This is a genomic window from Rathayibacter sp. AY1A3 (assembly GCF_002930975.1).
Taxonomy (GTDB): Bacteria; Actinomycetota; Actinomycetes; order Actinomycetales; family Microbacteriaceae; genus Rathayibacter.
The window spans coordinates 1-55,350 of sequence record NZ_PSTO01000021.1; the positions used below are offsets into that span (position 1 = coordinate 1).

Here is a 55,350-nt window from a genome sequence, read left to right on the forward strand (position 1 = left end):
GCCCCTGCATCGACCCCCGGCGAATCGACTCCACCCCTCTCCCGTCGCGAGCTCCGCGAGCGCGAGCGCGCTCTGGCCCTCGCCTCCGACGTCTCGCTCGCGAGCGGCTCCGACGACCTCCTCGCGGCTCCCACGGCGGAGCAGTTGCGCGAGGCGGAGCGCCGCGTCGCCTCGGTCCGCAGCGCTCCGGCCCCCGTCCCCGCACCGCGCGCGACGCCGCTCCGGCCCGTGCGCCGGGCCCGGGTCGGCGGACTCGTCGCCCTCTCCTTCGTCGCGGCCATCGTGGCGGCGACCTCTCTGCCGGCCACATCGCTCCTGACCGCGGAGGACGTGCAGGCGCAGAGCCTCTCGACCCCCTTCGGCGCCGACGCCCGCCGCGGCGCGCAGTCGTTCGTCGCCGGCGAGGTCAGCGCCGAGACGGTCGCCCGCGACGGCTTCGGCGTGCAGGAGCGCAAGACGCAGACCAACGTCGCCGACATCGTCCGCACCTCCGACACAGGCTTCACGAACGACCCGAACGCGTCGATCCAGTGGCCCTTCGCCGTCGGCGTGCCGGTGGGCGATCGCTTCGGCTACCGCAACTGCGCGGGCTGCTCGGTGAACCACGGCGGCACCGACTTCAACCCGGGCGACGGCTCGCCCATCCAGGCGATCGCCGACGGCGTCGTGCGCACGGTCATCGACGGCGAGGGCTCGCTCGGCGTGCACGTGATCGTCGACCACGAGATCGACGGGCAGCTCGTCTCGAGCGTGTACGCGCACATGCAGCACGGCTCGGCGGCCGTGAACGAGGGCGACCCGGTGAAGGTCGGCCAGCTGCTCGGCCTGGTGGGCACGACCGGCATGTCGACGGGCCCGCACCTGCACTTCGAGATCCGCCTCGACGGCGTGACGAAGGTCGACTCCTACCTCTGGCTCAAGGCCAACGCCGGGCGCTGACCCGGCGGCGGGACGCGGGAGTCGCCGGGCGGACCCCGCGGCCCGCTACTCCGCGCGCAGCCAGACCGTGGTGTCGGCGGGCAGCGCCGGCTCGTGCAGCTCCTCCGAGGACAGCACCACGGAGCCGACGGGCAGCTCGACCGGAGCCTCGCCGAGGTTCGCGATCACCGTGACGGCTCCGTTGCGGAACGCCACGACGTCCTCCGGGTAGCCCTCGAGCCATTCGACGGCGCCGGAGCCCAGGTCCTCGGCGCGGCGCACCGCGAGCAGGGACCGGTACAGCTCGAGCGTCGAGCCCGCGACACCGCGCTGGCGGTCGCGCGCGAGCGGCGCCCAGTCGCCGGGCTGCGGCAGCCAGGAGTCGCCGGAGCCGCTGAAGCCGTACGCGGGCGCGTCCGCCTCCCACGGGATCGGCACCCGGCAGCCGTCGCGGCCGTAGCGCTCGCCGCCGGTGCGGAACCAGGTCGGGTCCTGACGCGCCGAGTCCGGCAGGTCGATCGCCTCGGGGAGCCCGAGCTCCTCGCCCTGGTAGACGTAGGCGGAGCCGGGGAGCGCGAGCATGAGGGCGGTCGCGGCACGAGCGCGGCGCAGCCCCAGGACGGGGTCGGGGAGTCCGGGCGTGCGCGGGCCGATGCCGTAGCCCTGCGGGTTGTCGGACGTCAGGGCCAGGCGGCTCGCGTGGCGCACGACGTCGTGGTTCGACAGCACCCACGTCGACGGGGCGCCGACGGCGGCGAAGGCCTCGACGGAGGAGTCGATGATGTCGCGGAGGGCGGGTGCGCTCCACGGGGTCTCGAGGTAGGCGAAGTTGAAGGCCTGGTGCATCTCGTCGGGGCGGACCCAGCGGGCGAGCTTGGAGAGGGGCTGCACCCACGCCTCGGCGCAGAGCACGCGGTCGTCCGGGTACTCGGCGAGCAGGGAGTGCCAGTCGCGGTAGATCTCGTGGACGCCGTCCTGCGCCCAGTAGGGGGCGGTGGCGGGCTCCTCGCCGTCGGCGGGAGCGACTCCGCCCATCGACCCGCTGTCGGCGGGCGGCGTGTAGTCGGGCAGCCCCTCGGCCTTGATCATCCCGTGCGCGACGTCGACGCGGAAGCCGTCGACGCCGCGGTCGAGCCAGAAGCGGAGGACCTCCCGGAAGCGCTCGCGCACCCACTCGTTCGTCCAGTCGAAGTCGGGCTGCGAGGTGTCGAAGAGGTGCAGGTACCACTGGCCGGCCGAGCCGTCGGGCTCCATGACGCGGGTCCACGCGGGGCCGCCGAAGACAGACTCCCAGTTGTTCGGGGGCAGCTCGCCCGACTCGCCCCGGCCGTCACGGAACAGGTAGCGCGCCCGCTCGGCGCTGCCCGCGGGAGCGGCGAGCGCCTCCTGGAACCAGCGGTGGGCGCTGGAGGAGTGGTTGGGGACGAGGTCGACGATGATCCGGATGCCCAGGGCGTGAGCGCGGGCGAGCATCGCGTCGAAGTCGGCGAGGGTGCCGAAGAGCGGATCGACGTCGCAGTAGTCGGCGACGTCGTAGCCCGCGTCCTTCTGCGGCGAGGTCATGAAGGGCGAGAGCCAGATCGCGTCGACGCCGAGCTCGGCGAGGCTCTCGAGGCGCGAGGCGATGCCGGGCAGGTCGCCGATGCCGTCGCCGTCCGCGTCCGCGAAGGAGCGCGGGTAGATCTGGTAGATGACGGCGGTGCGCCACCACTCGGCTCCCCGGCGGTGCTCGGCCTCGGAGTCGGGGCCGGGGGAGTTCTCGGGCGCGCCGGAGGTAGCGGAGTCCAGGGTCATGGGGTCGAGTTTATCGGGCGGCTCAGGGGCGCCGGGGGCACGCCCCCCGCCGTCCCGTACAGTCGACGGGTGATCGAAGAGACGCCGGACGAGGCCCGAGCCCGACGCCGACGGGCGCTGCTGTGGGTGGTGCCGCTGCTGGTGCTGCTGGTCGGCGGCCTGGTCGCCGTCACCCTCGCGATCGGCGGATTCGCGCTGCGCAGCATGACCGGCGCCTCCGCCGTGCAGCTCGTCCTGGTCGCCTAGGCGGTCGCGGCCGGGCCGTCCTCGTCCTCGGGCGGGGGCGCGGAGGAGGTGCGCGCCCGCTCCTCGGACGCGTGCGCGGTCTCGGGCCCGGTCGCGCGGGCCTGCTCGTCGGCGCGGGTGACCGCCTCCGCGAGCTCGTCGGCGACGAGGTACCCGGGAGAGACGGCCTCGGCCCGGTAGGCCGCCCGGCCGACCATGTGCGCCGAGACGGGCACGGTCAGCAGCTGGAAGCCGATCACCAGCACGATGGTCCCCGCGGCGGCGAAGCCGGGGTTCCGGATGGCGACCGCGAGCATCACGCAGATCAGTCCGAGCACCTGCGGCTTCGTGCCCGCGTGCATCCGGGAGAGCAGGTCGTCGAACCGCATCAAGCCGATCGCGGCCAGCAGCGAGAGCAGGGCGCCGACCAGCAGCAGCACAGCGGTGAGCACGTCGAAGAACAGGTCCATGTCAGTCCTCCTCGCGGTTGGCCATGAACTTGGCGACGCTGATCGATCCGAAGACGGCGAACAGCGCGAGCCCGAGCGCGACGGGCAGGGTCCGCGCGTGGTGGTTGACCGCCATCTCGGCGCCGATCCCGCAGATGATCGTCGCGACGAGCACGTCGGCCGCGACGACCCGGTCGAGCACGGACGGACCGCGGAGGATCCGCACGAGCGCGAGCAGGCAGGCGGCGCCGAAGACCGGCACCAGGATCCAGATCAGCCAGTCGATCACCGGACCACCCCCGATCCGGCCTCGATCGGCCGGTTCACGCGCTGCACGTCCTCGCGGGAGCCGATGGCCCGGACGATGCGCGCTTCCGTCCGGAGGACCGTCCGGCGCACCTCGTCGATCCGCTCGCCCTCGTCGTGGGTCACGCCGAGCACGTGCAGGTAGAGGACGTTCAGCTGCGGGTCCACGTCGATCACCAGGGAGCCGGGGACGAGCGAGACGGCCTCCGTCGTCCAGACGAGCATCCCCTCGGAGCGGCTGCGCAGGTGCACGGCGACGATGGCGTTGTGCACCGGAACCGGCAGGGTCAGGATCTGCCAGGACACCCGCACCGAGGCCACCGCGATGTCGGCCAGCAGGCGCAGGAGGAAGAGGAGCACGAACCACGGGTTGATGCGGTTCGAGAACTCGACCGGCGGCAGGTAGAACACCCGGGTGATCAGCAGGGCGACCAGGAAGCCGGTGACGATCGACAGCACCGAGACGTCGTCCCAGAGCAGCACCCAGATCCCGACGAGGGTCACGAACATCGCGACGCGGTTCCAGATGTCGACGCGGCGGCGGGGGCTCATCGCGGCCCCTCCTCTCCGAAGGACGAGTCGCGGTAGACGGTCGCGATGTAGGTCGCGGGGTCGGCGACCGCGCTCGCCGCTCGCTCGCTCGCGTCGTAGAGGGGACCGGCGCCGACGGTCAGCACGACGCCGACGACGACCATCCCCGCGGTGGCGAGCACCATCATCGGCGGCGAGTGGCGGGTGCGGATGCTGCCCGTGTCGTGGGGGTCCTCCTGCAGCTGGTCGATCAGGGGCGACTCGTAGCCGGGCACCTCCTCCTGCCGGCGCCAGAAGACCATGTTCCAGACGCGCGCGACGGCGTAGAGGGTCAGGAGCGAGGTGACGGCCCCGGCGGCGATGACGGCCCAGATCAGCCACGACGGCTGGTCGACGGCCGACTCCGTGCCGGCGACGAAGAGCCCCACCTTGCCGAGGAAGCCGGTGAACGGCGGGATCCCGCCGAGGTTCATCGCGGGGATGAAGTAGAGCAGCGCCAGCAGCGGCGAGGCCTTGAGCAGCCCGCCGAGGCGCAGGATCGAGGTGGTGCCGCCGACGCGCTCGATCAGGCCGGTCGCGAGGAAGAGCGTCGTCTGCACCGTGATGTGGTGGATGACGTAGAAGATCGTCGCCGCGTAGCCGGCCGGGGTGCCCACGGCGATCCCGAAGACCATGTAGCCGATGTGCGAGACCAGCGTGAAGGACAGCATCCGCTTGATGTCGGCCTGCGCGACGGCGCCGAGGATGCCGACGATCAGCGTCAGCAGCGCCACCACCAGCAGCACCTCGCTCAGCCTCCCGCCGGGGAAGAGCAGGGTCTCGGTGCGGATCAGCGCGTACACGCCGACCTTGGTGAGGAGTCCGGCGAAGACGGCGGTGACCGGCGCCGGAGCCGTGGGGTACGAGTCCGGGAGCCAGAACGACAGGGGGAAGACGGCCGCCTTGATCCCGAAGCCGAGCAGCAGCACCACGTGGAGCACCAGCTGCACGTCGGCGGGGAGCTCGGCGATGCGGATCGAGAGCTGCGCCATGTTGACCGTGCCGGTGGCGCCGTAGAGCAGGCCGATGGCCGAGAGGAAGAACACGCTCGAGACCAGGCTGACGACCACGTAGGTCGTGCCGGCGCGGATCCGCGGCGCGGTGCCGCCCAGGGTGATCAGCACGTAGCTCGCGGCCAGCAGGATCTCGAAGCCGACGTAGAGGTTGAAGAGGTCGCCCGCGACGAAGGCGTTGAGGATGCCCGCCGAGAGGATCAGGTAGGTCGGGTGGAAGATCGTGACCGGCGTCTCGCGGTTGCCGTCGACGAGGCCCTGGCCGACCGAGAACAGCAGGACGCCCAGCAGGGTGATCGAGGTGATCACGAGCATCAGCGCGGCGAGCGGATCGACGACCAGCACGATGCCCCACGGCGGCTCCCAGCCGCCCACGTAGACGGCGCTGCCGCCTCCGTCGCCGGTGAGGACCAGCACGAGCATCACCGAGGAGATCACCAGAACGCTCGAGAGCGTCACGATGTTCACGGTGATCTGCGCGCGCCGGTGGCGTCCGAGGATCAGCGCGACGGCCGCTCCCAGGAGGGGGAGGGTGACGACGAGCGGGATCAGGGCGTTCATCGGTCCTCCTTCCTGTCGTCGGTCATGGCGCTCTCCCCGTGCTTGGCGGCGGTGCCCTCGTCGCTGGACTCGAGCAGGACGTCGAGCGCCCGGTCGTCGGCGGTGGTCTGGGCCGAGATGCCCGCCGCGTCCTCGCGGACGGAGGCGTCGGTCTCGTCGTCCTCCACCTGGTCGGCGTTGGCGAGGCGCCAGCGCCGGTAGATCATCGCGAGGAGGAAGGCGGACACCCCGAAGGTGATCACGATCGCGGTGAGGATCAGCGCCTGCGGCAGCGGGTCGGCCATTTCGGCGGCGATCTGCTCGTAGGAGCGCCCGTCGTCGGTGACGAACGGCGCGATGCCCGAGCGGCCGGCCATCAGCAGGATGAGGATGTTGGTCGCGTTCCCGACGAGCAGGAACCCGATCAGGATGCGGGTGAGGCTGCGCTCGAGCATCTGGTAGACGCCCGCCGCGTACATCACCGCCATCACGACGACGAGGACGAGGGTGATGCTCATGCGCCGTCCCCCCTGCCCGGTCCGCCGACGACCGTGGAGCCGGTGGGGAGCGAGGTCTCGAGCCCGTCGACCGTGCCCTGGCCGGGGCCGGGGGTGCTGTCCGTCGAGTGCGTGACGCCGTCGCCCGAGGGGGAGCCCTGCTCGGCCTCCTCGCCGTGGCGGTCGACCTCGCCGCCGAGGCTGCGGAGGATGTCGAGGGCGAGGCCGATCACGATCAGGTACACCCCGATGTCGAAGAGGGTGGACGTGCCCAGGTGGAGCTCGCCCAGCACCGGCACCTCGAGGTCGAGCCAGCTCGACTCGAGGACCTCGAGGCCGAAGGCGAGGGAGGAGACGGCGGTGCCGACGGCGAAGAAGAGGCCGAGTCCGAGGACCTTGCCCGCGTCGATCGGCGCGGCCTCGCCGAGCTCGAAGCGGCCGCCGGCGAGGTAGCGCGCGACGAGGGCGAGACCGGCGAGCAGGCCGCCCGCGAAGCCTCCGCCCGGGGTGTTGTGACCGGTGAAGAGCAGGTAGACCGACACGATCATCGCGGGGTGGAAGAGCAGGCGCACCAGCACCTCGAGCACGATCGAGCGGTTCTCCGGCCGGAGCGTGCGCCCGGCGACGAGCCAGGAGCCGCGGTCGCCGTCGCGCTCGGCGTCGGCGGAGGAGGCGGTCAGGTCCATCGCGCGCTCGCGGCGGTCGTCGGCGCTCTGCGACTCGAGGCGGGGCGCGCCTCCGGCCCGGCTGGAGAGGAAGATCAGGCTCGCGACGCCGGTGGCGACCACGACGAGGACCGAGATCTCGCCCATCGTGTCCCAGGCGCGGATGTCGACGAGCAGGACGTTGACGATGTTGCGGCCCTTGCCCTCCTCGTAGGCGAGGCGGGGCAGCTCGGCCGAGATCGGCGTCGCGGTCCGGGCGCCGAGGGCGATGGTGGCGGCGAGGGCCATGACCGCTCCGACCGCGATGCCGATGACGGCGCGCAGGCGCTTGCGCATCGGCTGGTGCTTCGCGGCGATGCGGGTCGGGAGGCGGCGCAGCACCAGGACGAAGACCACGAGGGTCACCGTCTCGATCAGCGCCTGGGTGAGGGCGAGGTCCGGTGCACCCTGCAGGGCGAAGAGGGCCACCATCCCGTAGCCGGTGGCGCCGGCCAGCAGCACGGCGGCGACGCGGTTGCGGGCGATCGCGCACAGCACCGCCGCGAGGATCATCACGGCCGCGACCGCGAGCTGGCCCGGGCTGTCCCAGAAGACGAGATCGCCCGGCCAGGTGCGGTTGAGAGCGGCCGCACCGCCGACGCCGAGGACGAAGACCGCGAAGATCACCGTCAGGTAGCGGGGGAGCGAGCCGCGCTGGACGGACTCGGTGACCGTGCTGGCGACACGGTCGAGCCAGCGGACGGTGGCCCAGTAGCCCTCGGCGGAGTCGATCCGGTTGGGCAGCATCGACTGGGCGCGCGCGACGGCGACGCGCTTGGCGAAGAGGAGGAGTCCGACGGCGATCACGAGGGCGCTGAGTGCCAGCGCGGGCTCGAAGCCGTGCCAGAGCGCGAGGTGGTAGCCGCCGTGGTCGGAGGCCTCCGCGGCGGCGGCGAGCTCCGGGTCGGCGTCCGGAGCGGCGTAGGGGAGGGTGTCCGCGTAGACGGCGACGAGCGGGTCGAGCACGGAGGCGGCGATCCCGCCGATCACGCTGGCGGCGGCCAGCAGCACCGGGGCGGCGGTGAAGGTCCACGGCTCGGCGTGCAGGTGCGTGTCCTCGAGCCCCTTCTTGCGGGCGAAGGCGCCCCAGAAGAAGCGCGCGGAGTAGGCCACGGTGAGGATCGAGCCGAGGACGAGGCCGACCAGCGCGACCCAGGCCCAGAACGAGCCCTGCTCGATCGCCGAGATCAGGCTCGTGAACACGGCCTCCTTGGCGACGAAGCCCAGCAGCGGCGGGATGCCCGCCATCGACAGCACGCCGACGAGGGCGGCGCCCGCGAGCACCGGCGCCTGCCGTCCCAGGCCGCTGAGCTTGCGGAGGTCGCGCGTGCCGGCGCGGTGGTCGACGATGCCGACGGTGAGGAAGAGCAGCGCCTTGAAGAGAGCGTGGGCGACGAGCAGGGTCAGTCCGGCCAGCGCGGCGTCGCGCGAGCCGAAGCCGACGGCGACGGTCAGGAAGCCGAGCTGGCTGACGGTGCCGTAGGCCAGCACGAGCTTGAGGTCGTACTGCCGGAGCGAGCGCCAGCCGCCGACGAGCATGGTCCAGACTCCGACGCTCACCACCACGGGCAGCCAGACGGAGTCGTCGGCGAAGCCCGGCGCGAGGCGCGCGACGAGGTAGATGCCGGCCTTCACCATCGCGGCGGCGTGCAGGTAGGCGCTGACCGGCGTGGGAGCGGCCATCGCGGCCGGCAGCCAGAAGTGGAACGGCACCAGGGCCGACTTCGAGAACGCGCCGAGCAGCACGAGCACCAGGGCCGTCGACACGATCGGGCCGGAGGGGGCGGCGGCGACGATCCCGGAGAGGCTGGTGGTACCGGCCTGCACGATCAGGACGATGATCCCGACCAGCATCGCCAGCCCGCCGAGAGTCGTGACCAGGAGCGCCTGGAGCCCGGCACCCCGGCTCTCCTTGCGCCCGCTGTAGTGGCCGATGAGGAGGTAGGAGAGGACGCTCGTCGCCTCCCAGAAGACGAAGAGGATGATCACGTCGTCGGCCGTGACCAGCCCGTACATCACTCCGGCGAACGCGGACAGGAGCGCTGCGAACCGGCCCAGCGAGGGCTCGTCGCGGCTGAAGTACGTCGCGCAGTAGGCGAGGACCAGGGCGCCGACTCCGCTGACCACGAGGGCGAGGACGATCGAGAGCGCGTCCAGGCGGAAGGAGAGGGCGATGTCGAGCGCGGGGATCCACGGCACGGACTCGCGGATCTCGCCGCCGTCGAGGATCGTCGGCAGGGCGGTCGCGGTGGCGACGAAGCTCGCGGCCGGGATCAGCGCCAGCGCGTAGAACGTCTTCGGCCCGAATCGGTCCACCAGCCAGGGGGTCGCCACGGCGATCGCGAACGAGATCACGAGGATGAGGAGCATCACATGTTCCTCCCAAGGTGTACCCAGCGCATACGTCGGTCAAGAATAACGGAGGGCCCTCCCTCGGAACCTGAGTGCGCGGAGGCTTGACGGCCCAGTCGCGATCCGCCAGGGCTCTACCGTGGGGAGCATGGCCCGCTCGCTCCTGCCCGACCAGCTCTGCCGACTCCGCGTCCACGACCTCGCGACGGGGGAGTCGACGACCGTCTTCGAGTCCGACTCCGTCCTCGTGGAGGCGCCGAACTGGACTCCGGACGGCTCCGCCCTGATCGTGAACGGCGACGGCGGCCTCTTCCGGCTGCCGCTCGAGGGGGCGCCCGTGCTCGAGCCGATCCCGCTCGACGGGGTGCCGGCCGAGCTCAACAACGACCACGTGCTCGCCCCGTCCGGCGGGCTCGCCTACGTCTCGGCGCGCGACGGGCACCTCTACGCGGTCGAGCTCGACGGCTCCGCCCCCGCCCGCCGCCTGACCGCCGAGCGCGAGGGCGCGCGCTTCAAGCACTACCTGCACGGCGTCTCGCCCGACGGCGCGACCCTCGCGCTGATCGGCGGCGGCGACGCCTCCGGGCGGTGGCGGACCGACGTGTACACGATGCCGGCCGGGGGAGGCGCGCTCACCGCCCTGACCGACGACGAGCCGGCGGACGACGGCGTCGACGTCTCGGCCGACGGCCGCACCCTCGTCTTCAACTCCGAGCGGGCCGGGGGCGGGGCGCAGCTGTTCCGCATCGGCCTCGACGGCTCCGCGCTCTCCCGCCTGGTCGAGTCGGGCACGGTCGACTGGTTCCCGCACGAGTCGCCCGACGGCGCGCACCTGCTCTACCTCGCCTATCCGGAGGGGACGGCCGGCCACCCCGAGAACGTCGACGTCGAGCTGCGGCTGCTCGACCTCCCCGGGCGCTCGACGCTCGAGCCCGGCCGCGTGCTGGAGCGCCTCCACGGCGGGCAGGGGACGATCAACGTCTCCGGCTGGGCGCCGGACTCGACGCGCTTCGCCTACGCCGACTACCCGCGGCGCTGAGAGCCTGAGTCCTTGCCGCGCATGCGCGGGAGGGGGATCGATCGGGGCGGGGTGCGGGTCTTGAATCGGGGGATGAGCATCGACAGCGCAGCATCCTCCTCCGTCACCCGCTCGCCGCTCGGCGACTCCGGCATCGACGTCTTCCCGCTCTCGCTCGGCGGCAACGTCTTCGGCTGGACCGCGGGCCGGCAGACCTCCTTCGACGTCCTCGACGGCTACACGGCCGCGGGCGGCGACTTCATCGACACCGCCGACGCCTACTCCGCCTGGGTCCCGGGCAACACGGGCGGCGAGTCCGAGACGATCATCGGCGAGTGGCTCGCGCAGCGCTCGGGGGACCGGGACGACGTGGTGATCGCGACGAAGGCGGGCCGCCACCCGCAGTTCACCGGCCTCGCGCCCGACACCGTGCGCGCGGCCGCCCGCGCCTCCCTCGAGCGCCTCGCGACCGACCGGATCGACCTCTACTACGCCCACTTCGACGACGAGGCCGTGCCGATGGCCGACATCGCCGCCGTGTTCTCCGAGCTCGTGGACCAGGGCCTCGTCCGCGCGATCGGAGTGTCGAACTTCAGCGCCGAGCGCGTCGCGGAGTGGCTGCGCATCGCGGGCGAGGAGGGCCTGCACTCGCCCGTCGCGCTGCAGCCGCACTACAACCTCGTGGAGCGCGGGATCGAGGCCGACCTGCTGCCCCTCGCCCGCGAGGCGGGGCTGGCCGTCGTCCCCTACTCCGCCCTGGCGTCAGGATTCCTGACCGGCAAGTACCGCGACGGATCGACGCCCGAGGGCCCGCGCGCCGACGGCGCCTCCCGCTACCTCGACGGCCGCGGCCGCCGGGTGCTGGCGGCGCTCGATGCGGCGGCGGAGGCGCACGGCGCCGAAGTGGCGACGGTGGCGCTCGCGTGGCTCCGCTCGCAGCCCGGAGTGGTCGCGCCGATCGCCAGCGCCCGCGTGATGGAGCAGCTGCCGGCGCTGATCGCCTCGGCCTCCCTCGAGCTGAGCGCCGAGGAGCTCGCCGCGCTCGACGAGGCGAGCCGGGCGTAGCCGCAGACGGGCGGCCGCGGGGGCGCGTCCCCCGCGGTCATCGACGCTCCGCGGAGGTGCTATCGTCTAACGGTGCCAAATCGCGGGCACGCCCCGAGAGGGGCTGTCAGACCCGCAGGTGCGCCCCCTTAGCTCATTGGTAGAGCACTTCCTTGGTAAGGAAGAGGTAGTGGGTCCGATTCCCACAGGGGGCTCCGTTCCCCGCAGGCCAGACCTGCGAAGAACGCGCGGCGGGGTAGCTCAGGTGGTTAGAGCACACGGCTCATAATCGTGGTGTCGCGGGTTCAAGTCCCGCTCCCGCTACAGCGAGAAGGCCCCGGTTCGCGCGTCGAGCCGGGGCCTTCGGCGTTCCCGGACGAGGTCCTGCCCGCGGGCGAGGTCTCAGACCGCGCAGCCCGCGAAGAGCACGTCGTCCGAGGAGACCAGGTCCTCCAGGGTCAGCAGACGGTCGAGGTCGTGGCCGGCGGCCAGGGCGTTCGCGCGCTCCGGTGCGGTCTGGGGGGCGAGGCGCCCCTCCATGACCCCGCCGAGGGCGCGGACGGCGCACGCGGCGACCACTCCCTCCGGGGTGCCGCCGATGCCGAGGACGAGGTCGACGCGGCCCGCGGGATCGGCCGCCTCGATCGCGACCGACACGTCGCCCTCGCCGCGCAGCTCGAGCGCGACCCCGGCCGCGCGCAGAGCCTTGATGAGCCCGGAGTGACGCGGCTTGTCGAGCACGACGACGACCAGCTCCGCGACGGGCTTCCCGAGCGCCGCCGCCAGCCGTGCGGCGTTCTCGGCGGGAGGGAGGTCGAGCGAGACGGCGCCCCGGCCCGCTCCGGAGCAGACCAGCTTGTCCATGTAGAACACGTCGCGCGGGTCGAACAGCGTGCCTCGCGGGGCCAGCGCGATCACGCTCACCGAGCCGGGGAGCCCCTCCGCCGTCAGCCGGGTGCCGTCGAGCGGATCGACCGCCACGTCGCAGGAGGGAGCGGAGGCGCGGCCGAGGCGCTCGCCGTTCGCGAGCATCGGGGCCTCGTCCTTCTCGCCCTCGCCGATCACGACGACGCCGTCGAACGGAGCGTCGGCCAGCACGGCGCGCATCGCCGCGACCGACGCCTCGTCCGCCGCGATCTTGTCGCCGCGCCCGTACCAGCCGCGCGCCGCCTCGGCCGCCGCGCGCACGGCGGCGGCCACCGCCTCCTGCAGCTCGGCCGGGTAGGCGGGCGACGCGATCAGCCGCAGGCCGCTCATGCGCGCGCGGGCTGAGCGGTCGCGGTGCGGACCAGCCGCTCCAGGGTGCGCAGGCCGTCGGAGGAGAGCACCGACTCCAGGTGCCCCTGCACCGACGCGACGTGCTCGCCGCGCAGGGCGTTGACCACTCCCGTCTCCGGATCGACCGACACCTCGAGCCCCAGCCGGGGCGTGCGCGCGACGCCGGGTGCGACGGAGGAGAAGGTGTTGTAGAAGCCGATCGCGGCGTCCTCGCCGAACACGTCCACCGCCAGGCGCACGCCCTGGCGGGGCGCGGGCAGCGGCTCGACCGGGAGGCCCGCCAGCAGCGACAGCATCTGGTGGCTGAGGCAGACGGCGAGCATCGGCCGCTCCGCCTCGAGGCGCGTGGTCATCAGCGAGCGCAGGTGCGCGATCCGCGGCTCGGACTCGTCGCGGGGGTCGCCCGGGCCGGGGCCGAAGACGACGAGGTCGTCGCTCAGCACGTCGGCGACCTCCGACCAGCGCTCGACCCGGGCGTCCATCCCGAGGTGGCGCAGCTGGTGGGCGAGCATCGTCGTGAACTGGTCCTCGTTGTCGACGATCAGCGCGGTGTGCCCGGCGAGGCCGGCGATGTGCTCGGGCGCCTGGGGTCGGAGCCAGAACGAGGCGAGCCGCTCGTTGCGCGCCTCGAGCGCCTCCTGCACGCCCGGCTGCGCGTTCAGGTCGATGGCCGGCGGCACCTCGCGGTGCGGCAGCAGGCCGAGGGCGGAGAGGACGCCCGACGCCTTCGCGCGCGTCTCGGCGACCTCGCCCTCGGGGGTGGAGTGGCGCACGAGCGTCGCGCCGGCCGGCACGGTGAGGCGGCCGTCCGCGCGGAGGTAGGCGGTGCGGATGAGGATGGGGGCGTCGACCGTGTAGCCGTGCTCCTCCGGCTCGAAGAGGGCGAGCACGCCGGAGTAGTAGCCGCGCGGCTCCTTCTCGTACTCGGCGATCACGGCGCACGCGTTCTCCATCGGCGAGCCGGTGACCGTGGGCGCGAACATCGTCAGCCGCAGGACCTCGCGCACGTCGAGTCCGGTGCGGCCCTCGAGCAGGTACTCGGTGTGGCTGAGTCGCGACATCTGCTTGAGGAACGGCCCGAGGATGCGGCCGCCGTCCGGGCAGACCGCGCTCATCATCTTCATCTCCTCGTCCACGACCATGAAGAGCTCCTCGCTCTCCTTGACGTCGGCGAGGAACGCGAGCACCTCCTCCCCGGTGGGTCCGGCCGCGGGGTGGCGGAAGGTGCCGCTGATCGGGTTCATCATGGCGACGCCGTCGCGCACCGAGACGTGGCGCTCGGGGGTCGCGCCGACGGCGGTGACCGTCTGCGCGCCGTCGACGCCGGGGGTGTGGATCGCGAAGGTCCAGTACGCGCCGGACTCGTCGGTGAGCAGGCGGCGGAACCAGGCCAGGACCGCCTCGACGGGCGGCGCGTCGGTCTGCGCGACGAAGGCGCGGTTGATGACGAAGTTGGCGCCCTCGCCGCGGCCGATCTCGTCCTCGATCACCCGGCGGACGATGTCGGCGTACTCGTCGTCCGGCACGTCGAAGCCGCGCTCCTCGACCGGGATCTCCCGCTCGGGCAGGAGCCGCAGCACCTCGGCCAGGGGGACGCTCTCGCGCTCGCGCACCACGAGGTTGCGCAGCGGGGCTCCGTCGTCCTTCGCCGCGAAGCCGCGCTCGCGCACCTGCCGGTAGGGCACGAGGGTCAGCACGTCGTCGCCGTCGAGCGGGATGTCGGCCAGGCCCTCGACGTCGAGCACGTCGCCCGTGAACACGTCGACGGCGTCGCGGCCCTGGCGGAGGACCACCGCGAACGGCAGCGTCCCGTCGGAGGCGAGGATGCGGGAGAGGAGCGAGGTCATCGTGGTCCTTGTATCGGGTCGTGCCCCACCCGGGCCCTGACATGCAGAACGACCGCCCGGAGGAGGCGGTCGCGTGCGAGGGGTCTGCGCGTCGGTCCGCCTAGGAGGCGGGCCACCAGGGGCTTCGGATCGACGTGCGCACGCCGCGAGTCTAGGGGAGAGCCGGGCAGCGGCCAAGCGGTGTCAGGCGGCCGGCCGCTCGGTCGGCTCGCCCCGCAGGGTCCGGAGCAGGAGGGTCGCGCCGGCCGTCGCGGCGGGGGTGGCGACGACCGCGCCCCCGGGGACGAGGAACGCCAGGTAGACGGCGATGCCGAAGCCGAGCGAGACCGCGCGGTGCTCGCCGAGGAGGCGGCGGCGGTCGCGGAGGGAGAGCCCCCGGGCGTCGCCCGCGAACCCGGTCAGCTCGAGCGCGAGGGCCCTCCCGCCGACCAGGGCGCCCGCGCCGAGGCCGACGATCGAGCCGACCACCGGCACCAGGCCCAGCAGCACCAGGACCACGCCGATCCCGAGGGAGGTGGCGACCAGCACGGCGGAGTCGCGGAGGCCGCGGCCGACCCCCTGCCAGAAGGTGCTCTCGCGCTCGTCGGGCACGCCGCCGAGGTCGTCCTCGACCCGCCGCCAGATCCGCTCGTAGAAGGGGTCGCCGACCAGCAGGGTCACCGCGGCGAAGAGGACCACGCCGAGGGCGAGCACGGCGCCGACCACCGCGATCGAGAGCACCAGGCGGACGGTGGCGGCCGTGCCCTCGTCCCAGCCGCCGGCGAACGGGGTGAGCGCGGTCACCGCGTCCTGCACCCGCGTGAGCACCAGGACCAGTACGCCGACGAAGACCAGGCCGACGATCAGGGGCGGGATCGCGCCGAGGAGCATCGCCCGCGGCGAGCGGACCCAGGTGCGGAAGCCGCGGAGGAAGAGCCGGGCACCGAGGCCGAGATCGCGGAGGACGCTCATCCCCCGATCCTCGCAGGTGGGTCCGGGTCGGGGGTCCGGCAGAACGCCCGACCGCACGGGGCGCGGAGCCTCAGACCCGCTCGAACGGAGCGAGCAGCCCCGCCATCGCCTTCGTCCGCGGCGCGGCGTACTCGTCGCGCCGCGAGGTGCTGACGCCCATCGCGACGAGCCCCTCCACCAGGCGCACCGCCGAGGCGACGCCGTCGATCACGGGTACGCCCAGCTCCCGTGAGAGGTCGCGGCACAGGTCGGCCATGCCCGCGCAGCCCAGCACGATCGAGTCGGACCCGTCGACGGCCAGCGCTGCGGTGCACTCCGCCAGGATCGCGCGGCGGGCGTCGGAGCGGGGGTCGTCGAGCTCGAGCACCGGGATGTCGCAGGCGCGCACCTGGCGGCAGGCGTCGCCGAACCCGGCGCGGCGGGCGATGTCCCAGGCGCGGCCGCTGGTGCGCGAGAGCGTGGTGACCACGCTGAAGCCCCGGCCGACGAGCGCGGCCATGTGCATGGCGGCCTCGGCGATCCCCACGACCGGGCCGCTCGCGATCTCGCGCGCGGCGTCGACGCCCGGGTCGCCGAAGCACGCGATGACCGCGCCGTCGCTGCCGGCCGCCTCCGCCCGGGCGATCTCGTGCAGGACGCCGGGCACGGCGAGCGCCTCGTCGTAGTGGCTCTCGATCGACGCCGGACCCATCGGCGGGGTGACGGCCGTGATCTCGGTGCCGAGCGAGGCGGCGGAGCGGGCGGCCCGGCCGATCGCCGCGGTCATCGCAGTGCTGGTGTTCGGGTTGACGACGGTGATGCGCATGGTGGTTCCTCGCTTCGGGTGCCGGGAGGGGGAGGGGCCCGCCCGGCCGCCGGTCCGCGGGATGCGGAGCGGCCGGAGCGGGTCCCTCCTCCGTGCCGGCCGGATCAGACGGTCGAGCCGTCGCTGACGTTCTCGAGGTCCTCGTCGAGGCGCCCGATCCGCGGCGCGCGCCGCTCGAGCACGGCCATCGCGACGAATCCGAGCCCGCAGCCGAGGAACCAGCTGTAGTCGCCGAGCCAGGTGAACTCCGCGCCTCCCGCCTCCGCGATCCAGCGCGGCACGAGCACCGAGGCGACGGAGGGGACTCCGCCGATCACGGTCGCCCAGACGGCGTTGGGGTTGAAGCCGCGCGAGAACCAGTAGCGGCCCTTCTCGCTCATCGTGTAGAGGTCGTCCACCCAGACGCGCTGGCGGCTGATCAGGTAGTAGCCCGCGATGAGGACGCCGAACAGCGGTCCGATCAGCGCGCCGAGGATGCCGAGCGTGTAGTGGATGGCGGTGTCGTTCGAGTACCAGTTCCACGGGGTGAGCAGCACCGAGCCGACGGCGGCGATCATGCCGCCCATCCGCCAGCTGATCTTCTTCGGGTTGACGTTGGAGAAGTCGAACGCGGGGGAGATGAAGTTGGCGACGATGTTGATGCCGATCGTCGCGATGACGAAGGTGAGCCCGCCGAGGAGCACGGCGAACCAGGTGTCGATCCGCTCGACGGTCTCGATCGGGTCGGTGATCAGCTCGCCGAAGACCGGCACGGTCGCCGACGCGGTGATCACGGTGAGGAGGGAGAAGAAGAGGAAGTTGATCGGGAGGCCGAGCAGGTTGCCGCGCTTCACGGCGCCGTAGCTGCGGGCGTACCGGGAGAAGTCGCCGAAGTTGAGCATCGGGCCCGAGAAGTAGGAGACGACCAGGGCGACGGCCGAGATCATCACCGGCACCGCGGCGGCGAGGTCGAGCGGCTCGCCGGAGCCGAGGGTGAGCGAGATGTTCTCCCAGCCCGCCTGCGACACCAGGTAGACGGCCAGCACGAGCATCACCACGTAGACCGCCGGTCCCGCCCAGTCGATGAAGCGGCGGATCGACTCCATGCCCCGCCAGAACAGCGCGGCCTGCGCGACCCAGAGGATCGCGTAGGAGAGGTAGCCCAGGGCCGAGAGGCCGAGGAACGACGCCTCGGGCGTGTTCAGGGCGGCCATGCCCGGGAAGAACTTGAGGAAGACGATGTTCAGCGACTGCGCCGCCAGGTAGGTCTGCACGCCGTACCAGGCGATCGCGATCAGTCCGCGGATGATCGCCGGGATGTTCGCGCCGCGGATGCCGAAGATCGCCCGGTTGATGACGGGGTAGGGCACGCCGGTGACCTGGCTGGGCTTGGCGACGAGGTTGCAGAAGACCTGCGCGATCACGATGCCCACCACCAGGGCGACGAGCACCTGCCAGCCGGCCAGGCCCAGCGCGAAGAGCGAGCCCGCGGTCACGTACCCGCCGACGCTGTGCACGTCCGACATCCAGAACGCGAAGATGTTGTAGCTCGACCAGCGCTGCTTCCGGAGCGGGGCGAGGTCCTCGTTGGAGAGGCGGTCGTCGTAGCCGGCGCTCGCCGCGACGGCGGGATCCGGATCGACGGGAGGAGCGGTGACTCGGGGTGCGGTGACTCGGTCGGACATGGGTGGATCCACCTCTCGGGCGGTCGTGCGCAGAGCGGCACGGAGCGGATGTGTCAGGGTGGTCGGGACGTCCGGCCGAGGAGGCGGGGCGTCGCGGAGAGCGTTCCGAGTGAAGTGATCACTTCACGCGGGCCACGCTACGAGTCGGGAGGCCGCCGCTCGTTTCGGCTCCGTTACGGCTGTGTGACGATCCGCGAGAGGGGACGGGCCATGCCCTCCGACGACACCGCGCCCGACGAGGCGGCCGCCCGGGCGATCGCGGACGGGGCCGGACTCGGCGCGAGACTGCGGGAGCTGCGGCTCTCGGCGGGCCTGTCGCTGAAGGCACTCGCCGGGCGACTCGGCATCTCCGTGAGCGCCGTCTCGCAGATCGAGCGCGGAGCCATGCAGCCCTCGGTCGGCCGGCTGATCGCCCTCGTGGACGCGCTGGGGGTCCCGCTGTCCGCCGTGTTCGACCAGGGCGCGTCGGCGCCGGTCGAGACCGAGGTCGTCCGGGCGCGCGAGTCGGCGCCCGTGGCGCTCGAGGGCGGAGTGCTGTTCCGCCGTCTGGCGCCGCGTCCGCTGGACGCCGTCGACTTCTTCGAGTCGACCTACCCGCCGGGCTCGACCTCGACGGCGCACCGGCAGCTGCTCCGCCACGACGGGTTCGAGATGGGGACGGTGACGCTCGGAGAGCTGACGGTCGAGTTCGAGGACGAGTCGGTCGTCCTCGGGCCGGGCGACGCCATCACGTTCCCGTGCGAGCGGCCGCACCGCATGGTCAACACGGGCTCGACCACGGCGATCGCGACCTGGCTGATCGTCCACCGCTGACACCGCGCCGGTGCTTCGTGCCGGACCCCTGGCGGCACCACCTGCGTATGGGACCCTGGTCCTCGCTCCTCCACAACGGGCGGACGACCGTCTCCTGTCCACACCCCGGTCGGGATCGGGGCGCGGCGGGCCCTCGGTGTCGGTACCGCCTGGTGGGCTGGTCTCCTCGACCGAGGGGTGCGGAACGTGGAGGAGCGGATGGACGGCAGGAACGACGAGGGGTGCCCGCGCTGGTGCGCGGGCGAGCACGACGAGCTGGTCGCGGCGGGGGAGCGGCTGCACCGCTCCGCGGCGAGCTCGCTCCCGGTGGTGCTCTGGGCGGGCCGAGACGGGGCCGCGGGCGCGACGGTGCACGTCTCCCTGTGCCGCCCGGGGGAGTCGGGGGAGGACAGGCTCCGCTTGGAGGCCGACGGGCTCGGCGAGGTCGACCTCGATCTCAGCTCGGGGTCGCGGCTGGCCGGCGCGGTGCTCCGGCTACTCGGCGCCGCGTGAGGTGCGCGGCGGGTCGGGCGGCAGGAGGTCCGTCAGCTCGATCTCGAGCGCCTCGCAGAGCGCGAGGAGGGTGTGCAGCGTGGGGTTCGCGGGCGAGCCGGGCTTCGACTCGCCCTTCTCGAACTTCTGGTAGGTGTAGCCCGCGAGCCCGGCCGCGTGGGCGATCCGCTCCTGGCTGGCGCCCTTGGCGATGCGGGCCCGGTGCATGTTGGTGCCGAGCTCGCGGGCGTAGGTCGCCCAGTCGCGCTCGGGAGTGGGTGTCGACATGCCCGCCAGCTTCGGAGAAGTTCGGCCGCGGGTCAGCCATACACGGATGGGAAATTCCCGGTGGTCATACCCGGGTGACCACAGGCGGCGCCTCCGGAGCCCCGAGGGCCCCGCGACGGCAGCGCCTAGTATGGCCGGGTGCCAGTGAACCCCGAACTCGTCGGGCGCGTCTTCGCGCCCACGGAGCCCTATCAGGTGGGGCGCGAGAAGGTGCGCGAGTTCGCCCGCGCCGTCTCCGCGACCTCCCCCCTGCACCACGACGTCGAAGCCGCCCGCGCCGCCGGGCACCCCGACCTCGTCGCTCCGCCCACCTTCGCCGTCGTCGTGCAGGAGTTCACGCTCCAGCAGCTGCTCGCCGAGCCCGACGGCGGGATCGACTTCAGCCGCGTCGTGCACGGAGACCAGCGCTTCGTGCTGTCCCGTCCGGTCGTGGCCGGCGACGAGCTGACCGCGACCCTCTCGGTCGCCGCCATCAAGAAGCTCGGCGCCCACTCGATGGTCACCACCGAGTCCCGCATGGTCGACGCGAGCGGCGAGCACGTCGTCACCGCGATCTCGACCCTCGTGGTCAGGGGAGACGAATGAGCACCGCACTGCCCGCTCTCGCCGAGCTGAGCGTCGGCCAGGTCGTCGCCGAGAGCCGCTTCCCGATCGACCGCGGCACCCTGGTGCGCTACGCGGGCGCCTCGGGCGATTTCAACCCCATCCACTACCGCGACGACGTCGCCGCCGAGGTCGGCCTGCCCGGCGTGCTCGCGCACGGCATGCTCACGATGGGCACCGCGGTGCAGGTCGTCGTCGACTGGGTCGGCGACCCCGGACGCGTGGTCGACTACCAGGTGCGCTTCACCCGCCCCGTCGTGGTGGACCCGCGCGACGGCGCCGCGATCGACGTGGTCGCCAGGATCGGTGCTGTGAACGCCGAGGAGGGCTGGGTCCGCGTCGACCTCGCCGTCTCGGTCGAGGGCCAGTCCGTCCTCGGCAAGGCCCAGGCACGGGTCCGACTCGCGTGACCTCCGCGCCGCTGCTCTCCGCCCTGACCACCCTCCGCGTCGGCGGACCCGCCGAGCGCCTCGTCGAGCCCGCCACCGAGGCGGAGCTGGTCGAGACGCTCGTCGGCCTGTGGTCGGACGACGAGCCGTGGCTGCTGCTCGGCGGCGGCTCCAACCTCCTCGTGGGCGACGACGGGGTCGAGGGCACGGTCGTGCGCGTGCGCACCACCGGCGTCGAGCGGCTCCCCTCCGACGAGCCGGGGCGCGTGCTCCTGCGGGTCCAGGCGGGCGAGTCGTGGGACGGCCTCGTCGCGACGACCGTGGAGCGCGGCTGGGCGGGCCTCGAGGCCCTCAGCGGCATCCCCGGCACGGTCGGTGCGTCGCCCGTGCAGAACATCGGCGCCTACGGCCAGGAGCTCTCGGACACGCTGGTCGCGGTCGACTTCCTCGACGAGGGCGCGCGCGAGCCCGTCCGGCTGACGGCGGAGGAGATGCAGTTCGCCTACCGCACCTCCGTGATCAAGCAGGGCCGCCGGGGCGCGGTGCTGGCCGTCGAGTTCGCGCTCGAGGAGGTCGGCGCCGAGGGCGACGGCACTCCCGTCGCCTACGGTCAGCTGGCGTCGGCGCTCGGAGTCGCTCTCGGCGACCGCGTGCCGCTCGCGCGGGTGCGCGAGACCGTCCTGGCGCTGCGCGCGGGCAAGGGCATGGTCCTCGATCCGGAGGACCCGGACACCGCGAGTGCCGGCTCCTTCTTCACCAATCCCCTCGTCACGAGCGCGTTCGCCGACTCCCTGCCGCCCGAGGCGCCGCGCTGGCCGGTCGAGCCGACGGCGGAGGCGCCCGTCATCACTCCGCTCGCCGCGGTCGAGGCCGGAGCGCCCGTCGGGCTGCCCGTGCCGCCCCGCGCCGACGGCCTGGTGAAGCTCAGCGCCGCGTGGCTGATCGAGCACGCCGGCGTCTCGCGCGGCTTCGCCCTGCCCGGATCGCGGGCCGCCGTGTCGAGCAAGCACACCCTCGCCCTGACCAACCGCGGAGGAGCGACGGCCGAGCAGGTCGCCGAGCTCGCCCGGTACGTCCAGGGCCGCGTCCTGGCGGAGTTCGGCGTGCTGCTGCACCCCGAGCCCGTGGTGGTCGGCACCGCGGTCTGAGTCCGCGCGGTCTGCGCCCGCAGGCGCCGCGCGCCCGGGGACGAGCGCCCTCCGGCCGCGGCCTCCTCCGGCTCAGCTGTCGCGGCGGATCCAGCGGAAGCCGAAGCGGCAGGCGACGAGCCCCACGACGAGCCAGATCCCGAGCACCAGCGCGACGCCGCCGAGGTCCCAGGACCCGTTCACCTCCGCCTCCTCGAATCCGCTCGGCAGGAACACGGCGCGCATGCCCTGCGCGATCCACTTGAGCGGGAAGACGCTCGCCGTGTTCTGCAGCCAGTCCGGCAGCGTCGTGAACGACAGGTACGACCCCGAGATGAACTGCAGCACGAGCAGCGGCGGCACGATCACGGCGGTCGCGCTCTTGCCCGAACGGGGCAGCGCGGAGACGGCGATGCCGAGGATGGCCGACGTCGCGACTCCTGCCAGGTAGACCCAGGCGAAGGTCGCCCAGCGCCCGCTGTCGGTGGGCAGCTCGACCGAGAACACCGTCGCCGCGACGAGGAGCAGCAGGGCCGTCTGCGCGAGGCTCGTCACGAGCACCTGGCCGAACTTGCCGATGAAGTAGCTGAAGACCGGCAGCGGTGCTCCCGCGAGGCGCTTGAGCGTGCCGTCGCCGCGCTCGACCGCGATGTCGACGCCCAGGTTCTGGACGCCCGAGAGCAGGATCCCGGCCGCGGCCAGGCCCGGCACGTAGTACTCCGCCATCGGGATGCCCGGGTCCTGCGGGTTCGCCTGCATCACCGCGGTGTCGCCGAACGCGACCGAGAAGATCGTCAGGAGCAGCACCGGGAAGAGGAAGGTGAAGAACACCTGGTCCGGAGCGCGGAAGTACGAGCGGATCTCGTAGCGGGCCCGGGCGAGTCCGAGGCGGACGGTGCGTCCCGGGCCGGTGGAGAGGGTGCGGGGGCGGGTGGCGACGGCGGTCACGCGGGCTCTCCGATCAGGTCGACCGCGTCGCGGTCCTCGCGGATGAGGTCGAGGTAGATGTCCTCGAGGCTGGGGCGGACGACCTCGAGGGCCGTCGGCTCACCGATCCGGGAGTGCAGCTCGGCGACGGTCCGGGCGGGCTCGGTGGTGCGCAGCCGGTGCAGCACGCCGTCCTCGCGCCACTGCACGATCGGGACGCGCGCCTCGTCCCCTCCGATCGCGCTCATCGGGCCGATGGCCAGGAGCCGCCCGCCGGAGATCACGGCGGCGCGGTCGCCCAGGCGGGCGGCCTCGTCGAGGTAGTGGGTGGTGAGCAGGATGGTCGTGCCCTCGCTCTTGAGCAGAGCGATCAGGTCCCAGAAGGAGTGGCGGGCCTCGGGGTCGAAGCCCGTGGTGGGCTCGTCGAGGAACACCAGCTCGGGGCGGCCGATGATGCCGAGGGCGACGTCGACGCGGCGGCGCTGGCCGCCCGAGAGGCGCCCGATGCGCGAGCGGGCCTTGGACGTCAGCCCGACGGCCTCGATGGTCTCGTCGACGTCGCGCGGTCGCGGATAGAGGCTGGCGAAGTGCGCGATCTGCTCGCGGACCGTCGCGTTGCCGGACTCGCCGCTGGACTGCAGGACGATCCCCAGACGCGCCTTCCACGCCAGGTCGCCGTGGCGCGGGTCGACCCCGAGCACCGACACCTCGCCGCCGGAGCGGTCGCGGTAGCCCTCGAGGATCTCGATGGTCGTCGACTTCCCGGCGCCGTTGGGGCCGAGGAGCGCGAAGGTCTCGCCCCGGTGGATGTCGAAGGAGACTCCCGCGACCGCCGGAGCGCCCCCGTAGTCCTTCCGCAGGTCGCGGACTCGGACGGCGTGGTCTTCGCTCATCGTCACAGCGTGCCCTGTCGCACCCCTCCGGCGACAGTGATCCCCGATTTCCGCCTCCCTCTTGCCCTCCCCGCCCCGAGATGCCAGGCAGCCCTCACCTGTCGGACAGGCCCGTCGCAGTATCCGCCGGTCACCGTGCGGCACGGTCGAGCGGCGACCGGCGTGTCAGCGGATCGTCCGCGGGACGCGTCCCGCTCTCTGCGACGCACCCCCGTCGTCGAGCCGCCGCTGCCGATCGACGGCGCAGGCGGAGGAGGGCTAAACGGTGCCGAAGAGCTGCTGCAAGCGGCGCACGCCCTCGAGGAGCGCGTCGTCGCCGAGGGCGTAGGACAGGCGGAGGTAGCCGCTCGGTCCGAAGGCCTCGCCGGGGACGGTGGCGACCTCGGCCTGCTCGAGGATGAGGTCGGCGAGCTCGAGGGAGGTCGTCGGGGTGGTGCCGTTCCACTCGCGGTTCAGGAGCCCGTTCACGTCGGGGTAGACGTAGAACGCGCCGCCGGGGGTGGGGCACTCGATCCCGTCGATCGCGTTCAGCTCGGCGACGATGGTGCGGCGGCGGCGGTCGAAGGCCAGGCGCATCTCCTCGGCCGGCTCCTGCGGGCCGGTGAGGGCGGCGATCGCGGCGCGCTGCGAGATGTTCGAGACGTTGCTCGAGAGGTGCGACTGCAGGTTCGAGGCGCCCTTGATCGCGTCGGCCGGGCCGACCATCCATCCGACGCGCCAGCCGGTCATCGCGTAGGTCTTCGCGACGCCGTTGACGAGGATCGTCCGGTCGCGCAGGGCCGGCACCGCCTCGACGATCGAGGTCGCGTGCTCGAGCGGGCTCGCGTCGTCCTGGTCGCCGGTGGAGTAGACGAGGTTCTGGTAGATCTCGTCGGCGATGATCCAGAGGCCGTGCTCCTCGGCCCACTCGCCGATCTCGCGGGTCTGCTCGGCCGAGTAGACGGCGCCGGTGGGATTGGAGGGGGAGACGAACAGGAGCACCTTGGTGCGCTCGGTGCGCGCGGCCTCCAGCTGCTCGACGGTGACCAGGTAGCCCTGGTCGGCGCCCGCGAACACGTCCACCTGCACGCCGCCGGCGAGCTTGATCGCCTCGGGGTAGGTGGTCCAGTACGGGGTCGGCACCAGCACCTCGTCGCCGTCGTCGAGGAGGGTCTGGAAGGCCTGGTAGACGGCCTGCTTGCCGCCGTTGGTGACCACGACCTGCGAGGGGTCGACGGCCCATCCGGAGTCGCGCGCCGTCTTCTCAGCTATGGCAGCGCGGAGGTCGGGGAGGCCCGCCGCGGGGGTGTAGCGGTAGTTCCTCGGGTCGAGCACGGCGGCCGAGGCGGCCTCGACGATGTGCTCGGGAGTGAGGAAGTCGGGCTCGCCGGCGGCGTAGGACACGACCGGGCGGCCCTGGGCCTGGAGAGCCTTCGCCTTGGCGTCGACCTTCAGAGTGGCGGACTCGGCGATGGCGGCGATGCGGGCGGAGATGCGCGTGGTGGAGGACACGACGGCCAGCGTATCCTGCGCGCGCACGGGGCTCCGAGGCCCCCCGCCGCTCGGCTGGACACGCCCTGCGGGTCCACGTACACTCGTCCGAGGTAGTCGATCTCTGCCCTCATCCACAGCGCCCGCGAGGGTCGCGGCGGTGGGGCGGCGGGTCGGTCTCCTCCTCGGATGCTCGCAACGGCATCCATAGGGCGGTGGCTCAATTGGTAGAGCAGCGGTCTCCAAAACCGCAGGTTGCAGGTTCGAGCCCTGTCCGCCCTGCACATCGATGCCCGTCGCACGCGGTCCCCGCGACGCTGCGGTCATCGGTCCAGGGCCGCCCATGACGGGCGGTCGGCCACACCGGAGGTTCCGGTGCGGGAAAGGTGCGTGCAGGTGGCCGGGAAAGCAGTCGACGAGCCGAGCGAGGACGTCGTCGCGATCGCCAATCAGCAGCGAGCCGCGCGGCGCAACCCGTTCGCGCGCATCGCCCTCTTCATCCGGCAGGTCATCGCCGAGCTGAAGAAGGTCGTGACGCCCACCCGCAAGGAGCTGGGCAACTACGTCGTGGTCGTGCTGATCTTCGTCGTCATCATGATGGCGCTGGTGTCCTTCCTCGACTGGGTGTTCGCCCTGGCCGTGACGTACGTGTTCGGCACACCCGCCGCCTGACCCGAGAGCATCCGGGCCGCGCGAGCGGAGGGTGCCGGCGACAGCGGGACGCGCCCCGAGGGGCGCGACCGATCGATCGAGAGAGAGTTGTGACGAGTGTCTGACAGAAACCGCGACGACGTCGACTGGGCGACGGCTGCCGAGCAGTCGTCGGAGGTCGAGGAGGAGCAGGAGGGCGACGTCCAGTCGCAGGCTGAGGACGCCGTCGAACCCGCCGAGCAGGGTGCACTGAGCATCATCGACGAGAACGAGTCCGAGGACGACCTCGCCTCCGACCTCGAGGCCGCGCTGGACGCCATCGGCTCCGTCGACGACCCCGAGGCCGACTCCGCGGTCGACGAGGCCGCGCACATCGACACCGTCGAGGAGGCCGAAGCGGCCCTCGAGGCCGTCGAGGACGAGGCCGAGGTCGCCGCCGAGGACGCCGAGGCCGCCGGTGAGGACCTCGCCGACATCGACCCGTACGAGGCCTTCCGCACCGAGCTGCGCGGCAAGCCGGGCAAGTGGTACGTCATCCACTCCTACGCCGGCTTCGAGAAGCGCGTGAAGTCCAACATCGAGAACCGCAAGGTCTCGCTCGAGGCCGAGGACTACATCTTCGAGGTCCAGGTCCCGATGGAGGACGTGGTCGAGATCAAGAACGGCCAGCGCAAGATGGTCACCCGCGTGCGCATCCCCGGCTACGTGCTGGTGCGCATGGACCTCAACGAGGACTCGTGGTCGGTCGTCCGCCACACGCCGGGCGTCACCGGCTTCGTGGGCAACGCCCACAACCCGACCCCGCTGCGCTTCGAGGAGGCCTTCACGATGCTGAAGAGCCTCGTCGAGATCAAGGACGTCGCCCCCTCGAAGACCTCCGGTGCCAAGGGCCAGAAGCAGGCCCAGCGCGTGCTGCCCGCCGAGGTCGACTTCGAGATCGGCGAGACCATCACCATCAAGGAGGGCTCGTTCGCGGGTCTTCCCGGCTCGATCAGCGAGATCAAGCCCGAGAGCGGCAAGCTCACCGTGCTCGTCTCGCTCTTCGAGCGCGAGACCCCGGTCGAGCTGTCGTTCGACCAGGTCACCAAGCTCTGACGCGTCGCCTCCGCACCGCGTGAACGCCCCCTCCGGACGTCGGAGGGGGCGTTCGCCGTTCCGGGTGGCGCCCCCTCCGGCACCGCCCCACGCGCACCCGGGCGTCGGCCCCTCCTCCGCCCTGTCGGGGGTGGCCCCGCTCGTGTAAGCTCGTACGGGTTTTCGTGTCGGCGCCCGCCCCTGTGCGCGCCGGACGACCCTCCTCCACCGCGATCCGGCACCGTCGGATGCGCGGGAGAGCGGCCGGGAGCCCCCGACCGCTCGAACCCTGAGAAAAGGAATCAGAATGGCCCCCAAGAAGAAGGTCACCGGCCTGATCAAGCTCCAGATCAAGGCCGGCGCGGCCAACCCCGCGCCCCCGATCGGTCCGGCGCTCGGTCAGCACGGCGTCAACATCATGGAGTTCTGCAAGGCGTACAACGCGCAGACCGAGTCGCAGCGCGGCAACGTCATCCCCGTCGAGATCACCGTCTACGAGGACCGCTCGTTCACCTTCGTGCTGAAGACCCCGCCCGCGGCGGAGCTCATCAAGAAGGCCGCCGGCGTCGCCAAGGGCTCCTCGACCCCGCACACCGTGAAGGTCGCGAAGCTCACCCAGGCGCAGGTCCGCGAGATCGCCGAGGCGAAGCAGGTCGACCTGAACGCCAACGACATCGACGCCGCCGCGAAGATCATCGCCGGCACCGCCCGCTCGATGGGCATCACGGTCGAGTAGCGCGACGCGCTGCTCGACGGCGGGAGCAACGCGCCCACCGGCGCGGACCCACCGCGGAAGCCTCGAGAACCCGACGGCGGCCCCTCAGCGGGGTCGCGCGCCCGGTCCGGAAGCGCCTCCGCAGGACCTCTCCGCCTCCCGCGAGCAGCACGCACGGCCGCGATCGCGGCACCACCAGAACTCCATCACCCCCGTGGGAGAGCCCGCCAGGCTCTAGAACCACATTCTCGTTTCAAGGAGAAACAACATGGCACAGAAGTCGAAGGCCTACCGGGCCGCCGCGGCCAAGCTCGAAGAGGGCAAGTTCTACACGGCCGACGAGGCCGTCGCGCTCGCCCGCGAGACCGGTTCCGCCAAGTTCAACAGCACCGTCGAGGTCGCCCTCAAGCTCGGTGTCGACCCCCGCAAGGCCGACCAGATGGTCCGCGGCACGGTCATCCTGCCCCACGGCACAGGCAAGACCGCCCGCGTCATCGTGTTCGCGACCGGTCCGGCCGCCGAGGCCGCGCTGGCCGCCGGTGCCGACGAGGTCGGCGGCGCCGAGCTCATCGAGAAGGTCGCGGGCGGGTACACCTCGTTCGACTCCGCCGTCTCGACCCCGGAGCTCATGGGCCAGGTCGGCCGTCTCGGAAAGGTGCTCGGCCCCCGCGGCCTCATGCCCAACCCGAAGACCGGCACCGTGACCCCGGACGTGGCGAAGGCCGTGACCGAGATCAAGGGTGGAAAGATCGAGTTCCGCGTCGACAAGCACGCCAACGTGCACCTCGTCGTGGGCAAGGCCGCGTTCACCGAGGAGCAGCTCCAGGAGAACTTCAAGACCGCGCTCGACGAGATCCTCCGCCTCAAGCCGTCCTCCTCGAAGGGCCGCTACATCCAGAAGGCGGCCGTCTCGACGACCTTCGGCCCCGGCATCCCGCTGGACGTCAACGTCCTGGCCTGAGCCGAGCACGCATTGACGTGAGGAGGGGGTCCGCTTCGGCGGGCCCCCTCCTTCGTCGTCCCGGCATACTGGACCGGTGATCCGCCGCTCCGCTTCGCCGCGCCTCCCGTGACCGTCCGCCGGGCGTCTGCCGCCGACGCCGAGGCCCTGGCCGAGCTGGCCGCCGCGACCTTCCCGCTGGCCTGCCCGCCGCACACCACCGCGGAGGCGAAGGCCGAGTTCGTGCGCACCGTGCTCTCGGTCGAGCGCTTCCGCGACCACCTCGCCGATCCGCTCCGCTCGCTCCTGGTCGACGACGACTCCGGCGCGCTGACCGGCTACGCGATGCTCGTGCGCGGGGAGCCCGCCGACGCCGAAGTCGTCGCGGCGATCCGGCTGCGTCCGACCGTCGAGCTCAGCAAGTTCTACCTCCTGCCCGGCCGGCACGGCTCCGGAGCGGCGGCCGCGCTGATGGCCGCGACCCTCGAGGAGGCGCGGGCTCACGGTGCCGCGGGCGTCTGGCTCGGCGTCAACGAGGAGAACGCGCGTGCTCAGCGCTTCTACTCCAAGCACGGCTTCGCGGTCGTCGGCCGCAAGCGCTTCCTCGTCGGCGACCGCTGGGAGGACGACTTCGTCCTCGAGCGCTCTCTCGCCTGAGCCTCCCCGCGAGACGCCACCCGAGTACGCGACATGTTCCGCGTGGCGTACCGGAGCGGCATCTCGCCGAGGTCAGCCCTCGGAGACGGTGAGGACGATCTTGCCGCGGGTGTGGCCCGTCTCGAGCTGCTCGTGCGCCTCGCAGGCGCGGGCCAGGGGGAAGATGCCGTCGATGAAGACGCGGACGTCGCCCGACTCGAGAAGGCGCGAGACCACGCCGAGGGTCGCCCCGTCGGGAGCGACGCGGTAGGTGGAGGCGCGCACGCCCGCAGCGGCCGCCTCCTCGAAGAACCCGGGCCAGCTCCCGGTGGGCGCGTTCACGATCAGGCCCCCGGGGCGGAGGACCCTCAGCGAGCGCGAGCCCGTGTCGTCGTGGACGTTGCCGACCAGATCGATGACCACGTCGACGCCGGACAGCAGCTCGTCGAAGCGTTCGGCGGTGTGGTCGATCACCTGCGCGGCGCCGAGCTCGTGCAGCCACTGCAGGTTGCGGGTCGAGCCGGTCGCGATCACCGAGGCGCCGAAGTAGGCGGCGAACTGCACCGCGAAGTGGCCGACTCCGCCCGACCCGGCGTGGATGAGGATCCGCTGGCCCTCGTGCGCCTTGGCGAGCTCGACGACCATGCCCCAGGCGGTGAGCGCCGCGAGCGGGACGCCGGCCGCTTCGACATGGGAGAGCGTCGACGGCTTCCGCGCGATGGAGACGCTCGGCACGCTGACGTACTCCGCGTAGGAGCCCGAATAGCGCGGCACCATGACGAAGCCGTAGACCTCGTCGCCCGGCCGCAGCGGATGCGCCGGGTAGGGGCTCGAGACGACGACGCCCGAGAAGTCGTGGCCGAGGACCGCCGGGTAGGAGGCGATCTGCGAGGCGACCCCCTGGCCCGCCCGCGTCTTCGCGTCGAGCGGATTCACGCCGGCCGCGACCACCTTCACCGTGAACTCGGCGTTGATGGCGGAGGGGGTCGGCACGGTCGCCAGGTGCAGGGCGGAGGCGTCGCCCGGCGCGTCGATCACCGCCGCCGTCATCGTGTCGGGGAGGACGACCTCCTCCGGGATCTCGCCGATCGCGAGGCCGTGCCCGAGCGCGCTGGTGTGCATCGTCGCCTTTCCTGTCGCTGAGGCGTGCGGGTGGAGCGTGCCGAGGACGTCGCCCCCGATCCCCGCATCCGACGCCGCGACCAGTCAATCGAGGCAATGAGTCGGCGCTGTTACGGGGGTGTCACCCTCGGGAGAAGATTGGCGCGCGGAGCCGCGGGCGCCTGGTCTGGCACGATGAGGGGATGCGACGCCGACGTACCCTGCTGGTCGGCGGTGCCCTCCTTGTCCTGGCCGGGCTCGTGGTCCTCCTGGCCGCCCGGATCAGCATCGGCACCAGCCGCTGGGTCTACGTCAGCGAGATGGGCGCGCCGGACCTGCCGACGGCGGGCGCCTTCGAGGCCGCTCTTCTGCTCGTGGCGGTCGGCGGCGCGCTGATCGCCGCGGGCGCCTGGCCGGTGCGCGCCCGCCTGCTCCCCGCCCTCCGCCCGGCGGGCGCGATCCTCCTGGCGGCCGCCTGCTTCGCGCTCGCCTCGCAGGTGACCTGCACGGCGGGCTGCCCGCTGCCGGTCGGGCCGGCCTTCCGCTGGCAGGACCTCATCCACACCTCGGCCGCCGTCCTCGGCTTCGGGGCCGCCTGCGCCGCGATGCTCCAGCTGGCGACCGTGCGGGGGCGCCCTGCGGTCGCGCGGCTCTCGCTCGCCGCCGGGATCTCGGTGGCGGTCGTCGCCGGGACGGGTGGGATCCTGTCGCTCCTGCGCGTGTGGCTGCGGCTCGGCGGCACGCTCGAGTTCGTGGCGACGGCGATCGCAGTGCTCTGGCTCGCGTTCGTCGGCCTGGTGCTCGCGCTCGAGGACCTCAGCGCTGAGCGAGCCAGCCGCGGACGTGCCCGCGGATCCGGTCCTGCTGAGCGGCGAAGCCCTCGTCCCGCGACGGCACCCGCTCGCAGTCCGCATCCGGAAGAGCCCTAGCCCACGCCTCCGCGACCTCGACCGGGTGCACGGGGTCGCGCTCGGCCGCGATCACCAGGGTGCGCGCGATGACCTCGCCCAGCTCTCCGGAGTCTCGGTAGGCGGCGTTCCGCGGGATCTGGGCGAGCCGGACGGCGCGCTCGGCCGCCCGCGGGGAGCGGAACTGCAGCGTCAGCGCCTCCGCCGACGCGGGGGACACCTCGGCGGCGCGCGCGAACAGGCCCGAGGCGCGGAACATCCGCTCGCCGCGCTTCGCTCCGTGGTCGTGCAGCAGCTGCGCGATGACGGGGAACACGGTGAGGTTCTCGGGCAGCGGCTCGGCGGTGAAGGCGGGGCGCACGAAGACGGCGCGGTCGATCGGCAGCACGCGTCGGACCGCGAGGCGCAGGGCGATCGCCGCGCCCATCGAGATGCCGAGCACCGTGAGCGGCTTGTGCGCGGCTCCGGCCCGCACGACCTCCTCCGTCACCTCGTCGGCCAGCGCCTCAAGGGCGAAGTCGCCGGGCGCGCCGAGCAGCTCGGAGGCGCCGTGGGCGCGGACGTCCGGAGCGATGACCTCGCTGCCGGCGGGGAGGGCGGAGCGCAGCAGCCCCAGGGGCTGGGAGCGGTCGCCGCCCAGGCCGTGCAGGAGGAGGACCGTCACCGGGCGCGCGTCCGCTCGTGCAGCTCGGCCATCAGCATCCCCGCCAGCCGCACGAGGATGTGGATCTCGTCCTCGTCGCGGTCGACCCAGCGGGAGTTCGGCTCGCCCTCGATCGGCACGAAGTCGCGGTGCTGCTCCCAGACGACGAGCGTGCGCTCGGCGCCGAGGACGTACTGCTGCCAGAAGACCTGCCGCAGGTAGTGGCGCGGGATGCTCCGCCACGGCTTCGTCGTGGTCTTGATCTCGCAGAGCTCGAGCCGGCCGTCCTCGCGGAGGCCGATGCCGTCGGGCGTGGCGAGGTGGCGCCGCTCCTGGCTCGCGTGGAAGAGGGTGCTGCTGGGCTCGATCGCGTGCTCGCTCCGCACCCAGGCGGCGATCTCGGGCTCGCGGGCGCGGCCGTGGTCGGTGAAGGCGTTGCCGCCGAAGCCGGTGCCGTAGAGCTTGTCGAGCGCGGCCCTGCCGATCGCGGCGGGGGAGGAGAGGCGGGCGACGTCGGTCGCCGTGATGCCGCGCGAGCGGGCGCGAAGCCAGGCGACGCGGTCCGAGGAGTCGGCGACGACCCTCCGGAGGTGCGGGGGCTCGGCATCCGTGAAGACGGGCTGCGTCTCCCAGGGGAAGGAGAGCTGCAGGTCGGGCACCGATTCATTCTCTGCCCCCTGCGGCGCCCGGTCGAATCGGCACGCCGACCCGCGGCCTCTCACCGGGGCGCGACGGCTCGCGCCGGCGGCTCAGGCGTCGAGGAAGGCGTCGACGTGCGCGGGGGAGAGGAGGTGGCGCCGGACCATCAGGGCGGCACCGCGGACGCCTCCGCCCTGGGCCGCGGCCTGCACGATGTCGAGCGCGCGGGTCGCCAGGGGGAGGGAGCGGCGGTAGACGACCTCGCGGACCCCGGCGAGGACCTCGTGGCTGGCCTGGGCGATGCTGCCGCCGACGACGATGACGGACGGGTTCAGGAGGTTCACGCAGGTGGCGAGCACCTCGCCGATGTCGCGGCCGGCGGCGCGCGTGAGCTCGACCGTGGTGGGGTCCCCGCCGGTCAGCAGGGTGACGACGTCGGAGGTGCTGGCGGCGTCGATCCCGGACTCGGTCAGCCGGCGGGCGATCGCCGAGCCGCTCGCGATCGCCTCGAGGTCGGCCTCGCCGCGGTCGCCGGGGACCTGCACGTGGCCCAGGTCGCCCGCCGCTCCGAGGGCTCCGCGCTGCAGGGCGCCGCCGCTGACGATCCCGGCTCCGATGCCGGTGGAGACCTTCACGTAGAGGAGGTCGTCGACGTCGGCGTAGTGGTCGGCGTGCTCGCCGAGCGCCAGCAGATTCACGTCGTTGTCGACGAGGACGGGCACGGGGAGGCGGCGGCCGACGAACTCCGGGATGTCGAAGCGGTCCCAGCCGGGCATGATCGGCGGCTTCACCGGGCGGCCCGTCGCGTGCTCGACGGGTCCGGGGACGCCGACGCCGACTCCCGCGAGCGGGCCCGCCGCCGGAGTCCGGCCGAGCAGGGCCGCGGCGACGTCGAGGGCGTGGCCGAGGACGGCGAGGGGGCCGTCGGCGATGGCGATGCTCTCGCGGCGGCGGGCGAGGACCGTGCCGTCGAGGTCGGTCAGGGCGACGACGGCGTGCGCGGCGCCCAGGTCGACGGCGAGAAGGCTGCGCGCCCGGGGGTCGAAGGCCACGCGGGCGGCGGGGCGGCCTCCGGAGGAGGGGGCGTCGTCCTGCCGGGCGACCAGGCCGGAGGCGGTGAGGACGTCGAGCTGGGCGGAGACGGCCGCGCGCGGCAGGCCCGTCTCAGCGACCACGTCGGCCCGCGTCCGGGGCGCCCCGTCGGCCAGCAGGAGCAGCAGCTCGCCGACCGCGCTGACGGTGATGCGGCGGCGCGGGGACATGGCCAGAGTCAACCACAGCGCCCGTGCTTCTGTGCGGCGGGCGCCCGACTTGGCGGGCGCGCAGGGCTAGTTTTGCTTGTCCGTGAGCAAAAGTCCGCGTAGGGTTCGAGGCACACCTTCCGATGCGATCAGGAGCCCCACCGGTGGCCACACCCCCAGACCTCTCTGTCCAGCTGTACTCGGTGCGCGAGCCGCTCGCGGCCGATCTGCCCGCCACCCTCGACCGCCTCGCGGCGATCGGCTTCACCACGGTCGAGCTCTTCGGGTTCGTCGACCTCGCCGACGCCTACCGCGCGGCGCTCCCGGCCAGTGGACTGCGCGCTCCCAGCGCCCACGCCCGCCTCCTCGGCCCGCAGGGCGACGCCACCGTCGACGAGATCCTCGACACGGCCGCCTCGCTCGGCGTCGAGACCGTGATCGACCCCTTCGTCGACCCGACCCGCTGGACCACCGCGGACGACGTCGCCCGCATCGCCGACGAGCTGAACGCGCTGGTCGACTCCGCCGCCGCCCGCGGCCTGGTGCTCGGCTACCACAACCACGCCTTCGAGTTCGAGAACCGCGTCGACGGCCGCAGCGCCTTCGAGCACCTCGCGAGCCTGCTCGACCCGCGCATGGTCCTCGAGCTCGACACCTACTGGGCAGCCGTCGGCGGCGACGACCCGGTCGAGGTGCTCGGACGCCTCGGCGACCAGGTGCGCTTCCTGCACGTGAAGGACGGCCCGATCTCGGCCGACACCCAGGAGCAGCTGCCCGCGGGCGAGGGCGCGATGGACGTCCCGGCGATCCTCGCCGCCGCTCCGCAGGCCCTGCCCGTGCTGGAGTTCGACGCCTACGCCGGCGACATCTTCGAGGGCCTGGAGTCGGCCCACCGCTACGTCTCGGGGCTCGGCGCATGAGCGGCACCGGCCGCGTGGGCGTCGGCGTCATCGGCGCCGGCAACATCAGCACCCAGTACCTGACCAACCTCACCGTCTTCCCCGACCTCGAGGTGCTCTTCGTCGCCGACATCGACCTCGAGCGGGCGAGGACCCAGGCCGAGGCCTTCGGCGTCCCCGCCTCCGGCACCGTCGAGGAGCTCCTCGCGCACGAGGGCGTCGAGATCGTCGTCAACCTCACGATCCCGGCCGCGCACGTCGAGGTCGCGCGCCGCGCGGTCGAGGCGGGCAAGCACGTGTGGACCGAGAAGCCCTTCTCGCTCGACCGCGACAGCGGGATCGAGCTGCTCGCGCTGGCCAAGGAGAAGGGGCTGCGCGTCGCGACCGCTCCCGACACCTTCCTGGGCGCGGGCCTCCAGACGGCGCAGCGCGTGATCGAGAGCGGAGCCATCGGCACGCCGCTCTCGGCCCTCACCCTCTTCCAGGGCCCCGGCCCCGAGTCGTGGCACCCGAACCCGGAGTTCTTCTTCGCCGAGGGCGGTGGACCGCTGCTGGACATGGGCCCGTACTACATCACCACGCTCGTGCAGAACCTCGGCCCCGTCGAGAGCGTCACCGCCGTCTCGTCCCAGGCCCGCGCCACCCGCGTGGTGGGCTCCGGCCCGAAGGAGGGCACCGAGTTCCCGGTGACCATCCCGACGCACATCGGCGGGCTGCTCCGCTTCGAGTCCGGGGCCTCGGCCCAGGGCGTGTGGAGCTTCGAGTCGAGCCTGCCGCGCACCGGCTTCGTCGAGATCAACGGCTCCGAGGGCACCCTCGTCCTCCCCGACCCGAACCAGCACGACGGAGAGATCACCCTGCACCGCCGCGGGTCCGCCGAGCCGGAGGTCATCGCGGCGACCGGCTCGACCGCCTCCCGCGGCACCGGCGTGCTCGAGCTCGCCCGTGCGATCCGGGCCGACCGCCCCGAGGCCGCCTCCGGAGACCTCGCGTACCACGTCACCGACGTGATGCTCTCGCTCCTCGAGGCCGCCGAGACCGGCGAGAAGGTCCTCGTCACGAGCTCCGTGACGCCCCGCCCCGCACTGCCCGAGAGCTGGGACCCGACCGAAGCGACCCTCTCCTGATGCCCGCGCCCCTGCGCGTCGGCGTGCTCGGCGGCGGCTTCATGGCGGCCGTGCACAGCCGCGCGGCCCGCAGCGCCGGAGCGGTGCTCGCCGGAGTCGCCTCCTCCACCCCGGAGAAGGGCGAGCGGGCGGCGGCCGAGCTCGGCGTCGAGCGCGCCTACCCGGACGCCCGGGCCCTGATCGAGGACGAGAGCATCGACCTCGTGCACGTCTGCACCCCGAACGCCACGCACGCCGCACTCGCGCTCGCGGCGATCGAGGCGGGCAAGCACGTGGTCTGCGAGAAGCCGCTCGCCGCGACGCTGCGGGAGGCGGAGTCGCTCGCTGCGGCCGCGTCCTCCGCCGGCGTGGTGGCGACCGTCCCGTTCGCCTACCGCTTCCACCCGATGGTGCGCGAGGCCCGTGCCCGCGTCGCCTCCGGCGAGACCGGCCGCCTGGTCACCGTCCGCGGGAGCTACCTCCAGGACTGGCTGCTGGGCGCCTCCGACGACAACTGGCGCGTCGACCCGGCCGCCGGCGGCCGCTCGCGCGCCTTCGGCGACATCGGCTCGCACCTGGTCGACCTGCTGGAGTTCGTCACCGGCGACCGGATCGACTCGCTCGCCGCGATCACGAGCACCGTCCACGCCGAGCGCGGCGGCCGCCCCGTGAGCACCGAGGACGTGGCCGGCCTGATCGTCCGGCTCGAGGGCGGCGCCGTCGGCACGCTCCTCGTCTCGCAGGTCACCGCGGGCCACCGCAACGAGCTGGTGCTCGAGGTCTCCGGGCTGGAGGAGTCGCTGCGCTTCGAGCAGGAGCTCCCCGAGACTCTGTGGGTCGGTCGGCGCGACAGCGCCCTGCTGGTGCCGCGCGACGCCTCGATCCTCGCGCCCGATGCGGCCCGGCTCTCGATCGTGCCGAGCGGTCATCCGATGGGCTACCAGGACGCCTTCACAGCGTTCGCCCGCGACACCTACGCCGCCGTGGCGGGCGCCGACGTGGAGGGTCTGCCGACCTTCGCCGACGGCCTCCGCGCGGCGCGCATCACCGAGGCCGTGCTCGACGCGGCCGAGACAGGCGCCTGGGTGACCGTGCCCGCCGCCGACGACCGGACGGAGATCGCCGCATGAGCGACGAGAAGACCTACCCCGCCACCCACCCCGTGACGCTGTTCACCGGGCAGTGGGCCGATCTGCCCTTCGAGGAGGTCGCCCGACTCGCCGCCGAGTGGGGCTACGACGGCCTCGAGATCGCGGCCTCGGGCGACCACCTCGACCTCAAGCGCGCGGACGAGGACGACGCCTACGCCGCTTCGCGCCTGGAGATCCTCGACCGCTACGGCCTCGAGGTCTTCGCCATCTCGAACCACCTCACCGGCCAGGCCGTCTGCGACGACCCGATCGACTTCCGCCACAAGGCACTCGTGCGCGACTACACCTGGGGCGACGGCGACGCGGAGGGGGTGCGGCAGCGCGCCGCCGAGGACATGAAGCGCTCGGCGCGGGTCGCCCGCAAGCTCGGCGTGAACGTGGTCGTCGGCTTCACCGGCTCGAAGATCTGGCCCTACGTGGCGCAGTTCCCGCCGGTCCCGGCCTCCGTCATCGACGAGGGGTACGAGGACTTCGCGACCCGCTGGAACCCGATCCTCGACGAGTTCGACGCGAACGGCGTGGTGTACGCGCACGAGGTGCACCCGTCCGAGATCGCCTACGACTACTGGTCGAGCGTGCGCACCCTCGAGGCGATCGGTCACCGCCCGGCCTTCGGCTTCAACTGGGACCCGTCGCACATGATGTGGCAGGACATCGACCCGGTCGGCTTCATCGTCGACTTCAAGGACCGGATCTACCACGTCGACTGCAAGGACACCCGCCTGCGCCCGAAGAACGGCCGCGCCGGCGTGCTCGGCTCGCACCTGCCCTGGGGCGACCCGCGCCGCGGCTGGGACTTCGTCTCGACGGGGCACGGCGACGTCCCGTGGGAGGACGCGTTCCGGGCGCTGGAGTCGATCGGCTACTCCGGCCCGATCTCCATCGAGTGGGAGGACGCCGGGATGGACCGCCTCCACGGCGCGAAGGAGGCCGTCGGCTTCATCCGCTCACTGCTCTGGAGGACCCCGACCGCGTCGTTCGACGCCGCGTTCTCGAACCAGTAGCCGCGCGGCTCCCCTCGGCGGGATCCCGCTCCGGTCCGCAGGCCACGTCGCCCGCGCCGGATCGGGGTCCTGCAGGCGGGGGTGGGGTCAGTCGGCGGCCTTGGCGGCGCGCTCGGACTTGATGCGGGCCTGCTCGCGGCGGACCTCCGCGTAGCGGTTCTGCTCGACGCGCAGCCACTCGGGGACCTCGTCGAGCAGGGCCTGGATCTCGGGAGTGGTCAGCGCCTCGGTGACGCCGCCGCGGGCGAGCCCCGAGATGGAGACGTTCAGCCGGGAGGCGATGACGGAGCGGGGGTGCGGCCCCTCCTCGCGCAGCTGCACGAGCCAGGCGGGCGGGTTCGCGGCGAGCTCGTCGTACTGCTCGCGCGTGATCGCCGACTCCTGGAACTCCTCCGGGGTCGCGGGCAGGTAGACCTGCAGCTTCTTCGCCGCGGTCGCAGCCTTCATCGTCTGTGTCGCCTTGGCCATGCGGCAACCCTACCGGCGCGGCGCGGACCACCTACCCTGAGGGGATGAGCGAGCAGCCCGAGACCGTCGACCCGCAGGCCGCTCCCGAGGCGGAGGGGCGTCCGGAGGGCGAGGCGGACGCGGCGGCTGTCGACGCGTCGGCCGGATCGGGCGCGGTCGGCGCCGGAGCCGGAACCGAGTCGGACGACACCGACGGCGACTCCGAGGACGGCGACTCCGACGACCTCGACTCCGAGGACAGCGACGCCGGGGACAGCGATGTCGACGACGCCGACTCCGACGCCGCCGACTCCGACGCCGAGGACGCCGTCCCCGCCGGCCCCGTGCTCGCCGTCGCCCTCGTGCCCGGCGTCACCCCCACCAAGTGGACCCGCGTCTGGGGCCAGCGCCGCTCCGATCTCCCGCTGCGCATCACCGTCGTCGCCGAGCGCGATCAGGAGCAGGCGCTGCTCGACGGCCGCGCGCAGCTGTCGTTCGTCCGCGGCGACGTCTCCTCCTCCGCCCTCAGCTCCATCCACCTCTACGACGAGCAGCCCGTCGCCGTCGTCGGCCGCGAGCACGTCCTGGCCGCCGCGGAGGAGCTCGACGTCGCCGAGCTGGCCGGCGAGCACCTCCTCCAGGATCCGGAGGACGTGCCGGAGTGGGCCGCGGTCGCCGAGGAGCTCGCGGACGGCTCGCGGCGCCCGCTGCCGCGCATGGCCGGCCTCGACGACGCGGTCGAGCAGGTCGCGGCCGGAGTGGGCGTGCTGATCGTGCCGCAGTCGGTGGCGCGCGTGCACAGCCGCAAGGACGTCACCGCGGTGCCGGTGACCGGCGTCGCTCCCTCCTCCGTCCGCCTCGCCTGGGTGACGGACGACAAGGGCGACGACGTCGAGGACTTCATCGGAGTCGTCCGCGGCCGCAGCGCGAACACCACGCGCGGGACCGCCGCGACGCCGAAGGTCGAGTCGCGGGCGAAGGCCGCCAAGGCGAAGGCGCGGGAGGCGCGCGAGAAGGCGGAGAGGGCCGGCGGCGGCAAGAAGAAGCCGGCCCGCGCCAAGGCGTCCGCGCCGGCGGTGCGGCGCACCCGCAAGCCCCGCGGCCGCTGACCGTGGCCGACGACGCCGGCTGGTCGCTCCGCCCCGCGACCTCGGAGGACGCCGCGGCGATCGCCGAGCTGCGCGCGGTCGTCATGCGCCCGTCGCTCGAGACGCTCGACCGCTACGACGAGCACCGCGTGCGGCACCGCTTCCTCGACGGCTACCGGCCCGAGCTCACCCGGGTGATCGAGCTCGACGGCGCCTTCGCCGGGAGCATCGCCGCGCGGGTCGAGCCGGACGCGGTCTGGATCGAGCACTTCTACCTGGCGCCGCACGCACAGGGACGCGGAGTCGGCGGCGCCGTCCTGCGCCGGGTGATGGCGGAGGAGGCGCGGCCGGGTCTGCCCTTCCGGCTCGACGTGCTGAAGCGCAGCGACGCCCGCCGCCTCTACGAGCGGCACGGCTTCCGGTTCGAGCGCGCTCTGGAGTGGGACGACATCCTCGTCGCGCCGCCTGTCTCCTGACCCCTGATCGGGGAGGACGACGGGGCGCGGGCCGCCGCTAGCATGAGCGCGATCCCCTCCGCCGGGTCGGCCGCAGGGCGACCTCCTCCTGGAAGCAGGCACTCCGCCTTGTCCCCGCTCGTTCTGAGGTCCGCCGCCTCCGCGGTCCTCGTCGCCGCCCTGGCGATCACCTCCAGCCCGCTCGCCTCCGCCGCATCGGCGGCCGCGCCGTCGGCCGCCCCCGTCGCCGCATTCGGCGCCGCCTCCGACGCGCCCCGCTCGATCGTGCTCCCCGAGGGGCAGCCGCTCTGGCAGCCCAGCGCCGAGTCCCCCCTGCCCGCCGTGCCGGACGAGGCGCCGAGCGCCGCCCGTGCGAGCGCTGCGGCGTCGATCAGCGGCCGTGTCGTGGTCGAGGAGGCCGACGGCTCGATCGCGACCACCACTCCCCGCGGCGCCCTCCTGAACGTCGAGGTCTGGTCGAGCGAGGCGGGGCTCCTCGGGAACCACTCCGTCGCCGGCGACCTCACCTTCAGCATCGACGGGCTCACCGCCGGGCAGACCTACTACCTGCTGATCAAGGACAACGCCGACCTGTACGCCGACCTCTGGTCCGGCGGCAGCGCCGTCGCCCGCAGCGCAGAGCCGCTCCAGGCCCCTGCGGCCGGCGTGCAGCTGCGCACCGCACGGCTGGGCTCGCTCGAGGGACGCCTGAGCGGCGTCGCGGGCGACCAGCGCGTCGACATCTGGTACCGCGACCCGGGAACCGACGGCTACTTCCGCACCGGCGAGCTCGACCTGATCACGGGCGGCGACAACCCGTACTCGTTCCAGCAGGTCGTCCCCGGCGACTACCTCGTCCGGGCGTCGAGCCGCGACGACGTGATCGACGACAGCTACTGGGACCACGTCCTCCGCTCGGGCGACGCTGGCGACGTGCGCGTCCCGGTGGGCGGATCGGCCGCCGGGATCGACCTCTCGCTGAGCAGCGACTACCAGCAGTACACCGGCCGCCTCGCCGGATCGGACCGCTACGCGACCTCGGTGGAGGCGACGGGCTACTTCTCCCCGGGCATCCCGGTGCTCTACGTGGCCAGCGGGGCGAACTGGCCGGATGCGCTGAGCGCCGGCCCGGCCGCCGCCGCCCTCGGAGGCGCGCTCCTGCTCACCGATCCCGACCGCCTGCCGCGGGTCGTCTCCGACGAGATCCGCCGCCTCCGCCCGGAGCGGGTCGTGGTCGTCGGCAGCGAGCTGAGCGTGAGCCCGGGGGTCCTCTCCGCGATCCGCTCGATCGTCGGCGGCACCGAGCGCATCGGCGGGACGGACCGCTACGACACCTCCCGCCGGATCGTCGCGGACGCCTTCGGCACCGGCCCCTACTCGAACATGTTCGTCGCGACCGGCACGAACTTCCCCGACGCCCTGTCGGCCGCGCCCATCGCCGGCTGGCGTGCGCAGCCCGTGCTGCTGGTCGACGGCGCGACGTCGGGCGCCGACTCCGCGACCGAGACCGCGGTGCGCGACCTGGCGCCGGAGCACGTGGAGTTCCTCGGCGGCGACCCCTCGATCCGGGACGCGTACGTGGCGGACTTCGCGCGTCGCGGCCTCGCCCCCTCGGTCTCGAGGATCGCCGGCCGCGACCGCTACGAGACCAGCGTCGAGCTGAACAGCGCCTACCCCCAGTCGCTGCTGCAGGACAGCGTCTTCCTCGCCGCGGGGTCCTCCTTCGCCGACGCCCTCTCGGGAGCGACGACGGCGGCGGCCCTGGGCTCGTCCGTGCTGCTGACCGAGCGCGACTGCGTGCACGACTCGACGCTGCGCTTCCTGGCCTCCAACTCGAAGAACTACGCGTTCCTGCTCGGCGGGGAGCCGACGCTCACCGAGGACGTGGCGAACCTCCGCAACTGCGAGTACGACTTCTGACGACGCGTGCTCCCGGGGTCCGGGGCTAGGGTGCGAGCATGCCCACGAGCGATGAGACCTGGACCCTGGCCGAGCACGACGTACCGGTGTACCGCAGCGGTGAGGGCGGCCGCGCGCTGATCCTGATCCACGAGGTCTGGGGGGTCGACGGGCACATCCGCTCGGTCGCCGACCGCTACGCGGCCGAGGGCTACAGCGTCGTCGCCCCCGAGCTCCTGGCCGACAGCGGCCTCCTCGAGCAGCTCGACGAGGAGCAGCGTGCCGACTACGACCACCCGGTGCGGCGCCTGCCGCGCCAGGTCGAGCTGCGCACCTTCTTCGCCCCCGTCTTCACTCCGGAGCACGCGACGCGCACCGTCGCGATCCTCCGCGCCCTCGTCGAGCGGCTCCTGCGCCAGGAGGGCGCGACCAGCGTCTCCGTCACCGGGTTCTGCTACGGCGGCACCTTCTCGTGGGCGCTCGCGCTGGCCGAACCGCGGCTGGCGGCGGCCGTGCCGTTCTACGGGCACGTCACCGCGTCCGCCGAGGAGCTCGGCGCGCTGCAGGTGCCGGTGCTGGCGTTCCTGGGCGATCAGGACGCTCCCCTCGTCGAGCAGGTGCCGCGCATCCGCGAGGCGACCGAGGGCAAGGACGTCGAGGTCGTCGTCTACCCGGGAGCGGGCCACGCCTTCTTCAACGACGCGAACGAGCAGACCTACCAGGCCGAGGCGGCGACCGACGCCTGGCCGCGGGCGCTCGCGTTCCTCGGAGCGCACGCGGGCTGAGCGGGCTGTGCGGGATCAGCGGGTGAGGATCCACGCCACCAGGTAGCTGCGCGAGTCGGCGCTGTCGATCGAGGAGTCCGGCAGGCGCTCCGCCCGCGCGAGAGCCGCGGCCGGGTCGCTCGTCGCCTGCAGCATCAGCACGTAGTCGGCGAGCGGCGCGCCTGGGGCTCCGGCCACGAGCTCGTCGACCCGCGAGGGGTCGGGGAGGAACGCGGTCGACGGCGGCATCGGGATCAGCTCGATCCCCAGCAGCGCCGAGGGTGTCGCGTCGAAGAAGGTGGCGTAGTCGCGCTTGCCGCCCCAGTTGATCGCGACGAACGGCGCTTCGAAGCCGACCGGCGTCTCCGGGCTCAGCCACAGGTCTGCGGCCGCCTGCGTCTCGAGGGAGAGCAGCCAGCGCGCCTCCTCGAGCAGCGGCGCGTTCCCGGAGGCGGCGGCCCAGAGGGCGAGGCCGTTCCAGGCGTTGACCGCCTCGGACACCGACTCCTGGTCGTTGCCGTCGCGGGCCGGAGCGAGCCCCGAGGCCCAGGAGTGGCCGCGGTACACGTCGAACACGCGCAGCCGCGGGAACTCGGCGGTGTCGACGGGAGAGGCGAGATCCAGGGCGAGCAGGTCCGCGACGGTCCGGTACCGCTCGAGGAGGGACGGGTCCTCAGCGGCCAGCATCCCGACGGCGGAGAGCAGGTAGCCGTAGTGGAAATGGTGGTCGTTGAACGCGTCGGACCCGAACGACGGCGCGGAGCCGACGACGCCTCCGAGCACCGGGTCGTAGACGACGCACTTCACGGCGCCCGGTGCGCAGCCGCGCGGGTCGAGCCACTGGTCGAGCTCTGCGGCGATCCGGTCGTGCAGGTCGGCCGCCACCTCCTCCAGGCCGAGGTCGACGGCGAGACGGTGCAGAGCAGCGGCGCGGTAGAGCTCCTTGCCGGCTCCGTAGGTGTCGGGCGCGGCGAAGCGGGTGGCCGCGGCGTCGAGCGGCACCTGCGTCCGGAGCGTCGTCTCCTCCTCGGCCGTGAGGGAGCTGAGATCGAGCGCCCCCGACTCGACGATCGAGGGGGCGGCGCGGGAGAACGACGTTCCCGCACGGAGCCCCACCCGGCCGTAGAGCGTGTCGTAGCCGATCGCCCCCTCGGCCCCGAGGCCGAAGAACGTCTCGGCGCCGCCCTCGGTCCGCAGCGCGTAGGTCGTGGTGGTGGTGCTCGCCGTGACGTCGTGGGAGACGCTCGCGCCCTCGAGGGGAACTGCGCGACGCCGAAGCTCGTCGATCCGCGCACCGCTCGCTCCCGGCGGCACCGCGAAGAGGAGCAGCGTGCCGTCCAGCGTCATCCGGGGGAACGTATCGAGGGCGGCGGCGGGCGCCACCAGCCCGTACCGCTGTCCGCCCGCGGTGACCAGGAGCAGGCCGTCGGCCACGCGCTCGGGTGAAGTGGCGCCTCCGATCAGCACCGTCTGGACGCTCTCGGTCCGGTAGGAGGCGTAGGGCCAGCCTTCGGCCGCGACGAGCTCACCGGCACCCGCGAGGCTCCAGTGCGCGACGAGGTCGTCGAACTCCGAGAGCGCCACAGCGCTCGAGGGGACCGTCACGGTGAGATCGTCTCGGGCGAGGGCGTAGACGGTCCGCGGAGCCGCCTCCACGATCGGGAGGCCCACGGTGAAGCCGTCGGCGCGCGGCGTGACGGTGAGGATCCCCGTGTAGAGCGGGAGATCCTCCCCGAACACCGGTCCGGACACCCACGAGTTCGTCGGCGGCCGCACCCCTTCGGCGAGCCGCGGCGTCCCCGCGTAGGGGCCGGGGACCTGCGGCAGCTCCCGCGCGTGCACGGACGCTGCCACGGCCCAGTCGGACACGGAGCGGCCGGACGTGCATCCGGTGAGGCCCGCGAGCGCGAGCGCGAGGGCGAGCGCGAGGGCCGCCCTCGCCCCGCGCCTCACCGCGCGAACCCGCCGGGCGTGAAGAGCCTGCCGAGCTGGGCGACCAGCCAGCCGCCGAAGCCGTCGCCGTCGTCGCGGAGCCGCACCTCCGCCGCGACGGGAGCTCCGACCACGGTGTAGTCCTGCGTCGTGATCTCGTCGGTGCGCGCGCGGATGACGGTCGTCGCCCGCCCCTCGTGGAACCGCTCCACCTCGACGTCGTAGATCTCGGCGTCGACGGTCGTCCCGTCCGGCATCGCCACGGCGACGGTGCCGCCGATGGGGACCCGCGAGTAGTCCCGGGCGCCGAGCACGAACTCGCTCTCGAGGTGGATCGAGTCCGAGATCGCGACGACCGCGATCATCTGGTCCTCCTCGACGAAGGAGCCGATCTCGGCGTCGACCGACGTGACCACGCCGTCCAGCGCCGCCGTGAAGACCATCAGGCCGCCCTCCTCGATCCGGTAGCCGACATCGGCGCTGGTGAACGTCCTGGTCTGCATGTCGGACTCGAGGACGGTGCTCTGCAGGCTGAAGAGCACGTCCCCCTTCTCCACCGCGTCGCCGCGGGAGATCGTGAGGTCCTGGATCGTGCCCGCGTAGGGCGTCCCCAGTGAGTACTCGTCGGTGACGAGCTGAGCGCTCGCCGCCCGCACGGTGAGCGACGAGTTGTTCGCGTAGACAAGGCCGGCGGCGGCGACGCCGAGCGCGAGGGCGCACGAGGCGAGGAAGCCGAGCCAGCGCAGCGCGGTCATGCCGCACCCACGGCGAGTCCGTGGCGTCCCGCGGCGGCGGGGCCGCTCGGAGCGACCACCTCGGCCCGGGCGGCGCGCTTCAGGAGGACGTGCTCGCGCGCCGCGATCACCGCGAACGCTCCGAGCGTGAGGGTGTTCAGGACGTTCCAGGCGAGCGCCACCGAGTACTCCGCGGTCCACTCCGCCTTGAGGAAGCCGACGACGGAGGTCGCGGCCAGGAACACCAGGAAGACCATCTGCACCTTGATGAAGTCGAAGGGCGAGGCGGCCTGCCCGGTCGCGCCCGTCGAGGTCCAGGCCGGCTTCCGGCCCGCGAGAGCGAGGAAGAACGCCTTCGTGTACATCGGGAAGGTGACGGTCGACAGCAGCAGCGTCTCCCACCGGAACGAGCCGATGATGAACAGCGCGAGCCCGATCTGCAGCACGTAGAACCCGCAGTAGAAGAGGATCCACTCGACGAGCGGCACCTCCAGGCTGACCGGCGTGATGTTCAGGTAGATCTGCAGCGGGGGCAGCACGATCAGGCCCAGCGGCACGATCCCGGTGAAGTAGAACGTGACGGTCATGAAGTACTGCACGCGCTGGTCGGTCGTGAGCCGGCGCTTCGGCGAGAACGGGTTGTGCTTGAGCAGGATCTCGAACCCGCCGACGGCCCAGCGGACCTGCTGGCGGACGAAGGCCTCGATCGTCTCGGGCGTGCGCCCGACCGCGAGGGTCATCGGCACGAAGATCGAGCGCCAGCCGCGCTCGTGCACGAAGATCGACGTCCAGATGTCCTCGGACTGCGAGCCCTCGTACATCCCGCCGATGTCGTCGAGGGCCTTGCGGCGGAAGACGGCGTTGGTGCCCACGCAGAAGGCGGAGTTGTACTTGTTCTTGCCCGGCTGGGTGAGGGCGTAGAAGACGATCTGCATGTAGGCGGAGCCGCGCGAGATGAAGTTGTGCGCGTTCCCGTAGACCTGCGGGGCCTGCACGAAGGCGACGTCGTCGTGGGCGAAGAACGGGAGAGTCTCCTCCAGGAACTCCGGCACGGTCACGAAGTCGGCGTCGATCATCACGGCGAAGTCCGAGTCGGTCAGACGGAGCGCGTGGTTCACGTTGCCGGCCTTGGCACCCGCGCGGTCCTCGCGCACCACGTAGCGGACGCCCAGGCGCTCGGCGATCGCGGCGACCTGCGGGTCGTCGCCGTCGTCGAGGAGCCACGTCACGTGGGTGCCGCGCATGTCGCGGGCCGCACGGGCCGTCTCCTCGATGATCGCGGGGTCCTCCCTGTAGGTCGTGATGAAGACGTCGACGGTGATGCGGCGGCGGCCGAGGTAGAGGTCCTCGCCGATCGGGATGCCGTCGACCGGGCTCCCGTAGAGCGTCGCTCGAGCGGAGTGGAAGGCGGAGTCGCGCGGGTCGTAGGTGCTCGACAGGGCGGTCCACATCGTGAGCGCGGCCTGGCCGATCAGGTACAGCTCGCAGATGATGACGATGGCGAACGGGAGGGGGTCGCCGATGTTGCGCGGGTTGAGCAGGAAGGCGCCGTAGAGCAGAGCGCCGGCGCCCGAGAGCAGCACGATCATGATGAGCGAGGGCGACTGCTGCTTGGCGCGGCTGGTGACGGCACGGGGGCTGGCGACGCGCTGCTGGCGCGTCAGGAGCGGGCGGATCTCGGGTGGAGCGGGAGGACCAGGGCGGGCGGGGGTGCTGGGGTTCACGGGTGAGCTCTTCGGGTAGGTGGAAGCGGGGGCCCGGAGCGTCGTCGGTCGGGGGTGCCGGACGTCGCGCCGGAGGAGCGCCTGTGCGCGCGTTCGGCTCAGGTCGCTGATGCGCCGCGGTCCGTCGGGTACGGCGCGGGCGTCGGGGCCGCGGTCCCGTCGGGTACGGTGTCGCGGTGCGGAGGCCGCCCGTCATCGGGGATGTCGGCGGCGGTCCCCATGTTCGACCTGGGAGAGTGCCGGGACAAGAGCCGGAAGAGGACGTGTCCGCTAGCGGACACCCCGTTCCGACGCCGCGGCTCCGCGGCGCTGAGCGCGCCGACGGCCGGCTTCAGCGCGGTCGGACCGGCAGCCAGCCCCGCCGGGCCGCGAGCACGCCCGCCTGGAAGCGGCTCTCGGCGCCGAGCAGATCGAAGAGACCGGCGATGTGCCGACGGCAGGTGCGCACGCTGAGGTCCAGCCGTGCCGCGAGCGCCTCGTCGGTGAGCCCGGCGGCGAGGCCCTGCAGGATCGACCGCTGCACCGCGGAGAGGGAGGGCTCCTCCTCGGCACCTGCCGCGTGCAGGGGCGCTGCGAACTCCCACGCCGCGTCGAACACGCGCGCCAGGGTCGCCGCGAGCTCGGGGGAGCGGACGACCAGGGCGGCGCGGTCGTCCTCGTCGCGGGAGCGGGCGACGATCGCGAGGGAGCGGTCGAAGACCACCAGCCGGAAGGGCAGCGTCGGGAGGGTCCGGAACCGCGCGCCCAGCGGCTCGAGCTCCGCGACCGAGCGCCGGAGAGCCGCGTTGTCGCGGCGGCGGTCGTGGTACAGCGTCCGCCTCGCGATGCCGCGCCCGAGCAGCTCGCGGTCGACGGCGTCGCTCGCCTCGTGCCGCTCCACGCTGCTGGTGCCGGGAGCGGCGATCAGCACCTCCTCCGAGGCTCCGCGCTGCAGGTCGAGGAGCAGCCGGAGGACGGTCGCCGGGTCCTCGATCACCTCCACCTGCTCCGCGGCGGCGAGGGCGCTGCGGGCGCTCCGGTAGGCGGGGACGAGGGCCATCAGCTCGCTGCGGCGGCGGGTGATCCCGGTCTGCAGCTCGAGGAGGCGCCGCTCGTCCTCGGCGATCAGCTCGGCGAGGGCGATGTCCGGTGCGGCCGTGGCGAGCGATTCCGCCCCCGCGTGCAGCGGAGCGAGCAGCCGGAGCCCGATCAGCTCGTCGCGCGCCTCGCGGAGGCCGTCGACGGTGACGCCGAGCTCGTCCGACGCGCTCTCGAGAGACCAGTCTCCGCGCACGGACGCGTGCAGGTACAGCGCGATCGCGTTCTCGCTCAGCACCGGCGGCCCCCCGTTCTCCCGACCCTCCCGAGTGTAGGAGGCGCGCACTCAGCGCCGCCGCGCGAGAACCGCGACGACGGCGAGCTCACCGGCGAGGACCAGCGCCGCCGCTCCGAGCACGGCCGGGCCGACCAGCGCGGCGAGCGGAGTGAGACCGGCGTTCGCGAGGAGGGGGGCGAGGAGACCGATCACGACTCCGGTACGGCGGGCGGGGGGCTGCCGGCGGGCGACGGCGACGACGCTCAGCGAGGTCGCGGCGGCGGCGGCGAGCACGAGCAGGAGGACCGCCGCGGGGTGCGGCTCCCCGAGCAGGAGCAGCGCGGCCAGCGCGGCCCAGGCGAGGGCGCCTCCGGCGGCGACGGGGCCGAGGTGCGGGGTGGCGGCGGGTGCAGTGGCGGTCATGGTGCGTCCTCTCGTCGTGGTCCTCCGAGCCTCGCGGAGGCCCGTCGGCGGCACCAGATCAGCATCCGGGCACGGCAGCATCCGGACATGCGGCGGACCCCCGGCTCCGCGCGGGGCGGAGGGTCGGGGGCCCACGGGACGTCCGGGCAGGCTCCGGCCGTGGCAGCATCCGGTCAGCCGGCCTCGCGCAGCCTCCCGCCGGCGAGGTGGAGGCTGCGCTGCGCACGGCGCGACGGCAGAGTGGTGGGTGTCGTCGGCTCCTGCTCTCCGGGCGCCCGCTCTTCCCGGGGCGGTGCCCGCGGTCGTAGGCTCGCGCTCATCCGCAACGGGAGGGGCCGACGATGACCGCCACGAGAGAGACGTCCGCCCCGCCCGAGCTCAAGCGGGTGCTCGGCCCCAAGCTGCTGCTGCTGTTCGTGGTCGGCGACATCCTCGGGACCGGGATCTACGCGCTCACCGGGCAGGTCGCGGCCGAGGTGGGCGGGGCCGCGTGGCTCCCCTTCGTGATCGCGTTCGTCGTCGCCACGCTCACCGCCTGCTCCTACCTGGAGCTGGTGACGAAGTACCCGCAGGCGGCGGGCGCCGCGCTCTACGCGCACAAGGCGTTCGGGATCCACTTCGTCACGTTCCTCGTCTGCTTCACCGTGATGGCGAGCGGGATCACCTCGGCCTCCGCCGCCTCGGGCGCCTTCGCGAGCAACTTCGCGATCGGCTTCGGGCTCGGGGACGGCGCGGGGACGCGGCTGAGCATCGCGCTGGTGTTCATGGTCTGCATCGCCCTGGTGAACCTGCGGGGCGTCGCCGAGAGCGTCGGGCTGAACGTGGTGCTCACCCTGATCGAGCTCTCGGGCCTGCTGCTCGTGATCTTCGTGTGCTTCTTCGCCGTGTTCGGCGGGCAGGCCGACTTCTCGCGGGTGGTCGCGTTCGAGGCGCCGGAGGACAAGTCGCTGCTGCTCGCGGTGAGCACCGCGACCTCCTTGGCGTTCTTCGCGATGGTCGGATTCGAGGACTCCGTGAACATGGCGGAGGAGACGAAGGAGCCCAGCCGCATCTTCCCGCGCGTGATGCTCACAGGTCTCGGCATCACCGCCGTGGTCTACGTGCTCGTGTCCACGCTCGCCGTCGCGATCGTCCCCGTGGGGGAGCTGGCCGGCAACGACACTCCGCTCGTCACGGTCGTCGAGGCCGCGGCGCCCGACTTCCCGATCTCGACGCTGCTGCCCTTCATCTCGCTCTTCGCCGTGGCCAACAGCGCGCTGATCAACATGATGATGGCCAGCCGCCTGCTCTACGGGATGAGCCGCCAGGGCGTGCTGCCGCCGTTCCTGCAGAACGTGCTGCGCGGACGGCGCACGCCGTGGGCGGCGATCCTCTTCACGACGGTGATCGCCCTGCTCCTCACCGCCTACGTGTCGCGCGACCCCTCCGACCCCATCGCGGTGCTGCTGGGCGGGACCACGTCGCTCCTCCTGCTGGCGGTCTTCGCCGTCGTCAACGTCTCCGTGCTGGTGCTGCGGCGGCAGCCGGTCGAGCACCGGCACTTCCGGACCCCCACCGTGCTGCCGGTGCTGGGCACGATCGCCTGCGTCTACCTGGTGCTGCCGATCACCTCGGGACGCGACACCGCCCAGTACGGGATCGCGGGGGTGCTGCTCGTGATCGGCGTCCTGCTCTGGGCGGCGACCTTCGTCGACCGGCGGGTCCGCGGCTACGCGCGCACCGCGGCGATCGCTCCGGAGGAGCTCGACGCCGATCCCTCGGAGGACGCATCGGGAGCGCACAGCGACGGCATCGGCCGGTCATAGCCGATCCATAGGGAACTCCCGATACTGGAGTGATGAGCACCCCGGCCCCCTCGAAGCACCTCGCCCCCGCGCAGCGCACCCGCCTCAAGCGGGCCGATGGGACGCCGATCCGCGTCCTCGTCGTCGACGACGAGAGCACCCTCACCGACCTGCTCCAGATGGCGCTGCGCTACGAGGGCTGGGAGGTGCGCACCGCCGCTGAGGGCCGCGCGGCGATCACGATCACCCGCGAGTTCCGGCCGGACGTGATCGTGCTCGACGTGATGCTCCCCGACATCGACGGCCTCCAGGTCCTGCAGCGGGTCCGCGCGGACGGCAGCGAGACCCCGGTCCTCTTCCTCACCGCGAAGGACGCGCTCGACGACCGGATCGCCGGGCTCACCGCCGGCGGCGACGACTACGTCACCAAGCCCTTCTCCCTCGAGGAGCTGGTCGCCCGGATGCGCGGACTCATCCGCCGCAGCACCCTGCTCGCCAACGACGCGGACGACCCCGAGGTCGTCGTGGGGGACCTGGTGCTGAACGAGGACAGCCACGAGGTCCGCCGGGGCGGCGACGAGATCGAGCTGACCGCCACCGAGTTCGAGCTGCTGCGCTTCCTGATGCGCAATCCGCGCCGCGTGCTCAGCAAGGCCCAGATCCTCGACCGGGTCTGGTCGTACGACTTCGGCGGCAAGTCGAGCGTGGTCGAGATCTACATCTCGTACCTGCGCAAGAAGATCGACGCCGGCCGCTCGCCGATGATCCACACCGTGCGCGGCGCCGGCTACCTCCTGAAGCCCGCCGACCAGTGAGCCGCACCGGCCGCCCGTCGCTCGGCGACTTCGCGACCCGCTCCGCCCTCCGCGGCTCCCGCCGCGGCCGGCGCGCGCCGTGGACTCTGCGGCGGCGGATGGTCGTCGCCGTGGTCGCGCTCGTCGCGGTGACGGCGGGCGTCGTGGGAGCGGTGAGCGTGCTCTCGGCGCGGTCGATCCTCTACGGCAGCACGGACGCGTCGCTCAGCCAGTCGGTCACGCGCCTCCAGGACTTCGACGGGCCGAGCCGCTTCGGCGGGTCGAGCGCGATCGAGCAGGCCACGACCTGCCCCAGCGGATCCTTCGGCGGCGGCCCGAGCCAGAACCTCAGCACCATCACCGCCGTCCAGGGCTCGGACGGCTCCTTCATCGGCGCCTACGTCGACGCCGACGGGGTCTGCCGGCAGTTCTCGGACCCGGCCGACTCGGTGCTCGCGGCGGCCGTCGCCGCGGGGGGCGAGGAGGCGACCATCGAGCTGCCCGGGAGCCTCGGGACCTACCGCGTGCGCGCGGCGGCGGTCGAGGGCTCCGTCGTCGTCGTCGGCGTCCCCCTGGGCGAGGTCGCCGAGACGCTCGCCTCCCTCACCTGGGTGGTCGTCGTGGTGGTGCTGCTGGCGATGCTGCTGGTCGCCCTCGTCGCCACCGCGATCATCCGCGTGGCCCTGCGGCCCCTGGAGCGGGTGGAGGCGACGGCGACCCGCGTGGCCGAGCTGCCGCTGGACCGCGGCGCCGTCGAGCTGGTCGAGCGGGTCCCGGAGGAGGACGCCGACACCCGCACCGAGGTCGGCCGGGTCGGCGCCGCCTTCAACCGCATGCTCGACCACGTCACCGGTGCGCTGGAGTCGCGGCAGGCGAGCGAGGACAAGGTGCGGCAGTTCGTCGCCGACGCCTCGCACGAGCTGCGGACCCCCCTCGCGGCGATCCGCGGCTACGCGGAGCTGCCCCGTCGGGGCGGGACCGAGCTGCCGGAGTCGGCCGCCTACTCCCTCGACCGGATCGAGTCCGCCGCCACCCGGATGACCTCGCTGGTCGAGGACCTCCTCCTGCTCGCCCGCCTCGACGAGGGCCGCGACCTCGAGAAGGAGCCCGTCGACCTGACGCTGCTCGTGATCGAGGCGCTGTCGGACGCGCACGCCGCGGGCCCCGACCACCAGTGGGATCTCGAGCTCCCCGAGGAGCCGATCGAGATCCGCGGCGACGGCTTCCGGCTGCACCAGGTGGTCGCCAATCTGCTGCGGAACGCGACCGTGCACACGCCCCCCGGCACCCGGGTCGTGGCGGCCCTCGCCGAGGAGGTGTCGGAGGGGCGGCCGATCGCAGTCGTGACGGTCACCGATTCCGGCCCGGGCATCGCGCCGGAGCTGGTGCCGGTGCTGTTCGAGCGCTTCGCCCGCGGCGACTCCTCCCGAGCGCGCACGACCGGATCGACGGGGCTGGGCCTGGCGATCGTGGCGGCGGTCGTCGACGCCCACGGCGGGCGCGTCCTCGTCGCGTCCGAGCCGGGGCGCACGAGCTTCCGCGTCGAGCTGCCGGCGGGCTGAGGGCCGGGACGGCGGTCTCCCGCCGCCCGCCCTACACCGAGACGCCCAGCCGGCGGCGCGCGTCGTCGAGGGTCCGCACCACGGCGACCACCTCGTCGAGCGGGTGCAGCGGCGACTCGGTGCGCCCCTCCGTCACGTACTGCGCGACGTGCAGCGCCTCCCAGGCGAGGCCCTCGCCGCCCTGGAGCGGCGTCTCGTCGATCCACGACCCGCTCTCGGAGCCGCGGGTGAGCGTCACGCCGCCCGGCGTCCAGAACGACGGGTGCACGTCGATCCGCCCCGCCCGCCCCGCGACGCTCGCCGCGTGGCGGGTGTCGGCCAGCACGGTCGAGGTGGCCACCGACTGCACCCCGTGCGCGTGGCTGCCGACGATCGTCGCGGTCGCGTCGACGCCGGTCGAGGTCATGCTGCCGGCGACGACGGTGCTCTGCGGGGTGCCCGCCACCATCGAGACGAAGGAGGAGGCGTAGACGCCGACGTCCAGCAGGCCGCCGCCCGCGAGCGACGGGTCGAAGATCCGGCTGGAGGGGTCGAAGTCGAAGGCGGCGCCGAAGTCGGCCGAGACGACGGCGGGCGCGCCGACCGCCCCGTCGGCGAGCAGCTGCCGCACGACGTCCATGTGCGGCAGGTAGCGCATCCACATCGCCTCCATCGCGAAGACTCCGGCGTCGCGCGCGGCGTGCACCATCATCTCGGCCTCGCCCGGGGTCGGCGCGAACGGCTTCTCGACCAGGATGTGCTTGCCCGCGGCGATGGCGAGCAGTGCCTGGCGGGCGTGCTCCGAGTGCGGGGAGGCGATGTAGACCACGTCGACCTCCGGATCCTCGACCACGGCCTCGTAGCCGGCCGAGGCCCGCTCGATCCCGAACCGGCTCGCGAACCGCTCCGCGCGCTCCAGCGAGCGGGAGCCCACCGAGACCACGCGCTGCCGGGTGTGCTTCTGCAGCGCCTCGACGAACGAGCCGGCGATCGAGCCGGGCGCGATCACCCCCCAGCGCAGGACGGGGGAGTCGAGGAGGGAGGGGAGTCGGGGCTCGGGAAGCGTCAGTGCCATGCGTCCACGCTAGGGCCCCGTGCCCGGCGGGGGCGAGGGGGTGCGCGGCGGTCCCCTAGGGTGTGACGGCACGCGCAGTCGCGGGCGGAGGAGGACGTCATGCCCGAGTGGTACACCCTGGGCGTCGTCGCCCTCGTGATCGTCGTGGTGGTCGTCGCGATCGTGCGCTTCCGGTTCAACCCGGTGCTGGCGCTGGCCGTGGGAGCCGCCGCGATCGGCCTGCTCACCGGGCTCGGCCCCGTCGACACCGTCTCCACGATGACCACCGGCTTCGGCGAGGTGATGATGGAGGCGGGCCTCCTGATCGGCTGGGGCGTGCTCATCGGCGCGATGCTCAACGAGATGGGCGCCGTCGTCCGGCTCGTCGAGGGCCTGCTGCGCGTCTTCGGCCGCCGCGGGATCCCCTACGCGCTGGGCCTCTCCTTCGCCACCTACCTGCAGACGATCTTCGTCGACGCGCTGATCGTGATCGCGGCGCCGCTCGCCCGCCGGATCGCGCCGCGGCTGGGGCGCGCGGGCACCGGCATCGTCGCCGTGACCTTCGCCGTCGGGCTCGAGACGGGCATCGTGATGATGGTGCCCGGCTTCGCCGCGGTCGCGCTCGCGGGGCTGCTCGGAGTGCCGCTGGGCGTGATGATGCTCGGCGGATTCGCGGTGGTGGCGCCGACGGTCGTGGTCACGATCCTGCTGATGTCGCTCGCGTTCCGCCTCGGCTTCTGGGACCCGGCGCGCGACGAGCAGCTGGTCGTGCGCGACGATACGACCGGGCTCGCGACGGTGGGGGCGTCGCCCGCCGCGGACGGCGGACGGCTGCCGTCGTTCGGAGCGCGGGGGAGCGGCGGGGCGTCCTCGAGCGGAGTCGGAGCGGCATCGGGCGGCTCGTCCGGCTCGTCCGTCGAGGACGCGGCGGGTCCCGCCGGAGCGCAGGACGCCCACGCCGCCCGCGAGCGCCCGCTCCTGCTCCTCTTCGCGCCCATGCTCCTCGCCCTCCTGCTCATCGCCGCGCAGGCGGTGCTCACCGTCTCCGGGGTCGAGCTGCCGGTGCTGCAGTTCCTCGGGAACCCCGTCATCGCGCTCCTCCTCGCCGTGATCGGCACCGGAGTGGTCGGCCGATCCACCGTGGGAACCGCGCGGATGGAGAAGGCGGTCGCCAAGGGCTTCCAGGACGGCGGGCAGATCTTCCTGCTCACCGGCGTCGGCGGGGCGCTCGCCGCGGTGATCGCCCAGGGCGACCTCGGCGAGATCCTGAAGGGCTACTTCTCGACCTCGGCGACCGCGCCGCTGCTGCTCGTCTGGGTGATGGCGGCCGTGCTGCACATCGCGGTCGGCTCGGTCACCCTCTCGGCGATCACGGCGGCCGGAGTCGTCGCGCCGGTCGCCGCGACACTCGGCCTCGACCCGCTGCTGATCGCACTCGCCGCGGGCTCCGGCGCGCTGTTCTGCATCCACGTCACCTCGAACACCTTCTGGCTGCTGCAGAGCTTCCTCGGCCAGTCGGTCCGCGGCGCCCTCAAGTCCGTGACCGTCGGCGTCTCCCTCGCCTCCGTCCTCGCGCTCGGCGCCACGCTCGTCCTCTCCCTCTTCCTCTGACCGGGCCCTCCTTCCTCCTCTCGCCGGATGCCACTCGGGCACTCGAGTCGCCGGGCGAGGCGTACCGACGAGGCATCTCGCGGAGGTGACCCGGCCGACACGTGACGGAAACATGGAGCCTCTATCTTCCTGAGAGGGTTCA

General features: G+C 73.0%; 54 protein-coding genes and 3 tRNA genes. 30 read left to right on the forward strand and 27 right to left on the reverse strand.

From position 1 onward, the window contains the following. The coding region (locus C5C10_RS18360; RefSeq protein WP_104234247.1) for a M23 family metallopeptidase at positions 1-939 on the forward strand (939 nt) is incomplete at its 5' end. Between the two features lie 45 nt (positions 940-984). Here C5C10_RS18360 and C5C10_RS10960 read toward each other — a convergent pair. Continuing rightward, on the reverse strand, positions 985-2,712 hold the full coding sequence (locus tag C5C10_RS10960) for a glycoside hydrolase family 13 protein (protein WP_104329235.1): 1,728 nt from the start codon (positions 2,710-2,712) through the stop codon (positions 985-987). Between the two features lie 69 nt (positions 2,713-2,781). Here C5C10_RS10960 and C5C10_RS17855 point away from each other — a divergent pair, with 69 nt between their 5' ends. Then, positions 2,782-2,958, forward strand: coding sequence for a hypothetical protein (locus C5C10_RS17855; RefSeq protein ID WP_181067860.1), 177 nt, complete (start codon positions 2,782-2,784; stop codon positions 2,956-2,958). Here C5C10_RS17855 and mnhG read toward each other — a convergent pair. From mnhG to C5C10_RS10990, 6 genes are read right to left on the reverse strand one after another with little or no spacing between them, the layout of a single operon-like run. Continuing rightward, positions 2,955-3,407 carry a monovalent cation/H(+) antiporter subunit G gene (gene mnhG, locus C5C10_RS10965; protein WP_244229587.1) on the reverse strand — a complete coding sequence of 151 codons (453 nt, stop codon included), beginning with the start codon at positions 3,405-3,407 and terminating at the stop codon, positions 2,955-2,957. The genes C5C10_RS17855 and mnhG overlap by 4 nt on opposite strands. A gap of 1 nt (position 3,408) precedes the next feature. Then, the gene (locus C5C10_RS10970; RefSeq protein ID WP_308470711.1) at positions 3,409-3,675 is read right to left on the reverse strand and encodes a monovalent cation/H+ antiporter complex subunit F; all 267 of its coding nucleotides are present in this window, start codon (positions 3,673-3,675) and stop codon (positions 3,409-3,411) included. Next, positions 3,672-4,244, reverse strand: a complete 573-nt coding sequence (locus C5C10_RS10975) for a Na+/H+ antiporter subunit E (RefSeq protein WP_104234245.1) — start codon at positions 4,242-4,244, stop codon at positions 3,672-3,674. The genes C5C10_RS10970 and C5C10_RS10975 overlap by 4 nt, the downstream gene beginning before the upstream one ends. Further along, on the reverse strand, positions 4,241-5,836 hold the full coding sequence (locus C5C10_RS10980; RefSeq protein WP_104223613.1) for a Na+/H+ antiporter subunit D: 1,596 nt from the start codon (positions 5,834-5,836) through the stop codon (positions 4,241-4,243). Before C5C10_RS10980 ends, C5C10_RS10975 begins: the two co-directional genes overlap by 4 nt. After that, a complete protein-coding gene (locus tag C5C10_RS10985; protein WP_104223614.1) occupies positions 5,833-6,333 on the reverse strand; it encodes a Na(+)/H(+) antiporter subunit C in 501 nt (166 codons plus the stop codon). The genes C5C10_RS10980 and C5C10_RS10985 overlap by 4 nt, the downstream gene beginning before the upstream one ends. Next, on the reverse strand, positions 6,330-9,386 hold the full coding sequence (locus C5C10_RS10990; protein WP_104329236.1) for a Na+/H+ antiporter subunit A: 3,057 nt from the start codon (positions 9,384-9,386) through the stop codon (positions 6,330-6,332). The genes C5C10_RS10985 and C5C10_RS10990 overlap by 4 nt, the downstream gene beginning before the upstream one ends. 130 nt (positions 9,387-9,516) lie before the next feature. Here C5C10_RS10990 and C5C10_RS10995 point away from each other — a divergent pair, with 130 nt between their 5' ends. From C5C10_RS10995 to C5C10_RS11010, 4 genes are all read left to right on the forward strand, one after another. Then, a complete protein-coding gene (locus C5C10_RS10995; protein ID WP_104329237.1) occupies positions 9,517-10,407 on the forward strand; it encodes a PD40 domain-containing protein in 891 nt (296 codons plus the stop codon). A 72-nt stretch (positions 10,408-10,479) separates the two neighbouring features. Further along, positions 10,480-11,451: an aldo/keto reductase gene (locus tag C5C10_RS11000; RefSeq protein ID WP_104282417.1), complete on the forward strand. Its 972-nt coding sequence runs from the start codon at positions 10,480-10,482 to the stop codon at positions 11,449-11,451. Positions 11,452-11,573: 122 nt separating this feature from the next. After that, positions 11,574-11,645: transfer RNA gene (locus tag C5C10_RS11005), tRNA-Thr, on the forward strand. Positions 11,646-11,680: 35 nt separating this feature from the next. Beyond that, a tRNA-Met gene (locus C5C10_RS11010) sits at positions 11,681-11,754 on the forward strand. A gap of 78 nt (positions 11,755-11,832) precedes the next feature. Here C5C10_RS11010 and C5C10_RS11015 read toward each other — a convergent pair. The 5 genes from C5C10_RS11015 to C5C10_RS11035 all read right to left on the reverse strand — a co-directional run bounded on the left by C5C10_RS11015 (position 11,833) and on the right by C5C10_RS11035 (position 17,975). After that, positions 11,833-12,687: a fructose-bisphosphatase class II family protein gene (locus C5C10_RS11015; RefSeq protein WP_104329238.1), complete on the reverse strand. Its 855-nt coding sequence runs from the start codon at positions 12,685-12,687 to the stop codon at positions 11,833-11,835. Then, positions 12,684-14,555, reverse strand: coding sequence for an anthranilate synthase family protein (locus tag C5C10_RS11020; RefSeq protein ID WP_104223619.1), 1,872 nt, complete (start codon positions 14,553-14,555; stop codon positions 12,684-12,686). Before C5C10_RS11020 ends, C5C10_RS11015 begins: the two co-directional genes overlap by 4 nt. Positions 14,556-14,738: 183 nt before the next feature. Next, complete coding sequence (locus tag C5C10_RS11025; protein ID WP_104329239.1) at positions 14,739-15,506, reverse strand: EI24 domain-containing protein; 768 nt, start codon at positions 15,504-15,506, stop codon at positions 14,739-14,741. 70 nt (positions 15,507-15,576) lie between these two features. After that, on the reverse strand, positions 15,577-16,311 hold the full coding sequence (locus C5C10_RS11030) for an aspartate/glutamate racemase family protein (protein WP_104329240.1): 735 nt from the start codon (positions 16,309-16,311) through the stop codon (positions 15,577-15,579). 104 nt (positions 16,312-16,415) lie between these two features. Next, a complete protein-coding gene (locus tag C5C10_RS11035) occupies positions 16,416-17,975 on the reverse strand; it encodes an NCS1 family nucleobase:cation symporter-1 (protein WP_104329241.1) in 1,560 nt (519 codons plus the stop codon). Positions 17,976-18,185: 210 nt separating this feature from the next. Between C5C10_RS11035 and C5C10_RS11040 the strand changes: the two genes are divergently transcribed. Further along, complete coding sequence (locus C5C10_RS11040; protein WP_104329242.1) at positions 18,186-18,788, forward strand: helix-turn-helix domain-containing protein; 603 nt, start codon at positions 18,186-18,188, stop codon at positions 18,786-18,788. Between the two features lie 198 nt (positions 18,789-18,986). Next, complete coding sequence (locus tag C5C10_RS11045) at positions 18,987-19,280, forward strand: DUF6907 domain-containing protein (RefSeq protein ID WP_104254833.1); 294 nt, start codon at positions 18,987-18,989, stop codon at positions 19,278-19,280. Here the strand turns inward: C5C10_RS11045 and C5C10_RS11050 are convergent. After that, on the reverse strand, positions 19,263-19,547 hold the full coding sequence (locus C5C10_RS11050) for a helix-turn-helix domain-containing protein (RefSeq protein WP_104223625.1): 285 nt from the start codon (positions 19,545-19,547) through the stop codon (positions 19,263-19,265). The two genes, C5C10_RS11045 and C5C10_RS11050, sit on opposite strands and share 18 nt — an antisense overlap. 138 nt (positions 19,548-19,685) lie before the next feature. On the opposite strand from C5C10_RS11050, the gene C5C10_RS11055 reads away from it, so the two are divergent. The 3 genes from C5C10_RS11055 to C5C10_RS11065 are packed head-to-tail and all read left to right on the forward strand — an operon-like array spanning position 19,686 to position 21,687. Next, complete coding sequence (locus C5C10_RS11055) at positions 19,686-20,132, forward strand: MaoC family dehydratase N-terminal domain-containing protein (protein ID WP_104227045.1); 447 nt, start codon at positions 19,686-19,688, stop codon at positions 20,130-20,132. Beyond that, entirely contained in the window at positions 20,129-20,560 is a 432-nt protein-coding gene (locus tag C5C10_RS11060) for a MaoC/PaaZ C-terminal domain-containing protein (RefSeq protein ID WP_104238284.1), read from the forward strand. The genes C5C10_RS11055 and C5C10_RS11060 overlap by 4 nt, the downstream gene beginning before the upstream one ends. Next, entirely contained in the window at positions 20,557-21,687 is a 1,131-nt protein-coding gene (locus tag C5C10_RS11065) for a UDP-N-acetylmuramate dehydrogenase (protein ID WP_104329243.1), read from the forward strand. Before C5C10_RS11060 ends, C5C10_RS11065 begins: the two co-directional genes overlap by 4 nt. A 72-nt stretch (positions 21,688-21,759) precedes the next feature. On the opposite strand, the gene C5C10_RS11070 is transcribed toward C5C10_RS11065, so the two are convergent. The 3 genes from C5C10_RS11070 to C5C10_RS11080 form a co-directional block, all read right to left on the reverse strand. Further along, complete coding sequence (locus C5C10_RS11070) at positions 21,760-22,614, reverse strand: ABC transporter permease (RefSeq protein WP_104223629.1); 855 nt, start codon at positions 22,612-22,614, stop codon at positions 21,760-21,762. Then, the gene (locus tag C5C10_RS11075; protein ID WP_104254889.1) at positions 22,611-23,486 is read right to left on the reverse strand and encodes an ABC transporter ATP-binding protein; all 876 of its coding nucleotides are present in this window, start codon (positions 23,484-23,486) and stop codon (positions 22,611-22,613) included. Before C5C10_RS11075 ends, C5C10_RS11070 begins: the two co-directional genes overlap by 4 nt. A gap of 258 nt (positions 23,487-23,744) precedes the next feature. Beyond that, positions 23,745-24,986: a pyridoxal phosphate-dependent aminotransferase gene (locus tag C5C10_RS11080; RefSeq protein WP_374953347.1), complete on the reverse strand. Its 1,242-nt coding sequence runs from the start codon at positions 24,984-24,986 to the stop codon at positions 23,745-23,747. 179 nt (positions 24,987-25,165) lie between these two features. Between C5C10_RS11080 and C5C10_RS11085 the strand changes: the two genes are divergently transcribed. The 6 genes from C5C10_RS11085 (at position 25,166) to C5C10_RS11110 (ending at position 28,993) form a co-directional block, all read left to right on the forward strand. Continuing rightward, positions 25,166-25,238: transfer RNA gene (locus tag C5C10_RS11085), tRNA-Trp, on the forward strand. Between the two features lie 114 nt (positions 25,239-25,352). Next, on the forward strand, positions 25,353-25,628 hold the full coding sequence (gene secE / locus C5C10_RS11090) for a preprotein translocase subunit SecE (RefSeq protein ID WP_068208793.1): 276 nt from the start codon (positions 25,353-25,355) through the stop codon (positions 25,626-25,628). Between the two features lie 96 nt (positions 25,629-25,724). After that, positions 25,725-26,702, forward strand: a complete 978-nt coding sequence (nusG, locus tag C5C10_RS11095) for a transcription termination/antitermination protein NusG (RefSeq protein ID WP_104234235.1) — start codon at positions 25,725-25,727, stop codon at positions 26,700-26,702. Positions 26,703-26,988: 286 nt separating this feature from the next. Continuing rightward, positions 26,989-27,417 (forward strand): 50S ribosomal protein L11, encoded by a 429-nt coding sequence (gene rplK / locus C5C10_RS11100; RefSeq protein ID WP_104223632.1) that lies wholly within the window; start codon positions 26,989-26,991, stop codon positions 27,415-27,417. A gap of 247 nt (positions 27,418-27,664) precedes the next feature. Next, on the forward strand, positions 27,665-28,357 hold the full coding sequence (rplA, locus tag C5C10_RS11105; RefSeq protein ID WP_104223633.1) for a 50S ribosomal protein L1: 693 nt from the start codon (positions 27,665-27,667) through the stop codon (positions 28,355-28,357). A 108-nt stretch (positions 28,358-28,465) separates the two neighbouring features. Beyond that, positions 28,466-28,993 (forward strand): GNAT family N-acetyltransferase, encoded by a 528-nt coding sequence (locus C5C10_RS11110; protein WP_104329244.1) that lies wholly within the window; start codon positions 28,466-28,468, stop codon positions 28,991-28,993. 72 nt (positions 28,994-29,065) lie between these two features. Here the strand turns inward: C5C10_RS11110 and C5C10_RS11115 are convergent, their stop codons facing one another. Then, the gene (locus C5C10_RS11115) at positions 29,066-30,094 is read right to left on the reverse strand and encodes an NADP-dependent oxidoreductase (RefSeq protein ID WP_374952914.1); all 1,029 of its coding nucleotides are present in this window, start codon (positions 30,092-30,094) and stop codon (positions 29,066-29,068) included. 182 nt (positions 30,095-30,276) lie between these two features. Here C5C10_RS11115 and C5C10_RS11120 point away from each other — a divergent pair, with 182 nt between their 5' ends. Then, complete coding sequence (locus C5C10_RS11120; RefSeq protein ID WP_104257180.1) at positions 30,277-31,002, forward strand: DUF998 domain-containing protein; 726 nt, start codon at positions 30,277-30,279, stop codon at positions 31,000-31,002. On the opposite strand, the gene C5C10_RS17860 is transcribed toward C5C10_RS11120, so the two are convergent. The 3 genes from C5C10_RS17860 to C5C10_RS11130 all read right to left on the reverse strand — a co-directional run bounded on the left by C5C10_RS17860 (position 30,890) and on the right by C5C10_RS11130 (position 33,525). Further along, the gene (locus C5C10_RS17860; protein WP_159939686.1) at positions 30,890-31,645 is read right to left on the reverse strand and encodes an alpha/beta fold hydrolase; all 756 of its coding nucleotides are present in this window, start codon (positions 31,643-31,645) and stop codon (positions 30,890-30,892) included. The two genes, C5C10_RS11120 and C5C10_RS17860, sit on opposite strands and share 113 nt — an antisense overlap. Next, positions 31,642-32,274 carry a YqaJ viral recombinase family protein gene (locus tag C5C10_RS17865; protein WP_104238303.1) on the reverse strand — a complete coding sequence of 211 codons (633 nt, stop codon included), beginning with the start codon at positions 32,272-32,274 and terminating at the stop codon, positions 31,642-31,644. Before C5C10_RS17865 ends, C5C10_RS17860 begins: the two co-directional genes overlap by 4 nt. Before the next feature lie 99 nt (positions 32,275-32,373). Continuing rightward, positions 32,374-33,525 (reverse strand): ROK family transcriptional regulator, encoded by a 1,152-nt coding sequence (locus tag C5C10_RS11130; protein ID WP_104223637.1) that lies wholly within the window; start codon positions 33,523-33,525, stop codon positions 32,374-32,376. A gap of 143 nt (positions 33,526-33,668) precedes the next feature. Between C5C10_RS11130 and C5C10_RS11135 the strand changes: the two genes are divergently transcribed. From C5C10_RS11135 to C5C10_RS11150, 4 genes are read left to right on the forward strand one after another with little or no spacing between them, the layout of a single operon-like run. After that, complete coding sequence (locus tag C5C10_RS11135) at positions 33,669-34,424, forward strand: sugar phosphate isomerase/epimerase (protein WP_244230510.1); 756 nt, start codon at positions 33,669-33,671, stop codon at positions 34,422-34,424. Next, positions 34,421-35,530, forward strand: a complete 1,110-nt coding sequence (locus C5C10_RS11140; protein ID WP_104227052.1) for a Gfo/Idh/MocA family protein — start codon at positions 34,421-34,423, stop codon at positions 35,528-35,530. The genes C5C10_RS11135 and C5C10_RS11140 overlap by 4 nt, the downstream gene beginning before the upstream one ends. After that, the gene (locus tag C5C10_RS11145; protein ID WP_104223640.1) at positions 35,530-36,639 is read left to right on the forward strand and encodes a Gfo/Idh/MocA family protein; all 1,110 of its coding nucleotides are present in this window, start codon (positions 35,530-35,532) and stop codon (positions 36,637-36,639) included. The genes C5C10_RS11140 and C5C10_RS11145 overlap by 1 nt, the downstream gene beginning before the upstream one ends. After that, positions 36,636-37,664, forward strand: coding sequence for a sugar phosphate isomerase/epimerase (locus tag C5C10_RS11150; protein WP_181067971.1), 1,029 nt, complete (start codon positions 36,636-36,638; stop codon positions 37,662-37,664). The genes C5C10_RS11145 and C5C10_RS11150 overlap by 4 nt, the downstream gene beginning before the upstream one ends. 87 nt (positions 37,665-37,751) lie before the next feature. Here the strand turns inward: C5C10_RS11150 and C5C10_RS11155 are convergent, their stop codons facing one another. After that, on the reverse strand, positions 37,752-38,132 hold the full coding sequence (locus tag C5C10_RS11155; protein ID WP_104223641.1) for a DUF5997 family protein: 381 nt from the start codon (positions 38,130-38,132) through the stop codon (positions 37,752-37,754). Between the two features lie 44 nt (positions 38,133-38,176). Here C5C10_RS11155 and C5C10_RS11160 point away from each other — a divergent pair, with 44 nt between their 5' ends. The 4 genes from C5C10_RS11160 to C5C10_RS11175 all read left to right on the forward strand — a co-directional run bounded on the left by C5C10_RS11160 (position 38,177) and on the right by C5C10_RS11175 (position 42,338). Beyond that, positions 38,177-39,220: a LysR substrate-binding domain-containing protein gene (locus tag C5C10_RS11160; protein WP_104329246.1), complete on the forward strand. Its 1,044-nt coding sequence runs from the start codon at positions 38,177-38,179 to the stop codon at positions 39,218-39,220. A 2-nt stretch (positions 39,221-39,222) separates the two neighbouring features. Continuing rightward, positions 39,223-39,675: a GNAT family N-acetyltransferase gene (locus tag C5C10_RS11165; RefSeq protein ID WP_244230509.1), complete on the forward strand. Its 453-nt coding sequence runs from the start codon at positions 39,223-39,225 to the stop codon at positions 39,673-39,675. Between the two features lie 108 nt (positions 39,676-39,783). Then, positions 39,784-41,574 (forward strand): cell wall-binding repeat-containing protein, encoded by a 1,791-nt coding sequence (locus C5C10_RS11170; protein WP_104307919.1) that lies wholly within the window; start codon positions 39,784-39,786, stop codon positions 41,572-41,574. A gap of 38 nt (positions 41,575-41,612) precedes the next feature. Next, complete coding sequence (locus C5C10_RS11175) at positions 41,613-42,338, forward strand: dienelactone hydrolase family protein (RefSeq protein ID WP_104223644.1); 726 nt, start codon at positions 41,613-41,615, stop codon at positions 42,336-42,338. A 15-nt stretch (positions 42,339-42,353) separates the two neighbouring features. Here C5C10_RS11175 and C5C10_RS11180 read toward each other — a convergent pair whose 3' ends face one another. From C5C10_RS11180 to C5C10_RS11200, 5 genes are all read right to left on the reverse strand, one after another. Beyond that, on the reverse strand, positions 42,354-44,270 hold the full coding sequence (locus C5C10_RS11180; protein WP_104329247.1) for a glycosyl hydrolase: 1,917 nt from the start codon (positions 44,268-44,270) through the stop codon (positions 42,354-42,356). Next, a complete protein-coding gene (locus tag C5C10_RS17870) occupies positions 44,267-45,004 on the reverse strand; it encodes a biotin/lipoyl-binding protein (protein ID WP_181073447.1) in 738 nt (245 codons plus the stop codon). The genes C5C10_RS11180 and C5C10_RS17870 overlap by 4 nt, the downstream gene beginning before the upstream one ends. Then, a complete protein-coding gene (locus tag C5C10_RS11190) occupies positions 45,001-46,707 on the reverse strand; it encodes a glycosyltransferase family 2 protein (protein ID WP_104329248.1) in 1,707 nt (568 codons plus the stop codon). The genes C5C10_RS17870 and C5C10_RS11190 overlap by 4 nt, the downstream gene beginning before the upstream one ends. A gap of 331 nt (positions 46,708-47,038) precedes the next feature. Further along, the gene (locus C5C10_RS18215; RefSeq protein ID WP_104329249.1) at positions 47,039-48,022 is read right to left on the reverse strand and encodes a LuxR C-terminal-related transcriptional regulator; all 984 of its coding nucleotides are present in this window, start codon (positions 48,020-48,022) and stop codon (positions 47,039-47,041) included. Positions 48,023-48,070: 48 nt separating this feature from the next. Further along, entirely contained in the window at positions 48,071-48,424 is a 354-nt protein-coding gene (locus C5C10_RS11200) for a hypothetical protein (RefSeq protein WP_104329250.1), read from the reverse strand. Between the two features lie 341 nt (positions 48,425-48,765). Here C5C10_RS11200 and C5C10_RS11205 point away from each other — a divergent pair, with 341 nt between their 5' ends. The 3 genes from C5C10_RS11205 to C5C10_RS11215 are packed head-to-tail and all read left to right on the forward strand — an operon-like array spanning position 48,766 to position 52,564. After that, complete coding sequence (locus C5C10_RS11205; protein WP_104329251.1) at positions 48,766-50,229, forward strand: APC family permease; 1,464 nt, start codon at positions 48,766-48,768, stop codon at positions 50,227-50,229. Between the two features lie 32 nt (positions 50,230-50,261). Next, positions 50,262-51,023 (forward strand): response regulator transcription factor, encoded by a 762-nt coding sequence (locus C5C10_RS11210; protein ID WP_104223650.1) that lies wholly within the window; start codon positions 50,262-50,264, stop codon positions 51,021-51,023. After that, positions 51,020-52,564, forward strand: coding sequence for a cell wall metabolism sensor histidine kinase WalK (locus C5C10_RS11215; protein WP_219813254.1), 1,545 nt, complete (start codon positions 51,020-51,022; stop codon positions 52,562-52,564). The genes C5C10_RS11210 and C5C10_RS11215 overlap by 4 nt, the downstream gene beginning before the upstream one ends. Before the next feature lie 31 nt (positions 52,565-52,595). Here C5C10_RS11215 and C5C10_RS11220 read toward each other — a convergent pair whose 3' ends face one another. Further along, complete coding sequence (locus tag C5C10_RS11220; RefSeq protein WP_104329252.1) at positions 52,596-53,618, reverse strand: Gfo/Idh/MocA family protein; 1,023 nt, start codon at positions 53,616-53,618, stop codon at positions 52,596-52,598. Between the two features lie 99 nt (positions 53,619-53,717). Here C5C10_RS11220 and C5C10_RS11225 point away from each other — a divergent pair, with 99 nt between their 5' ends. Next, positions 53,718-55,208 (forward strand): GntP family permease, encoded by a 1,491-nt coding sequence (locus tag C5C10_RS11225; protein WP_104329253.1) that lies wholly within the window; start codon positions 53,718-53,720, stop codon positions 55,206-55,208. Positions 55,209-55,350: the final 142 nt, after the last annotated feature.

Coding starts and splice junctions, on each gene's coding strand:
- C5C10_RS11030 (WP_104329240.1), bottom strand. CDS start 16,311: ATGCGCATCACCGTCGTCAACCCGAACACCAGCACTGCGATGACCGCG.
- C5C10_RS11045 (WP_104254833.1), top strand. CDS start 18,987: ATGGACGGCAGGAACGACGAGGGGTGCCCGCGCTGGTGCGCGGGCGAG.
- C5C10_RS11210 (WP_104223650.1), top strand. CDS start 50,262: ATGAGCACCCCGGCCCCCTCGAAGCACCTCGCCCCCGCGCAGCGCACC.
- C5C10_RS11120 (WP_104257180.1), top strand. CDS start 30,277: ATGCGACGCCGACGTACCCTGCTGGTCGGCGGTGCCCTCCTTGTCCTG.
- rplA (WP_104223633.1), top strand. CDS start 27,665: ATGGCACAGAAGTCGAAGGCCTACCGGGCCGCCGCGGCCAAGCTCGAA.
- C5C10_RS11175 (WP_104223644.1), top strand. CDS start 41,613: ATGCCCACGAGCGATGAGACCTGGACCCTGGCCGAGCACGACGTACCG.
- C5C10_RS17870 (WP_181073447.1), bottom strand. CDS start 45,004: ATGACCGCGCTGCGCTGGCTCGGCTTCCTCGCCTCGTGCGCCCTCGCG.
- C5C10_RS11035 (WP_104329241.1), bottom strand. CDS start 17,975: ATGTCCGACCGAGTCACCGCACCCCGAGTCACCGCTCCTCCCGTCGAT.
- C5C10_RS11160 (WP_104329246.1), top strand. CDS start 38,177: ATGAGCGAGCAGCCCGAGACCGTCGACCCGCAGGCCGCTCCCGAGGCG.
- C5C10_RS11040 (WP_104329242.1), top strand. CDS start 18,186: ATGCCCTCCGACGACACCGCGCCCGACGAGGCGGCCGCCCGGGCGATC.
- C5C10_RS11150 (WP_181067971.1), top strand. CDS start 36,636: ATGAGCGACGAGAAGACCTACCCCGCCACCCACCCCGTGACGCTGTTC.
- C5C10_RS11130 (WP_104223637.1), bottom strand. CDS start 33,525: ATGTCCCCGCGCCGCCGCATCACCGTCAGCGCGGTCGGCGAGCTGCTG.
- C5C10_RS11020 (WP_104223619.1), bottom strand. CDS start 14,555: ATGACCTCGCTCCTCTCCCGCATCCTCGCCTCCGACGGGACGCTGCCG.
- C5C10_RS11000 (WP_104282417.1), top strand. CDS start 10,480: ATGAGCATCGACAGCGCAGCATCCTCCTCCGTCACCCGCTCGCCGCTC.
- C5C10_RS10975 (WP_104234245.1), bottom strand. CDS start 4,244: ATGAGCCCCCGCCGCCGCGTCGACATCTGGAACCGCGTCGCGATGTTC.
- C5C10_RS11115 (WP_374952914.1), bottom strand. CDS start 30,094: ATGCACACCAGCGCGCTCGGGCACGGCCTCGCGATCGGCGAGATCCCG.
- C5C10_RS11140 (WP_104227052.1), top strand. CDS start 34,421: ATGAGCGGCACCGGCCGCGTGGGCGTCGGCGTCATCGGCGCCGGCAAC.
- C5C10_RS10985 (WP_104223614.1), bottom strand. CDS start 6,333: ATGAGCATCACCCTCGTCCTCGTCGTCGTGATGGCGGTGATGTACGCG.
- rplK (WP_104223632.1), top strand. CDS start 26,989: ATGGCCCCCAAGAAGAAGGTCACCGGCCTGATCAAGCTCCAGATCAAG.
- C5C10_RS11015 (WP_104329238.1), bottom strand. CDS start 12,687: ATGAGCGGCCTGCGGCTGATCGCGTCGCCCGCCTACCCGGCCGAGCTG.
- C5C10_RS11155 (WP_104223641.1), bottom strand. CDS start 38,132: ATGGCCAAGGCGACACAGACGATGAAGGCTGCGACCGCGGCGAAGAAG.
- C5C10_RS11060 (WP_104238284.1), top strand. CDS start 20,129: ATGAGCACCGCACTGCCCGCTCTCGCCGAGCTGAGCGTCGGCCAGGTC.
- C5C10_RS11145 (WP_104223640.1), top strand. CDS start 35,530: ATGCCCGCGCCCCTGCGCGTCGGCGTGCTCGGCGGCGGCTTCATGGCG.
- C5C10_RS10990 (WP_104329236.1), bottom strand. CDS start 9,386: ATGCTCCTCATCCTCGTGATCTCGTTCGCGATCGCCGTGGCGACCCCC.
- C5C10_RS11200 (WP_104329250.1), bottom strand. CDS start 48,424: ATGACCGCCACTGCACCCGCCGCCACCCCGCACCTCGGCCCCGTCGCC.
- C5C10_RS11225 (WP_104329253.1), top strand. CDS start 53,718: ATGCCCGAGTGGTACACCCTGGGCGTCGTCGCCCTCGTGATCGTCGTG.
- C5C10_RS11075 (WP_104254889.1), bottom strand. CDS start 23,486: ATGAGCGAAGACCACGCCGTCCGAGTCCGCGACCTGCGGAAGGACTAC.
- mnhG (WP_244229587.1), bottom strand. CDS start 3,407: ATGGACCTGTTCTTCGACGTGCTCACCGCTGTGCTGCTGCTGGTCGGC.
- C5C10_RS10995 (WP_104329237.1), top strand. CDS start 9,517: ATGGCCCGCTCGCTCCTGCCCGACCAGCTCTGCCGACTCCGCGTCCAC.
- C5C10_RS11025 (WP_104329239.1), bottom strand. CDS start 15,506: ATGAGCGTCCTCCGCGATCTCGGCCTCGGTGCCCGGCTCTTCCTCCGC.
- C5C10_RS11050 (WP_104223625.1), bottom strand. CDS start 19,547: ATGTCGACACCCACTCCCGAGCGCGACTGGGCGACCTACGCCCGCGAG.
- C5C10_RS10960 (WP_104329235.1), bottom strand. CDS start 2,712: ATGACCCTGGACTCCGCTACCTCCGGCGCGCCCGAGAACTCCCCCGGC.
- C5C10_RS11205 (WP_104329251.1), top strand. CDS start 48,766: ATGACCGCCACGAGAGAGACGTCCGCCCCGCCCGAGCTCAAGCGGGTG.
- C5C10_RS11220 (WP_104329252.1), bottom strand. CDS start 53,618: ATGGCACTGACGCTTCCCGAGCCCCGACTCCCCTCCCTCCTCGACTCC.
- C5C10_RS10980 (WP_104223613.1), bottom strand. CDS start 5,836: ATGAACGCCCTGATCCCGCTCGTCGTCACCCTCCCCCTCCTGGGAGCG.